We start from the raw sequence: 57,671 nt of genomic DNA, 5'->3' as shown, positions 1-57,671 counted from the left end.
AACTTCAACAAGAGATTGCTAAAAATGATTTAGAAGCACAACGCTCAACAGAAGAAAATAAAAAATCTGAATATGTTGAACAAAAGGCTGCAGCTCAAAAGAAATTAGAAGAAGAACAAGCTAAACAAGCCAAACAGGCAGAAGCTCAAAGAAAAGCTGAGGCTGAGGCTGCAATGAAATTAGCAGAAGCACAAGCGGCTAATCCAGGTCTGGCCAAAACAAACGTTGTAGAAGAAAATGGAACGACAAATACAACGCCAGCTGCACCAGTTCCTGAAAAAACAGTAGAAAAACCTAGTGGTAACACTGGTGGCGGTAGCAGTATCGGTACTGGCGGAGTATCAGAAGCGAAGAAAAGAGCAGCTCAAATCGCTTTAAATGCGGTTGGACAGACGAATCCGACAGGATGGGGTCAAAGTGGCGAGTGTATCGTAGCGGTACAGAACTGGCTGAATGCAGCTGGCATTCGATTCTTACCAGGTGGTCCACACAGTGGCTATACTCAATCAGGAGCGGTTCAAGTATCTTGGTCTGATGTTCAAGTCGGCGATGTTGTTCAATATGAAAACGCGCTTAGCCCTGATGCTTGGTTAGACGGCGTTCATACAGTATTAGTCGTTGGTGTTAACGGCAGTTCAGTTCAGATCGTAGAATCTAATAATCCAGCAGGTTCCGGCTATGTATCAACAACTACAGGTTGGACACCAAGCCCATATGCAGCAAACTTTAGAGCAGTTGTATGGCGTTTTCCAGGATAATTAAAACAAAAAATTAAATGACCAGCAGCAAACTTCATCGAGTTTCGCTGCTGGTTTTTGTCGCGAAGACGGAAAACATAGGGATTTGATTCATATGCAAGAAAGCGTATGCCTGAGCGGGTTACAATCAACTTTCAAAAATGAAATACTCCTGTAACATTATCTTTATATGTATGACATGTGATTATGATACAATGACTTCGTTGTTAATAAAAGAATGAAAATTACTCAAAAGATGAACCATTATATGATAAGTAAAAAAGTCGGAGGAATGAATTTTGAAAAAAAGTATCTTACCATTACTAATGATTTGCACATTAACCCTTACATCTTTAGGATTACCTGGAGTTGCATCAGCAGATGAAGTGGATTCAAAAATTCAACAAAAAGATCAAGCAATTTCTGGATTGAAATCAAAAGAAGCGGATGCTCAAAGCCAAGTAGCTGCAGTACAAAGCCAAGTAGCTACTATTAACGAAAAAGCAGAAACTTTGTTAGCTGAACAAAGCAAATTAAGAACAACATCTACTAACCTAGAAAAAGAAATCACTCAATTAACAAAACGTATCGAAAAACGTGAAGTTGCTATCCAAAACCAAGCACGTGACGTACAAGTTAACGGTAACAGCACAAGCTATATGGATGCATTATTAAATGCAAAATCAGTTTCTGATGCTATTACTCGTGTAACAGCAATGTCTACGATTGTTAATGCAAATAATGACTTAGTGAAACAACAACAACAAGATAAAAAATCAGTAGAATCTAAAAAAGCTGAAAACGAAGAAAAACTTCAAGAACTTCAAGAGAATCAAGTAGAACTTGAAGCTCAAAAAGGCGATCTTGTTAAAGCAGAAGCTGATTTGAATGTATTACAAACAACTTTAGCTGCTGAAAGAGCAACTGCTGAAGATCAAAAAGCTGGTTTAGTGAAAGAAAAAGAAGCAGCAATCGCAGAACAAGCACGTATTGCTGAACAAGAAAAAGCAATTGCAGCAAATGCTAAAAAAGCGGCTGAAGAAGCAGCCGTTGCTAAAGCAACAACACCAAGTACAAGCACTACAACTGCTTCTTCTACTGAAGCATCATCAACTACAAACAGTTCAACAGAAGGTACTGGAACTTCTGAAACTGGAAATGTAACACCACCTGCTAATAGTGGAGATGTAACTCCTCCTTCTGGCAATAATGGTAATAATGATAACCAAGTAACACCTCCTGCAGGCGGTGGCGGCGGAAGTACACTACCACCATCAACTGGCGGTTCTGCAATCTCTGTTGCAGCAGCACAAGTTGGTAAACCATACGTTTGGGGTGCTAAAGGACCAGGAAGCTTTGACTGTTCAGGTTTAGTCTACTATGCATTCATGAACTCAACTGGCCGTAATGTCGGTGGTTATACAGTTGCACAAGAAAGTGCTGGTACACGTATCTCTGTTGGTGAAGCTCAAGCTGGAGATTTATACTTCTGGGGTAGCCCAGGTGCTTCTTACCACGTAGCGATTGCTACAGGTGGCGGCGGTTATATCCACGCTGGTAACGAAAGTACAGGCGTTGAATACAGCAATGTTGGTTCATTTACACCAAGTTTCGCTGTACGTATGTAATCAAATTTAACTTAATAATTTAAGAATCAGACAGTTGTCTGGTTCTTTTTTTGTATGCAAATTTAAAAGAAGCTTCAACGAAAAATCCGTTGAAACTTCACTATACTATTTAATATATTCTACTGTTAATTCCATAAACTCATTCACATCTTTAATCACTTGGTCGATCCCAGCTTGCCAAAAATCTGGTTTTGTTAGATCAACACCAAGATGCTTTTTAGCCAAATCTTCTGAAGTCATTGATGCAGTATCTCGAAGTAAGGCAATGTATTGATCTTCGAAATCACTACCTTGTTTATTTGCATAAGCGTAAATACCCATGCTAAACAAATAACCGAATGTATAAGGGAAATTATAAAACGGCACATCATCAATGAAGAAATGTAATTTACTTGCCCAAAAATGAGGATGGTAGCTACCCAAGCTATCTTGATAGCTTTCTTTTTGTGCTTCAAGCATCAGTTCAGTTATTTCATCTTCACTTAATAACCCTTTTTGACGTGCTTCGTAAAAATTATTTTCAAAAATAAAACGAGAATGAATATTCATAAACATTGCAATAGCATTTTGCATCTTCGTATCCAACAAATTGATTTTTTCTTCTGTTGTCTCTGCCTTTTTCAGTGTAGCATCTGCAACAATCAATTCTGCGAACGTACTAGCAGTTTCTGCAACGTTCATTGCATATTCTCGATCAAGTACTGGAAGATCCCACATCACGCTGCTATGGAAGGCATGGCCTAGTTCATGAGCAAGTGTTGCGACTTCATTGATTGAATTTCCAAACGTCATGAAAATTCTGGATTCTTGCGTTTCAGGAAGTTCCGTACAATATCCACCAGGACGTTTATCAGGACGATCTTCAGCTTCAATCCAGCTTTTTTCAAATGCTTCTTTTGCAAATGTCGCCATTTTAGGACTGAATTTTTCAAAATTCTCTAAAATAAATTCGGCTGCTTCGTCAAAAGGATAAGTTTTTTCTGTCAAATCACCTAAAATGATTGGTGCATCTTGATCTTGCCAGTCCATTTTATCTTTTCCGAATAATTGTGCTTTACGTGTTAAAAAGTCAATAAATGGTTGTTTATTTTTTTGGATTGTTGCCCACATAACATCAAGAGTTTCTTTTTGCATACGGTTATAATTCAATGGTTTTTCTAAGAAGTCAGTGACTCCATGTAGTTTGTATTCACTTAAACGGAAGCCGTCCAAATGATTTAAGGTATCTGCGAGTAAAGGCGCTTTCTCGCTCCAAGCTTTTTCCCATTCGTTGAATAGTTGTGCACGAACCTCTGAGCTGGGATCGCTCATCATTCGATTAAAGGCTTGACCAGCTGAAAGAGATAGTGTCTGACCGTCTTCTGTAAATGGAATCGAAATACTTGCCACGATTGTATCGTAATGGCTACTCCAAGCGTTAAGTCCGTCTAAAGTCAATGTATTGATAATGTTTTCTTCCTGCTCTGATAACAGCTGCATACCATTACGACGAATTTCATTTAAACGAAACGCAATCGATTCGAATACAGGTAAAGCCGTTAAAGTTTGCCAATGTTCATCAGAAATTTCTGTCAATTTCTTAGTGAAAATAGTTTCTGCTAACTGAATTGCAGGTAATAATGAAAAGAGATCGCCAGATAAGATCTTAGCTTTTTTATCTTTTGTATCAGCAGATGATAAGGCTGTGATAAAGCTGCTGCATTGTGAAAAACCATCAGAAATTTTTCCTTGTAACGTTAAAATTTGTTGTAACTCTTGATAATCAGCATCATTTTCTGGTGTCCATTGTTCAATCAACTGGTGATAAGTTTGGCTTTGCTCTTTCAATTCTTTTAAGCGTTCTTCCAGCTGTACCGAATGGCTGCCGCCAGGGAAAATGCTATCTAAATCCCAAACAAGCGAATAAGTCATATCTGATTCCTTCTTTCTTAAATCTTTTTTCTTCTAGTATATCATAAGAAAAATAGAATGAGTGATTGTTTATTTTGTAATAAAAGGCTAATATAGTAAATGAAACGAGGTGACGAATTGAAAAAATATTTAAAAAATAGTAACTTTTACATAGTTGTAGCATTCTTGATCATGGCTGTTCTGTTTTACAGTTCTTCGCAAACCTATGAACAGCAATCACAAGTTGGGCTATTAGACAAACTATTAAGTAATCATCCATTTGAAGAACAATTGAAAGGAATTTCGTTTAGCTATGCAGGGAGTGAAGTGAGTATCCAAGCAAGAGGCTACATAAAATTCGTTGAATTTTTCATTCGTAAAGGTGCTCATTTTGGCACGTACTTTTTATTAGGGGGCAGCTGGTTTATAGGCCTAAACATGAAGGTCAAACAACCACTTTTGGTCGGCGTTGTTGCATGGCTTACAGCAACAGGCTATGCTGGATTGGATGAATATCATCAAATGCTGACAGGTGGCCGAACACCGCTATTTCAAGACGTAATGTTGGATTCTATAGGCGCACTGACTGCGGTTCTTCTATGTTTAGTTGTAACCAGCATTAAAAAATTGCGAAAAAAATAACGATAGTTAAAGAATGATTCCATTTTATTTATCACAAAAATTAAAATTATAAAAAATAAAGAGGGATTATGCGAGACATAGTTGCTCTTTATTTTATTTTTTTCACAATTTAATTCAAAAATCGGTCTTTAGCAGGATGAAAGTTGGCAGAAAAAACTCTATGATAAGTAAGTCGAAGTAACAAAGGCTGAAAGAAATGAGGATATATCTGATGAAACGGTTCTGTAAAACGATATTGACGATAATAATGCTCTTAGCAATCAGCATTATTGGGCTTAAAATATACACATACAATAACACGTCAACTGCGGCAGCTATGATCGATCGTTTGAATCCGCTTGTCAAAACTGAAGTTTTATATGCTAAGACGACTAAGAACTATGAATACAAATACCCTGATTCAATCACTAAAATAGAAAACTTTGCTTACGTTCAAATGTGTTTTAATCAAAACGGAAAGGCAAGGAAAATCGAATATATCTCATTTGGAAAACAATTAGCGCCTGATAAATTCCTCAAAATAACCGCAAAAGGTCAAAGTGTTTTTAGCTGGGAAGAAATCAATGAACAGGATTTGCCGAATAAAGTTATTTCGTTATTGTAGTTAAATGAAAAAACTCTTATAGAGACGATAGTCAAATTTAAAAGAAACTCTTCTATAATAGAATTTGGGGAGTGATTAAATGGAGAAGCTAACGATTCATAAAAATAAAATAAGAGATACTGCAACGATCCCTAGTCTAGGAATGCTTGCATATAGAATTTTTACAGATACTGAGTGCATCAATATTCAACTACTGAGCGGAGAACAAGAAGAATGTACGATTCCGCTCAAAGACGGTGAAATGTTTAAGCTACGAGATGTAGATCTTTATTTGTCTGTTACCAATTAAAAAAATAAAAGTCAGATATGGCGACTGCTGAAAGGCGTTGTTGTATCTGACTTTTGTTTTTATATGCAACATTTAGAAGAAGAGTAAAAGTTGCAACTATTAAGAACAATAGTAAAATAGAAGGTAAACAAGCTTTACAGCTAATTTTCAAGGATGAATGAGCTCGTTTAGCATTAAACATGAGGAGGAAAAAAGAATGGCGGGACATAGTAAGTGGAAAAATATTCAAGGGCGAAAAAATGCGCAGGATGCAAAACGAGGAAAGATTTTCCAAAAATTATCAAGAGAAATTTATATGGCGGCTAAAGCTGGAGGTGCTGATCCTGCAACGAATGCAGCATTAAGACTAGTCATGGATAAAGCCAAGGCTGCTAATATGCCAAATGATAATATCGACCGTGCTATCAAAAAAGCCAGTAGTGCAGGAGAAAATGAACATTATGATGAGATTACTTATGAAGGATATGGACCCAATGGTGTGGCGATTTTAGTCTATGCTTTAACAGATAACCGTAACCGCACAGCAACCAATGTTCGAGTTGCTTTTACTAGAAATGGCGGTTCTTTAGGCGAAACAGGTTCAGTGAGCTATATGTTCGATCGTAAAGGCTATATTGCAATTGAACGTGCAGGTCTTTCTGTTGATGAAGATACGATGTTTGAAAATGTACTGGAAGCAGGGGCAGAGGATTTGGAAACATCGGAAGAAGTGTTTGAAATTTATACAGCGCCAGAAGATTTTACCACAGTCAGAGATACCTTGGAGAAAGACGGCTATACGTTGGCACAAGCCGAATTGACAATGATACCGCAAACTTTAGTAGAATTGGAAGATGAACAACAAGAGCAACTACAAATTTTGATTGATAAACTAGAAGAAGATGATGATGTATCTGAAGTTTTTACCTCAGCTGACATGTAATTCTATAGAAATAGTTGAAATGCTGACATAAAGTTGTCATCATTTCCATGTTAATTTATAGTCATCACATAAAAGGGGATGATACTAACGAAAGAAATCACAGATGTAAGTGTAGCGACTGTCTTTGAACATTATCCTGAAGAGTATCGAAAACCTCTATTGGCAGTTCGTGAACTGATTTTTGATACGGCATCACATTTAACTGTTGTCGGGGAGTTAGAAGAAAGTTTAAAATGGAATCAACCTTCTTATGCAACGAAAGTAAGCAAATCAGGTAGTCCAATCCGTATCGATCGTTTTGGTACTGATAAAATAGCCATTTTCTTTCATTGTCAAACAACATTAGTAGAGGAATTCAGAGCATTGTTTAGCGACGTTTTTGAGATTTCAAAAAATCGAGCAATCGTGCTTGATCCTAAAGAAGAATTACCAACGAACGAATTAACTTTTTGTATTGAACGAGCATTGACTTATCATAAAAGTTAAATGAAGGACTGTAAAATACACCTGCTCATGGGTGCATTTTACAGTCCTTATTTATTATATATTATCCTCGTTCGATAAATGTATAAGGAATTGATACAGTTCTACTTTTTTCTTCCCACAAAAGATGAAAAGCCGCCTCACCACACTGATCGATATGATGATCGATCGTAGAGAAATTGAGGAGTCTGCTAGAGAGTAAATTTTCCTCACCGATCACAGTCACCTCATCTAGAGAAACATGCTGCAAAATACCAGCGGCGACATCATCTCCATTAGTAACGATCACTTCAAGTTCCTTTACCTTTGAAAAATGAAGCCCAGCTTGGATGCCATCTTCGTATGTACGGCAGTTTCTAACAATCATTGACTCATCCGAATAGCCGATGATATCACTATAAGCTTGCAAAACCAATCCAGTACTAGCACTTTCTTTTTCAGTTCGGCCAACGGTTAAACCAATTTTATGATACCCTTGTTTTTTCAAACTAGTAAAAAGATCAACATAGGATGTTTCACGTTTGATCGAAACACAGGAAATAGGAAAATCTCCCGTATCTTCACAACAAACGATTGGTGCATATTTTAGATAACGTGCAATAGTTTCAAAAGAAACTTTCTTTGAAGTAATGATCATACCGTCCCAAGCTTTCGCAGCTAATTCATCTAAATAGTGTTTTTCGACTTTAGGATCATAATTAGTTGGAAGTAAGGTTACTTTATAGCCATCCTCAAAAGCGGCATTCAAGATACCACTGACGATTTTATCAGAATAAGGATGGTTGGCATAAGGGATCATGACTGCAATATGTTTTGATTTTCCACTACTTAAATCACGCGCTTTGGCGTTGGGAATATAATCAAGTTCATGCATGATTTTCAGGATTTTTTGACGTTTTTCTTCTGACACATACGGATGATTATTCAACACACGAGAAACGGTAGTGACAGAATAACCAGATAACTTGGCAATATCACGAATATTTGCCATAAGTGGCTCCTTTCAAACCTAGTAACTAACGCTTACAGGACGCAAAATACTGCTTAAAAAAAGGCATCAGATGATTGCCATAATCAATAAAATGATAATGTTCTTCCTGATAGTCAAAGCAAATGAAATCAATCTCACCTTCTTCTCCAAACGTTAGTCCTTCTATTTCAGCCAATTCTACTGCTTTATCGATCGGTTTGCAATAGTTATTCAAGCTACGAATAACAAGAACATCCTTTTCATTAGATAAAGAAACGAAGTAATAATCAAGGCCTAAATGATCGGTCAATTCAAGCATTCCATTTATCATAAATCGATTCCTCCTGTCTTTTGTTCAACTATAAAGTATGAAACGCGTATCAGGTCAAGAGGAAGAACTCAATTTATTTTGTTATAAGTGTTGGATGATGATTTCTTGATTGATTTGATCAATGTCAGCTTGCTTCATCTCAGGAAACCAATTAAGCACATTAGCTGTTGAATAGCTGATTGCTTTTTTTAAGACATCAAGATCTTCTAATTGTTCTAATGTCAGGTATTTAACCAAACCGCCTAAAAAGAAGTCACCGCAGGCAATTGGATTTTTGGCATGCACAGGAGGAACGGAAAGATGATAGATTTGTTTATTTAATTTGGCAATCACGCCTTTGGAGCCTAATGTGACGATGAAATATGGAATAGCAGCTACCGCTTCTGATTTGAGGAAAGAGGCATAATCTGCTAGAGCGTTGAAGCTGAAATCAGGAGCTAAATCGCATAATTCTTCATCATTGATTTTGATGACTTCAGGTTTTTCTTTATAAGCTTCAACTAAAGCAGGTCCGCTCGTATCAACAAAAAAGCGAATCTCTTGTCCTTTTAATTGTGCTTGGATTTGAGCGATATAATCATCAGGCATTCCTTTCATCAATGAGCCAGAGAATACAACCATATCTTTGGGTTGGATCGCATGAAGCAATTGATCGGTAAATGTTTTTAACAAAGCGGCATCTAGTACAAAACTATTTTCGTAAATCGGATAAATTTTTTCATTTTTCGTATCAACAATAATATTACAGAATCGTGTATTGATATCCACAGTAGTGGTTTGTAGCTGAATGTCTTTTTTTAATGCCAATTCTTGCAAATATGCGCCATTTCTTCCGCCTAGAATGGTGTGGATGCAATAAGGAACAGATGGCTTTTCAAAATCCATTGCATAAGCGACGTTAAAGCTTTTTCCACCTGCGAATTCACGAACATCATAAGGTCGGTTTGGTAGTGCTTCAGAAAAATCTTCTACTAAAAGTGTACGGTCGATTGCTGGATTTGGACAAATTAAATGGATCATTTGGAACAACTCCTTACATTTTATCGAAAAAATATTAAGCGGTTTCATTTTTACTTTAGAAATACCACATAAAAAAATAGAAAACGTGTTCTACTCTTTTATCCGTGTGCATTCCCTCATTACATCTTAAACGTTGAAAACTCTATTTTGTAATAGTCCCATTTTTTATAACTTTCAACATATTCTGCAATGGTTCCATCTTGCAACGTAGTCTTTTTTTTCTGGAAAACGATTGGTTCAGTCTCTGAAATAGCTAAAAGGTCCATAACATTTTTGGGTGTAGGAAATAAAATTTCATTTGTTTCAGTTGCGTGTTCGTCATACATATGAATCCCAAATTCTGTTTTAAAGCGTTCATAGATAGAATCGTAGTAGCTCAAGTCTTGAATATCAGGATTAATAAATCGATTCGGCAAATAGGTAAAATGCAAAATAAAAGAAACATCATCCACTTTACGAATCCGAGTGATTCGTCTGTAGGTTTGATCAGGAGCTAAGTTTAATTCGGCAAGTATTCTTGGTTCAGATTCCTCTGTGATGCTAAGGACCTGAACGGTTTCTGTTTTACCAGCAAAAATTTCAATATCTGTAAATTCGACTAATTTTCTTTTTCTAGAGCGAGAAACATAAGTTCCTTTTCCTTGATAACGTACTAGATAACCTTCTGATGCTAATTCCTGAATCGCTCTAATAACTGTGATCGAGCTAGCATTATATAATTTAATTAACTCATTTTCACTATAAAAACGATCGCCATGCTCAAATTCGCCAGATTTTATTTTATTTAGTAAGTCGTTTTTGATTTGTTGATACTTTGGGATTTTCATCGTGCACCTCCATATTCATCTTACTTAATATAATAAGTTAAAAGAGAAGAAATAGCCATGATTTTTAACGTTACTAGAGGAAAAAACTGATTAATCACTTACGCCGCTTCATTCTGGAGACTCGTTTTAAAATTAAATAAATAAAATAAAAAGATATTTATTGACAAATACTAAGTAAAGAAGTTAATATGTTAATATATTAACTGGAAGCGCTTTAAAGGAGAGGTGAAAATGCATACATTTGAAGTGAAAGAGGATTTTTTACTGGATGGGCAACCATTTAAGATCATGTCTGGTGCCATTCATTATTTTAGAATTAGACCAGAAGCTTGGTATCATTCGTTGTATAACCTAAAAGCTTTAGGTTTTAACACAGTGGAAACATACATTCCTTGGAATTTACATGAGCAAGAGGAAGGAAAATTTGATTTTAAAGAACAATTAGATATTCAAAAATTTGTACGATTAGCAGAAGATTTAGGATTATTCGTTATTTTGCGTCCATCACCTTATATCTGTGCAGAGTGGGAATTTGGGGGATTGCCAGCGTGGTTATTGAATTATCGTGAAATGCGAATTCGATCTTCTGACCCGATGTTTATAAAAAAAGTAGCTAATTATTATAAAGAACTATTTAAGCAAATCAGTCCACTGCAAGTGACTCAAGGTGGACCTGTCATCATGATGCAGTTGGAAAATGAATATGGATCGTATGGTGAGGATAAAGAGTATTTATTGGCGCTTTACGAGTTAATGCTAGAAAATCGAGTGACAGTTCCGTTATTTACCTCAGATGGTGCTTGGGATGAAGCACAGACTGCTGGAATGCTTTTGGACAAAAATATTTTAAGTACTGGGAATTTTGGATCAAAAGCTAATGAGAACTTTGCACAATTAAGTAATTTACACAAACGTCATAGGAAAAAGTGGCCGTTAATGTGTATGGAATTTTGGGATGGTTGGTTCAACCGGTGGGGAGAGGAAATCATCAGACGTGATCCAGAGGAATTAGCAGAAGCTGTAGGTGAGGTGTTAAAACTAGGTAGTATCAACTTATACATGTTTCATGGTGGAACGAATTTTGGGTTTATGAATGGTTGTTCTGCAAGAGGTCGTAAAGACCTACCTCAGGTAACATCGTATGATTATGATGCATTGCTGGATGAACAAGGAAATCCAACTGAAAAGTTTTTCTCGGTCCAAAGAGAAGTTCATGAATTGTTTCCTGAAATAGAACAATCAGAACCCCTTAAGAAAACAGCATTAGAACCTGCTGTAGCTGAACTAAAAGCAAAGGTTAGTTTATTCTCTATAGTAGAAATGATCTCACAGCATCATTCAAGCAAGTACCCTGAAAATATGGAAAAACTAAATCAAAATTACGGGTACACACTTTATCAAACAAAGGTACCTAAGCGCTCCGATGAAGAGTTTTATCGAGTGATTGATGCAAGTGATCGAGTTCATTTCTTTTTAAATCAAGAAAAAATTACTACACAATATCGCGATGAAATCGGAGAGAAGATTTTTTGCACACCTAATAAAGAACAAAATCAACTGGATATTTTAGTTGAAAATATGGGACGTGTGAATTATGGACATAAATTATTAGCAGATACGCAACGTAAAGGGATCCGTAGTGGAGTTATGTCAGATTTGCATTTCATTTGTGAGTGGGATCAGTACAGTCTAGATTTTTCGAAGCTTGACGGTATTGATTATAAACAACCTTGGATCGAAGGTACACCAGCATTTTATCAGTATGAACTTGCTGTGGAAAAGCCCGGAGATACGTATATTGATTTACAAAAATTTGGTAAAGGAGTGGTACTTGTTAATGGTTTTAACTTAGGTAGATTCTGGAATTGCGGGCCGACACTCTCGTTGTATGTACCAGCAGCTGTTTTGAAAAAAGGAATAAATGAAATCGTTATCTTTGAAACCGAAGGAGAGTGGTCAGAAAACATTGCGATGGAACCAAAGCCAAAATACAAAAAGTCACAGGAAGGGTAGTGGAGAAGATGAGTATTATTGCAGTAAGAATTGATGGAAGATTGATTCATGGTCAGGTAGCTAATCTTTGGACAACTAAATTAGATATTAGCCGTATTATGGTTGTCGACGATGAAGTGTCAGAAAATGCGATCGAAAAAAGTGGATTAAAATTAGCAACGCCAGCTGGTGTGAAGTTAAGTGTTTTACCGATTGAAAAATCGGCTGCTAATATTTTAGCTGGAAAGTATGATTCACAAAGGCTATTAATCATCGCTAGAAAACCAGATCGGTTACTAAAACTAATTGAATTAGGCGTGCCGATCAAAGAAATAAATGTTGGCAATATGTCTCAGAGTGAGCATTCAAAATCAATCACTAAGTCAATCAATGTGTTAGATAGCGATATTGAAGATTTCAAAAAAATTGCTGCTGCAGGTGTGAAACTTGTGTCTCAAATGGTTCCAAGTGATAAATCAGAAGATTTTATGAGTTTGTTGAAATAAACCTTTAGCATTACGGGCCAGCCTCTCGGGAAAAAGATAAAACCTGAATGAGACAAAAAGCGTCTTAGTCATTTTTTCCTATTTTTCAGTCAAGGCTGGACGAGCTTGTGCAGCTTTTAATGTTATCTAGTTCCACGGGCTAGTCTCTCGGGAAAAAGATAAAAAATAAATGAGGCAAAAAGCACCTCAGTTCTTTTTTCCTATTTTCCAGTCGAGCCTGAACGAGCCCGTTATACTTTTAAATTATCTAGCTTCACGGGCTAGCTCTTCGGAAAAAAGATAAAAATGGAGTGAGACAAAAAAGCGTCTCAATCAATTTTTCCTATTTTCCAGTCGAGCCTGAACGAGCCCGTTACACTTTTAAATTATCTAGCTTCACGGGCTAGCTCTTCGGAAAAAAGATAAAAATGGAGTGAGACAAAAAGCGTCTCAATCAATTTTTCCTATTTTTCTGTCAGAGCTAAATGAGCCCGTTACACTTTTAAATTAGGAGGAATATCAATGGCAATTCAATGGTGGCAAATTTTATTATTAACGCTTTATGCAGGGTATCAAATTTTGGATGAATTACAGATTTATTCAGCGTTTAGTCAACCGGTTTTTGCTGGGTTAGTGACAGGTTTGATTATGGGAGATGTAACAGCAGGGTTGATTATTGGTGGAAGTATGCAATTGACTATTTTAGGAGTGGGTACTTTTGGCGGCGCTTCCAGAATTGATGCGAATTCAGGAACCGTTTTAGCGACTGCTTTTTCAGTAGGTTTGGGGATGAATCCAGAACAGGCGATTGCTGCGATTGCGGTGCCAGTAGCTAGTTTAATGATTCAAATGGATATTCTTGGTCGTTTTACTAATACATTTTTTGCTCACAGAATAGATAGCAATATTGAAGCAATGAACTATAAAGGAATTGAACGGAATTTCTTATTAGGAGCGGTGCCATGGGCGCTTTCAAGAGCGTTGCCAGTCTTCTTTGCTCTTAGTTTTGGTGGCGGTTTCGTGGACAACGTTGTAGGTTATTTGAATACAGATCTTAAATGGTTAGGTGACGGATTATCAGTTGCAGGGGCTGTTTTACCTGCTGTCGGTTTTGCAATTTTATTAAGATACTTACCAGTCAAAAAACATTTATCTTATTTGATTTTAGGTTTTGTACTCACAGCACTTTTAACCACTGTATTTGGCAATATTCAACTATTAGGTGGAGCAGTTGCAGGTGTCGCAAAAGATTTTGCGCCAATGTTTACTAATTTACCAATGCTTGCGATTGCGTTGATCGGGTTTGCTTTGGCTTTAAACGAGTATAAAAAATCAGTTGCGCATCCTGTTGTTGTAAAAGATCATTCACAAGAAACAAATGAAGGAGAGATCGAAGATGACGAAATCTAACTATAAATTAACTAAAAAAGATTTTAACCAAATCAATAAGAGAAGTTTATTCACCTTTCAATTAGGTTGGAACTATGAACGGATGCAAGGCTCAGGGTACTTGTATACGATTTTACCCCAGTTAAGAAAAATGTATGGCGATGATACGCCTGAACTAAAAGAAATGATGAAAACTCATGCACAATTTTTCAACACAAGTAATTTCTTAAATACGATCATTACAGGAATTGACTTAGCGATTGAAGAAAAAGAAGGGATTTCTGCAAAGGATTCAGTTGCTGGGATCAAAGTTGGGTTGATGGGACCGTTTGCTGCAATTGGTGATTCGATTTTTGGGGCTTTAGTGCCAACAATTTTTGGAGCGCTGGCAGCGAACATGGCCGTAAATGGTAATCCGATTGGTGCGTTTATTTGGATGGCGGCACAAATTGCTATTATGATCTTTCGTTGGAAACAATTGGAATTTGCTTATAAAGAAGGGATTTCTTTAGTAACAACCATGCAAAGTAGACTTACCGCAATGACGAATGCGGCAACCTTGATGGGTGTTTTCATGGTTGGAGCTTTAGTTGCAACCATGATCAATGTACATTTTGCTTGGGCACCTTCAATTGGAGATTTAACCATCAATGTTCAAAATAATGTGGATATGATCATGCCTCGTTTATTACCAGCTGCAATTGTTGGTGGGGTGTATTGGTTACTTGGAAAGAAAAATATCACATCAACTAGAGCCATTTTTATCGTATTGATCGTTTCAGTAGCGTTATCAGCTTTAGGTGTGATTTCAAAATAGTTGGGAGGAACTTGGTTTGACTAATTTAGTGTTGGTGAGTCATGGCAATTTTTGTACAGAATTAAAAAACAGTTCTGAGATGATCATGGGGGCACAAGACAATATTTATACCGTACCCTTATTACCTGAAGAAGGTGAAAAAGAGTTTGTAGCAAAATTTGAAGCAATTACACAGTCATTAGATGATTTTATAGTTTTCTCAGATTTGTTAGGTGGGACGCCTTGCAATATCTTATCGAAAAAAATAATGGCTGGAGAAACATTTGAATTATACGCAGGAATGAATCTGCCGATGGTCATCAGTTTTGTCAATGCAAACTTATTAGGAGTTCAAGGTGATTTTGTGACGGAGGCGAAAGAAAGTACAGTCAATGTCAATGACTTACTGGTAGCTGCATTTGATGAAGAAGATGAATAGATAGGAGTATGAAGTCAAATGGAATTATTTAAAGAAACACAAGAGAATCTTGAAAAAATTGGAGCAGGGATTACAACGCAAGAAATAAAACAACAACCGATTTTATGGCAAGAAGCCTTTGATAATTATAAAGATCAGCAGGAAAAAATCGACCAATTTATCACTGTAATAGTAGCAGAAAATGGCAAAAAAATTCGTGTGATTTTTACTGGTGCAGGAACCTCAGCCTATGTTGGTGATTCAATTACACCATACTTGAGCAACAAAGGAAACCGAGAAAATTTTATTTTTGAAAGTATTCCAACAACAAATATTGTCTCTAATCCTCGTGATTATTTACAAGAAGATCAGCCGACGATTTTGGTCTCATTTGCTCGTAGCGGCAATTCTCCAGAATCGGTAGCTACTGTGAAATTAGCTAAGCAGCTAGTCAAAAATCTCTATCAAATGACTATTACATGTGCTAAAGATGGTCAGCTTGCCCAAGAAGCAGCAGGTGACGAGAATCATTTATTATTGCTTATGCCTGAAAAATCCAATGATTTAGGCTTCGCTATGACAGGAAGTTTCACCTGTATGCTGTTAAGTGCCTTACTGATTTTTGATACAAGTAGTATGAAGGAAAAAGAGTTATTTGTGCAACAGACCATCAAAATGGGCGAAGAAGTCATCACAAGAGAGTCTGAAATTGAACATGTGCTATCAGGCTCATTTGATCGAATTGCTTATTTAGGTTCAGGCAGTTTGGCTGGTTTAACGAGAGAGGCACAATTGAAAGTTCTAGAACTAACAGCTGGAAAAATTACGACTATTTTTGATTCGTCTGTTGGCTTCAGGCATGGACCAAAATCCTTCATCAATGAAAAGACACTGGTTTTCGTCTTTGTCAGCAATGATTCCTACACTAGAAAATACGATCTAGATATTGCAGAAGAAATCAAAGCAGACAATATTGCAGCGGAGATTGTGACGTTGGATGTAGAAGGGAAAGAAAATTTCTCTGGTCAACGGTTCACCTATAAGGTCGGTGGAGAATTACCAGAAGCTTATCTGGTCTTGCCTTACGTGTTATTTGCTCAAACTATAGCACTTCATAGCTCTTTAAATGTTGAAAATACACCAGATACGCCATCTGCTTCCGGCACAGTCAATCGTGTGGTTAAGGGAGTCAACATTTACGAGTATCACAATTAAAATTCAAAAAATCGAGGAGAAAGCAATGTTAAAAATTACAGCTGCCAAAAAAGCAGCGATGGATCGTTTATCAACAAAAAATGGCATTATTGAAGCTTTGGCAATTGATCAGCGTGGCGCTTTGAAGAAAATGATCAAAGCATTGGATGAAGAACCGACTGATCAGCATATCATTGATTTTAAAACAATGGTTTCCAAGGAGTTAACGCCGTTTGCTTCTGCGATTCTATTAGATCCAGAATACGGAATACCAGCTGCCGAATCCAGAGATCAAGAAGCAGGCCTGTTATTGGCTTATGAAAAAACAGGTTACGATGCTTCCACACCAGGACGTTTACCAGATTTATTAGAAGATTGGTCTGTTATACGTTTACGTGAAAAAGGTGCAGATGCTGTTAAATTTTTACTTTATTATGATGTAGATGAGCCTCAAGAAATCAATCATCTAAAGCATGTGTTTATCGAGCGTTTAGGCAGTGAATGCTTGGGTGAGGATATTCCGTTTTATTTAGAATTAGTTTCTTATGATGCCAAAATTACGGATGTATCTTCTAGTGAGTATGCTAAAATCAAGCCGCGTAAAGTGATCGAGATGATGAAAGAATTTTCAAAACCACAATATAAAGTCGATGTATTAAAAGTAGAAGTTCCAGTAAATATGAATTATGTTGAAGGAATCGGTGCGGAGAAAGCAGTTTATTCTCGGGCAGAAGCTTTGGCGTATTTCAAGCAACAAAGTGAAGCCACACACTTGCCATTTATTTTTCTAAGTGCGGGCGTTTCTGCTCAAATGTTCCAAGATACCTTGGCGTTTGCTAAAGAAGCAGGATCTACCTTTAATGGTGTGCTTTGTGGTCGTGCAACATGGAAAGATGGCGTTGCTCCGTTTGTTGAAAATGGAGAAGAAGCTGGGCACAACTGGTTACGTACAGAAGGAAAAGAACATATTCAACAACTGAACGAAGTAGTCGAGCGTACAGCAAGTTCTTGGCATGATAAGGTAGAGGTAATAGAGTAGATGAGTTGCTGTAAGTGAAATCAAGTGTGTCAAAAAATCCAGAATGAGGCTAAACTAATTTTCCTAACCTCCTTCTGGATTTTTATGAATAAAGGCTGTTGCAAAGGAATTTGATTAATTGAAATGATAATGTATTCAAAGAGGGAGAGTGACAACGGAATGAAAAAAAAGTGTATGACATCTATTAGTATCTTAGCATTAATGACCTGTGGAGCTTTGCTTGGAGCAAACAATGTTTTGGCAGATGAGAACAGTAGTCAAAATCAAACTCAGATCGCAACTGAACCGACAGCTGTGGCAAATTATTGGCAAACGAATTTTCAAAGTGGACAGTTAGGCAATTGGCAAGACTTAGTTGGCGGTACTAATAGAACATTAAAAAATAATGCACTTGATATTTCTCGAAAAACTACTGCAGGAAATAACGCAGTATCAGTCAATTTAGACTCGCCTGTAAAAGCTGATGGAGAAATAGAAACCTCGTTCAAATTTAGTGGTGGAGAAGGTCGGACGGGGATAATCGTCAGAGGCGCTTCAAAAGATAGTTGGGTTTTTGTCGGATTTAATGTAAATGGCAAATGGATCGTTGAAAGTCCAACTTCTTGGAACGATGGGATTTCTGGTCCTACCTTAGTGCCAGACACTATGTATGTTTTAAAAGTTCGTTATGTTGGAACGAAGATCACTATTTGGTTAAATGGCACTCAATTTTATGATGGGGAACCAGTATTAGCTAACGGCACTAAAATTCCAACAGCTGCAGGACGCGTTGGTTTTAGAACATGGTATGATCAAAAAACAGTAAGTTATAACTATTTTAAAAACGGAGACAGTGGAACGATTCCTGAGCTAGTGCCGGAAATCATCGAATTGACACCTGTTAAACTCTTTACGAAAGTAGGCACAGCACCTGTGTTACCTGCAACAGTGAAAGCAACATACAATACTGGGAATCAAAAAGAAGAGTCTGTTACTTGGGACGCTATTGCCCCAGAAGCTTATCAAAAAGTTGGTAGTTTTGATGTAGCGGGAACTGTTGCAGGAACAGCGCTAAAAGCGAAAGCTACAGTAACGGTCATTGCTGATGGTAGTGTTGAAGCAGGAGATAAAATTTCATCAACAGATATTACCGCTGTTTTAGATCCGACGTTTCCAAGGGTGATTCGTTATGAAAATCCCGCTGATAACAAAATCATTTTTAAAGGACAGCAAGAAAAAATCAGCCAAGTGCTGGTTGATGGAAAACCGTATGAAGCAACTGCCGTGAAAGAGTCGATGACTAAAAACAATGCGATTTATCAAGTAACAGTTCCGGCGATTGGGTTGAGTTTTAAAGTTAGTTTTACTGTTGCTGATGGTCAAGAAGTTGCAATGAAAATAACGGATATCAAAGAAGGAACAACAAAAATCCATACACTTGCTATTGCAAACCAAGGCTTGCTTTCTGTAAACAGTACCGATGCAGGTGCCGCATTCTCCGGTGTAGTCATGAACACGGGGACGAATGCGAATAATAGTAATAAAAATGGAGATACTTTCCAGAATTTAGTCACTTCAAATGAAGTTGGAACAAAGCAATATATGTACGGATTTTTAAATACGAATGATTATGCAGCTAGTTTCTGGACTAACGCATATGGTGACGGTGCCGTTGATAATAGCGATAATAATCGTATTTACAAACAAACAAAAGAAACGAGCGGCGGCTATGTTACATCATTATGGAGTGGCTCTTGGACCTATCGCCCATTTGATGCGCCAAACACATACCTAACGGGGGAAATTCCTGAAGTGAAAATCAAGTTTGCTAAAGACTTAAATGGTGATGGCAAAGTGGATTGGCAAGATGCAGCAATCAATTATCGCGCAATCATGAATAATCCAGTGGGGGCTGAAAAAGTACCTGAGTTGGTCAACCAACGCATTCCATTTAACTTTGCAAGTCAGGCGACAAACCCATTTTCAGTGACACTTGACGAAACAAAACGAATTTATAATCTGACCGATGGCTTAGGACAAATGAACTTATTAAAAGGTTATCAAAACGAAGGGCATGACTCAGCTCATCCAGATTATGGTGATGTTGGTAAACGTCAAGGCGGAGCTAAAGATATGAACCAATTGATCGACGATGGTCATAAGCTGAATGCTATCTTTGGTGTTCATGTCAATGATACTGAATCTTATCCAGAAGCGAAATCATTTAATGAAGAATTGATCGATCCGACCAAACGAGGGTGGGATTGGCTTGACCCATCATATTTCATCAAGCAACGACCAGATACGATTAGCGGTAACCGATTAAATCGTTTTAAAGAGTTGAAGACCAACGTGCCAAACTTAGATTATATTTATGTTGATGTCTGGGGCAATCAAGGCGAAGCAGGCTGGTTAAGTCGTCAGCTAAGCAAAGAAATCAATGGACTTGGTTGGATCACGGCCAATGAATTTCCAAATGCCTTAGAATATAACTCAATTTGGAATCATTGGTCAGCTGAAAAAGCTTACGGTGGAACTTCAATGAAAGGATTTAACAGTAATATTGTACGTTTTATCCGCAATCATCAAAAAGATACCTGGATCATTTCTGATAATCCATTGTTAGGCGGAGCAGAATTTGAAGCCCATGAAGGTTGGGTTGGCAAAACGAATTTTAATACGTATAAAGAAAAAACATTTGCAATCAATGTTCCCACAAAATTCTTGCAACATTACCAAATCACAAATTGGGATACGACAACCGCTACAAGTGGTCAAATTTACGGTACGATCAAATTAGCAAATGCGGCTGACAAGGTAGTTGTGACACAAAAAGATGCCAATGATCAAAGACGTGTGATGCTAAATAACATCGAAGTATTAAAAGGGAATACTTATCTAATCCCGTGGACAGTCAATGGTGAAGATAAGCTCTATCATTGGAATGAAACTGGCGGCTCAACCACTTGGACAATTCCAGAAAAACTTCAAGGGAAAACGAACTTACATTTATATGAATTGAGCGATCAAGGTAGAAAAGATAAAGGGCTAGCTGTTAGATCAGGAAATCAGGTAACAATTCAAGCAGAAGCTAAAACGCCTTATATTATTGCTGAACCTACGACAAAAGAACCGCTAAAATTTGGAACAGGGACACTAGTAAAAGATCCAGGCTTTAATGAACAGGATACCTTAGCTAAAAACTGGCGAGTCATCCAAGGCGATGCAACAGTTATTAAAGATCCAAATGGCGATTATGTTCTGAATGCTGGAAAAGCTGCAATGAATATCCAGCAAGCATTAACAGTACCAAAAGCAGGGAAATACAGTATTTATGTAAATACTGAAACTCACAATCGAAAAGCAAGTATAACTGTGGATATCGATGGGAAGAAATATACTAAAGAATATAAAAATTCTGTCGTTCAAAATTATATTCAAGCCGATATTAATCACACCAGCAGTAAATATCCTCAATACATGCAAAATGCTAGAGTAGATTTCGTGGTTCCAGAGAATGCGAAAAAAGCGACACTTACTTTAGCAGCAGAAGTTGGCAGTAATGTCACTAAATTTGATGATATTCGAATCGTTGAACGCCAAACAGACGTGAGCAATATAACAAATGAAACGATTGTTAAACAAGATTTTGAAGATACTCAGGCAATAGGTTTGTTCCCATTTGTGAAAGGGCAAGCTGGTGGAGTGGAAGATCCACGAATTCACCTATCAGAAAAAAATGAACCCTATACCCAATATGGTTGGAATGGCAATAAAGTATCAGATGCCTTAACAGGCAATTGGTCGCTAAAAGCGCATAAACAAGGCGCAGGATTAATGCTACAAACGACGCCGCAAAATATATTATTTGAAGCAGGGAAAAAATATACAGTCAGCTTTGATTATCAAACGGATGGACAAAATGTTTTTTCTGCTGGCTCTGTGACGGGTGAATTTAAAACACTCACAGACTTGAAGAAAGTAGGCGAAATCTTATCAACTTCAGTAGATGGAAAAACCAAAAAATATCAAGCAGAAATTGTTGGTGATGCTTCAGGAAATACAACATTCGGTATTTATACAACAGGTGGAGCTTATGACTTAGTTATTGATAATTTCACAGTAACTGTCAAATCTACAAAATAATATCCTTTGATTTTTTAAAGGAGGTTGGGACGGAGTTGTTTCTGCTCCCACCATTTATTCGGATTCCAAGTGAGTGGGACGTGACTCAAAGAGTTATGTTCCACTCACTTTTTTCTCTGAGCAGATAGTATGAGGGCTCTTCTTTGTCTTTATAAATACCAGCGAGTATACTCAAAAGTAAGAGAGAGTTTCCACAAATTAAGTAAAGGAGTCGTTAAAAAATGATAAAAATCAGTCAAGCAAAAATGGATGCACTAAACCGTTTGTCCAATGAAAAAGGCTTGATCGAAGCCTTGGCGATCGATCAACGAGGGTCATTGAAAAAAATGATTGCTGATGCTAGTACAGTGACAAATGGAGAAGAAATCATCGACTTTAAAAAAGTTGCTTCACAAGAACTAACACCCTATGCTTCCGCGATTTTACTTGATCCAGAATACGGGTTACCTGCGACAAAAGTTCGGGATAAAAACTGCGGATTATTGTTAGCTTATGAAAAAACGGGTTACGATGCATCAACACCCGGTAGAATGCCAGATTTATTAGAAGACTGGTCAGTATCACGTTTGAAAGAAGCCGGAGCAGATGCAATCAAGTTTTTACTATATTATGATCCGGATGAACCTACTGCAATCAATCATTTAAAACATGTCTTTGTTGAACGATTGGGCAGCGAGTGCTTAGGTGAAGATATTCCACTTTTTGTTGAGATCGTCACCTATGATACTGAAATCACAGATGCTGGTTCAGCCGCATTTGCTAGAGTCAAACCACATAAGGTCTTAGAATCAATGATCGAATTTTCTAAACCCCACTATCATATTGATGTGTTAAAAATGGAAGTGCCAGTTAATATGAATTATGTGGAAGGTTTTGCTGAGAATGAAGTGGTTTATAGTAGAAAAGAAGCCTTAGACTATTTCAAAAAACAAAGCGAGTTGACCGAATTGCCGTTTATTTTTCTTAGTGCCGGAGTTTCAACGAAATTATTCCAAGAAACATTAGAGTTTGCTAAAGAAGCTGGTTCTAAGTTTAGCGGTGTCTTGTGCGGACGTGCGACTTGGCGTGAAGGAGTTAAACCATTTGCCGCAAAAGGAGAATCTGCTGGTCGTGATTGGTTTGCGACACAAGGCAAAGAAAATATAGAAACTTTGAATGAAATCGTTGAACGTTGCGGCACTTCTTGGCGATCAAAGGTTGAGGTTGGATAAAAAAACGTCTGGAGTAAATCGAGTCACGATTTATTTCAGGCTTTTTTTATAAATTATGAATTAAAAAATAAAGAGAAAATAAATATTTTTTCTATGTATTGCGGATAAACTTTCATTAAACTATAATCTAGTAAGTGGCTTATTATTCAAAAAGATAAGCAATGAGTAAGAGAGGATCCTGAACAATGAAAATTGGTATTCCAAAAGAAATAAGAATTGGCGAAAATCGTGTAGCATTACCAGCTGCTGGGGTTTTAGACCTTGTGAAACACGGTCATGAAGTATTTGTCGAAACAAATGCTGGACTCGGTGCTTCGATTCATGATGAAGAATATGTTGCCGTTGGTGCAACAATTGTAAAGACTGCCCAAGAAGCTTGGGCACAAGAATTAGTTTTAAAAGTAAAAGAACCATTAAAAGAAGAGTATCAATACTTAAGAGAAGATTTGACGCTATTCACATATCTTCATTTAGCAGCCAATAAGCCATTAGCTGAAGAATTAATGAAGAAAAAAACGAAAACGATTGCTTATGAAAGTGTTCAATTAGCCAATGGCGAATTACCTCTGTTAGCACCAATGAGTGAAATTGCCGGACGTTTAGCGGCTCAGATCGGTGCGCAATTTTTAGAAAAAGTTCCAGAAGGAAAAGGGATTTTACTTGGCGGTGTTCCAGGTGTGAAAAAAGGCAAAGTAGCGATCATCGGCGGTGGAATCTCAGGCTGTAATGCGGCTAAAATCACTCTAGGTCTAGGTGCAGATGTCACGATTTTAGATGTAAATATCAAGAAACTGCAAGAAATCGATAATCAGTTTAATGGCGCTGTAAAAACACTTGTTTCAAACCATTTCAATATTCAAGAAGCAGTGAAAGATGCGGATCTTGTGATTGGAGCAGTCTTGATCCCTGGGCGTAAAGCCCCTGTTTTAGTCTCAGAAGAAATGGTGGCTTCAATGCCGGAACATTCAGTAATCGTGGATATTGCCATTGATCAAGGCGGGATTTTTGAAACCATCGATGAAGTGACTACTCATCAACATCCAACCTATATTAAACACGGTGTGATTCATTATGCTGTGGCGAATATGCCAGGAGCTGTTCCGCAAACAGCAACGTTTGCTTTAGCTAATGCGACATTACAGTATGTAGTAGAATTAGCAAATAAAGACTTTGAACAAGCAGTTGAACAAAATCCAGCATTATTAGCGGGTGTGAATACTTTAAATGGCGGGATGACCAATCATGCGGTTGCAACTGATTTAGATTTACCTTATTCTTCCGTTCAATCTATGTTATAAATAGCTAAAATTATCAGGAGGACGATTATACCAATGACAAAAAAAGAATCTTTACATTTAATCGAGCGCTTATCCAATGCATCAGGTGTTTCAGGTTTTGAAGACGATGTTGTGGCGATCGCTAAGGAATTTTCAACATCTTTTGCTGAAGTATCCGAAGATCATATTCGCAATGTCTACATGAATGTCGGAGAGCATAAAGCAGATAAACCAACAATCGTATTTGATGCGCATAGTGACGAAGTTGGTTTTATCGTTCAAGCTATCAAACCAAACGGAACCTTGCGTTTTCTACCTTTAGGCGGTTGGGTACCAAATACAGTACCAGCTCATCGTGTACGCATTAAAACAGCAAATGGCGATGAAGTTCCAGGGATTATTGCCAGCAAACCACCACACTTTATGACAGAAGCAGAACGCAAAGAAGTTCAAACCATTGATGATATGGTGATTGATGTGGGCTGCACTAGTGCTGAAGAAGTTACAGCTAAACTAAATATTGCCATTGGTGATCCAGTGATTCCGGATGTTGCATTTGAATATCTTGAAGCAACTGACGTAATGCTGGGCAAAGCGTTTGATTGCCGTATTGGTTGTGCTTGTTTACTTGAAACGCTGAAAGAATTATCTGAAAAGGAATCGGAATTCAATTTGATTGGCACGATGACTGCTCAAGAAGAGGTCGGCGAACGTGGAGCGACTGTTGCCATGAATAATGTCAAACCAGATCTAGCGATTGTGTTTGAAGGTTGTCCAGCAGATGATACGTTCTCAGAAGACTATATGATCCAGTCTGGCTTAAAACGTGGGCCGATGTTGCGGAATTTCGATGTTTCTATGATCACCAATCCACGCTTCCAACGTTTTGCCAAAGAAACAGCAGAAAAATATGGTCTGCCAATGCAAAGCTCGGTCAGAAAAGGTGGCGGAACTAATGGGGCGATCATCAATTTAACAAACAAGGGCGTACCAGCGATCGTGATCGGAGTACCAGTTCGCTATGCACATACGCATTACGGCTATGTAGCTTACGAAGATTATCAAACAGCACGTCAACTAGCAGTTGCTATTGTGAATGACTTAACGGCAGACATGATCAACAGCTTTTAATGATAGAAAAGAAATTAGGGGGAATCACAAAAATGAACATGAAAAAATGGGCATTAACAACAGTAGCTGCAAGTGCATTGATTTTATCACTGGCTGCTTGTAATTCAGGAAGCAAGAAAGAAGAATCAACTGGAGATAAAAAACAAGTCCTAAAAGTATTGGAAAGCGCTGAGCTGCCAACGATGGATATTTCTCAAGCAACAGATGTTGTCAGTTTTTCAGCTATTAGCCAAGTAATGGAAGGATTGTATGAATTTGCGGACGACAGTACTTCAGCACCAGCAATTGCCGAAGAAGTTGTTACACCAACAAATGATGGGAAAACATATACGATCAAATTACGTAAGGATGCTAAATGGAGCAACGGCGATCCAGTTACAGCAAATGATTTTGTTTATTCATGGAAACGTACGGTCGATCCAAAGACGGGCTCAGAATATGCTTATCTATTTGATGGTTTTGAAAACTATAAAGCAATCTCTAAAGCTGAAAAACCAGCTTCTGATTTAGGAGTTAAAGCGCTAGATGATCATACCTTAGAAATCAACTTAGAATACCCGATTCCTTATCTATCCTCTCTTTTAGCAAAACCAACGTTCTATCCATTGAATGAAAAATTTGTTGAAGAAAAAGGAAAAGAATATGGAACAAACAGTGATAATCTACTTTACAATGGCGCATTCACGCTTGCTGACTGGGATGGAACTAGCATCACTTGGAATTATATCAAAAATGATCAGTACAGAAATGCAGACAAAGTTAAGCTAGACGAAGTTAATGTTCAAGTAAGTAAAGAAATCGGTACGAATGTGAATTTATTTAAAGCGGGTGAAACAGATATTGCTCCAATCAAAGGAGAATATGTGGATCAAGAAATGGACAATCCAGAATTAGTTACTCGTATTTATCCATCGACATCTTATTTGCAATATAACACTGAAAATAAAGTATTTGCCAACAAAAATGCTAGAAATGCAATCACAAAACTGATCAACTCAGATCAAATTGCTAAAAATATTCTAAAAGACGGCTCAATGGCAATCGAAGCGTTTGTACCAAAAGGAATCGCTAATCAAGAGACAGGAAAAGATTTTGCCGAAGAAGCTGGGGCTTTGATGAAAACAGATATTGAAGGCGGCAAAAAATTGTGGGAAGATGCTAAGAAAGAATTGGGCATCGACTCTGCTTCAATCACATTATTGACATCAGACACAGATTCAGCGAAAAAATTATCTGAATACGTTCAAGGATTACTAACAGAGAATTTAAAAGGCTTAAAAGTAACGATTTCAAGCGTACCATTCAAAAATCGTTTAGATCAAATGAGCAACGGCGACTTTGATGTTGTTTTAGCTGGCTGGGCAGCAACATATGCTGATCCATATGACTTCTTGCAATTGTTTAGAACAGGTGGAGAACAAAATTATGGTAAATTCAGTAACGAAGAATTCGATAAATTATTAACAGAATCAGCAACAACTTACGCTACTGAAAATGAAAAACGCTGGGATACATTATTAGATGCTCAAAAAGTGTTGATGGATAATTCACCAGTAACTCCATTATACCAAGCATCAGAAGCATTCTTAGTGAATGATCGGGTAGAAGGTCTTGTGTATCGTGCAATTGGCGCTCCTTACTATAAAAATGTATCTTTAAAATAATCAGCTGCACAAAATAAAAAATGTTGAGAAGTAGATAGAATACTGCTTTTCAACATTTTTTTTATGTCCATACTATAGTAATAAATAAAAAAGAAGTTATCGAAGCTATTTGTAATAGAAAGAGCGAATAGAACATCAACGATCAAATAAGATACATCAATATAAAACAAATTGATGCAATATCTCCAAGAAAGCTTTATACTAAAGAAATAATGAGACATTTTCTGGAGGAGAAAGATGAATAATAATGATATACTGATTCGTTTACGCTATGCGTTAGACATCAAAGATACAGATATGATCAAGATTTTTAAATTGGGTGATTTAGATGTCACAAGAGAAGAGTTACGAGTTTTACTAACAAAGCAAAATGAAGAAGATGAGCTTCCAAGAGATGCTGTTTGTGATAATCACACCTTAGAGGCGTTCTTAAATGGATTGATCACGTATAAAAGAGGCAAAGCACCAGCTAAAAATGGTGTTGCACCTAAGCCGACATTTTTGATTACGAGTCAAAGTAATGTTAATAATGTACTATTAAAGAAGGCAAAAATTGCATTGGCTCTAACAAGTGATGACATGCTTGATGTTTTGAGACTTGCTGGTGTTTATGCATCTGATAGTGAATTAAGTGCGATTCTTAGAAAAGAAGGACACCGGAACTATAAAGAGTGCGGAGATCGTTATGCAAGAAACTTCCTAAGAGGGTTAGCGATCAAGTATCGAGAATAATGGATTGAATAAAAATAATACTGGGATGGAACTAGAGTAACCAACACTAGTTTCGTCTCTCTTCTAATTTAAGGAGGAAATCGCATGAAAAAAATCGAAAGAATACTTGCAATGATCGTCTTGCTGTTAGACAACGAGGTAGTTTCGACTGCTCAGTTAGCCCAAAGGTTTGACGTAAGTAAAAGAACGATTTTTAGAGACATTGAAGCAATCGAACTAGCAGGATTTCCGATTATTTCTCATGCCGGTCGCAATGGCGGTTTTTCTTTAGTGAACTCATTTAAATTGCGAACATACACTTACAGTGGGGAAGAGAAACAAGATATTATCAATGCCCTAAATGTAAAAGAGAGTTTATTTGGATCTGTTGGCCAAAACAATATGATCAAAGAAAAAATCGCATTGATGCAAGATACAACAAATAAAGAAAAAGAATTGAAAAAAAGTTTCTCATTTGAGTCGCCAACGATGCATCGCCTTGAAATCGAAAGTGAAACGAAGGAAAAAATCAATCATATTAATCTTGCGTTGAAACAGAATAACAAGTTAGTAATTAATTATGTAGATAATAAGGGAGAATATACCGAAAGAACAATCCATCCATATGAATTAATGTTGATGAATGGTAGTTGGTATATTTTCTCATACTGCGAAACAAGAGCAGCGTTTAGATATTTTAAGGTCACACGTATTCGGCAACTTACAATACAGCAAACGACATTCGAATCTGTTGGTTATTCGAATAAAAAACAAATTGAATCTGAGGAGAAGTTGATTCATTTACGATTTAGGAAAGAAGATTTAGGTAAGCTCTATGACTACTACACAGAAGATGAAATGCAGGTAACAGAAACACATATCGATGTCAGGATCTATACGGTCCAACGAGAAACGATCGTGCCATTTTTGTTGATGTTTGGTAATGGTGTAAACGTCATTGCGCCTAATGAATTAAAAGAGAGGCATAAAGAAGCAATAATCAGGTTGCAGGAGACCTACTAAAAGGTGGTGACTTTGAAGGTACTTCAGAGGTGATTGTTGAATAAGATTGGTTGGTTGAGTTGTGAGAAGTGCTGGTAGTTTTACTAGTCAGACGAACTTAAGAAAAAAGAAATCGGTCTAAAATTGTTAGAAAGAAAATTCTATCAATGGTGGGCCTTTTTGTGATTCGTTTTGTTAGGAGTGAAGGTGTATTTAATTGTTGTAAATCAAAATATGGATCATGATAAGATGAATTTTTTAAATAAAAATGATATGTAAAAAGTGTGAGGTGAGTATATATAAAGCTAATGTCAGTATAGATTGATATTTTTTTGTATGTATAAAATATATGTTTGATATGTTTTTCGTTTGTATAATGAGAGGCGGAAAATAAAGTCGAATGAACACTTATTACAGGTGTGTAGAGGAAGGTGCGGGACGTTTATATAAAAAACATTTCCTATTTTTCAGTAAAACAAGAAACGTTTGATAAATAATTAATATTATTTTTATATCTAATTCTATTCTATGGGTTTGGTAATGATAAATCAATAGTGAAACGAAGAAAAAAACGATATAAATTTCCAATTTTTAATAAAAAAACAGAAAAAAATGAGAATTTCGAATAAATACATTACTTATTCGAAGTGACTTTAATGATTGAGCGAATAATTGGTTGTTTTTATCAGCCGTCAATTTCGCCGTCAATAATATAGGAAGGATTTGATTTTTTTGGCTAAAGGTGAGAACATTTACAAACGAAAAGATGGACGTTGGGAAGGTAGATATCCAAAAGCAAGAAAAATTGATGGAACTATTCATTATGGTTACATTTACGCACGGTCTTATCGAACTGTAAAAGAGCAATTGCTAGATAAAAAGGTAGAACAAACAATGGCTTACACAGGTAAAGCAAAAGAGTTTTATGGCACATTTGGAGCTTGGAGCAATCTTTGGTTAACAGAGATCATGGCTCCAAAATTGAAAGAAAGTACGTATGCCAGCTATAGTAACAAACTCCAACTATATGTTTTACCAAGTTTAGAAAAACAGCCATTAAAAAAAATCACAGCCTCTGATATAGATAAGCTAGTTAAACGATTGTCAGAATCTTTAGCAGCAAGCTCAGTTCATATTGTTTTCCGTATCATCAGAAGCTGTTTTGAAGCTGCCAAAGAACGCAGTTATATATATTTAAACCCGTGCGAACGGACAGTTTTGCCTAAAATCAATAAGCAAAAAGTTCAAGCTTTGACACGTGTGCAACAAAAGGCAGTAGAAGTTGAAAGTATGAAAAACAATAAAGGATTGCCCATTTTACTAGCATTAGAAACGGGCATGCGTATTGGTGAAATTTGTGCATTAAAATGGGAAGACATCGATTTTGATTCGTCAGTACTAAAGGTACGACGAACAAAACAACGAATATCTTTGCCTAGTTCTTCCGGTCAACGAACAAAAATTGTTGAAACAACGCCTAAGACGATCAATGCAAATCGAATTATTCCGATGTCTTCAAAAATAAAAAAAGCCTTGCTACATTTGAAAAAAAAAGCAGTCTCTGCCTATGTTGTGACGAACAAAGAACATTCAATCGAGCCTAGAACAGTCAGCTATCGATTTGAACGTATCAAACGAAAACTTGGATTAAATAATGTACCTTTTCATGCGCTTCGCCATACTTTTGCAACGCGTTGTGTGGAATTGGGTGTTAATATCGCTGCGTTAAGTTCTTTGTTGGGACACTCATCGATAAAATTAACATTAGATACATACACAAATTCTTTTCTAGAAGAACAACGTGCAGCAATTGATAAATTAGCGTATCTGTAATTTTTATATTACATTTTTTTGTTTAGTGAACTAGAACTGCTTTTTTTTCTTTTTTTATAACAAGTGTTACGTAAAGAGGTTTTTGAATATTTTTTAAAGCCAACTTTTTCAATTTTGAAAGAGATGGCTTTTTTAGTTTTGTTCGCCGTCAGACGAGCCGTCAACAGAGAAACATAAGCTATAAAGACTAATATTTTACGTTCAATTTCCTGTTTTACTGAAAAACAAGAAGTACTTAAGACGAGCTAAAGACAGTCTAATACCTAATTTCAATTAGTATAAAAACTATTTTATATTACCGCAAATATAATGATTGAAGATAGGAAAAAACTTAATAAAACATAGAATATGGAGGGGAAAATGGACATGTATAATATTGGGATAATTTCTTCAAATACCAAGCTAGATGATAGTACATACATAGAAGCATTGAAAGAAACAAAATGTAATGTTCATTATCTCAAAGATAAACAAAAATGGAACATCACTATGGATGAACTAGATGCACTTATTATTGAAGAAGCAGAAACTGAAAATCAAATGAGTATAGTGTGCGAATCTATTATAAAAATTCGAGAACAAACCTCAGCTCTGCTGTGGGTATTATCTAAAAATAAAGATAAATCTGCAAGAATTGTGTATATGAAGCTAGGAGCAGACGGAATCATCAATACATCAATTGATTCAGATGAACTTTCTTTATTTGTATGTGGAAGTTTGAGACGTTTTGCTGAAAAAAAACAGAAAGTTTATGAGGAGCAGGTAAATCCGCTATTTCAAGAGTTGACTATGCCAAAAAAGAAAGTTGAACTTATTCATTCTAATTTCAGTGTTTTATTGAATGGAAATCAAGAAGTAAGTTTGACTAAACTTGAATTTAGAACAATCGAATTGCTAAGTAATCATGCAGGGCAGGCATTGACCTATGAAGAAATTTACAAGAATGTCTGGAGTGGTGAAGACGAAGATAAACAATATCGAGTAGCTAATATCATTTACCATTTACGCAGGAAACTTGAAGGAGATGATAGTACAAATGAGTACATCAGAACAATTCGTTCGAAAGGGTATATGTTGATTACTTAATAGGAGCGCAAAGCTCTAAAATACCAACATTTAAAACTGTTTTCATTTTTTCTGTAACCATTTGCTTGTCAAGTTGACGAATAGAAATGGAAAGAAAAAATTGAAATAAATGTGTCTAAATATACGACACACTCATTTTTGAGGAAAGGAGGAAAAATGTTGAAAGTTTTGAAAAAAAGTTCTTTCGTTGCTATTTTAATAACTCTATTCAGTGTAATGAGCTTTTTAGTTTTAAATAATCAAACGAAAATAAAAGCTTCTGACAAAGGTGGCAGTTCATATGTTTTAGAAAAGAAATCCGAAACTAAAAATCAAGTTGAATTTGATTTGAAAGTGAAAGATCCTCAAAAGAGCACGATTACGTTATCTTTAGATAACTCTGACCAACGTATATTATATGCTGAAAACATTATGGATTATCTTCCAGAAAAGGTCGCAAACAAACTGGAGATCACAGATGATGATACGGAAAATCAGGTCACAATTAATTTTAAAGAAACACTTGGTAGTAATACATTACCAATAATATTTAAAGCATCGGAATATAATAAAACAATATCCAATACGCTTAAAGTAATAAGTGACGAAAAAGTAGTTTCTAAAGCTAGTTTTGATTTGGACTATCAAAAAGAAGTGATTGAAACACCAGTTGTGGTCAAAGATGACGTGAAAGAGCAGGCGAGAGGGTTTCGAAGTGCAGTATCTGTTAATAATTGGGATACATTTAAAGCGGCTTTAGCGAATACTGCAGTTGATGTGATCAATGTTGATGCTGATATTACAAGAACAGCTACAAATGCAGCTTCTGCTCCTGGAACATTGTCTAGAAATTTAACGATCAATGGGAACAATCATAAAATCGATTTTGGTGCTAATAATGGTAACGTAACTTTAGGTGCCACTTCCGTAAATAAATTAGTGGTAAATGATGCAATGATTACCAAACAAGGAGCAACTTCGATTTTTAATTCATCCTCAGCTTCCGCTATTTGGGATGTGACATTCAATAATGTTAGTACACCGGAAAATAATGTTTCAGGTGTAATCGAAGCCACAAATAGCACGTTAAGATTAGCTGGTGAAAATAACTTTTACGCTACAAATAATACGGTCACGATTTTACATGTTTATTCAAGTGATGGTGCTAAAAGTAAGATCACGACGAACCAATCAAGCAACACTCTAACGGTTTGGGCAGTGGGTATAAATGATGGAAATCGTGGTGGCGGAACGATTAATTTAGATAATGCCACCTTAGTAGCACATTCCACTGGTTCTTCTGCTATTCGCTTACGTTATGGGGGCAATAAATTTAATGTGACCAATCGCTCAAAATTAACAGCGATTACTGATACAACAGGTGGCGATGCAGCGACTGTACGTTTTTCAACGAATAATCCAAATAATGAGTTTAATATTTCAGATAACTCAGAGATCGACATTCAACATTTAGCCGGTGAAGCTCCAGCTTTACGTTTAAATGGAGATGGTTTTATTACAAATGTATCTGGAAAATCAAAATTGAATCTCTACAATAAAGGATCAGGCAGTGCAAGTAATAATTCGAATGAAGCCTTGAACTTACCTGGGAGTAATAATACTTTCACGATTCGTGATAAGGATAGTCAAGTGAACATGATTGCTAATTACGGACCGGCTGTATATGGAAATTCAAATACATCCACAATCGATGCAGGACCAGATACAGAGTTTATCGCTAGAGGAAATACTAGCGGTGAAGCCTATGGTGTATTCAATATGGGAGCTAATGCCAGTGTTCTGATAGATAATCCGATTTATTATGATTTTGCCAACACACGTTCAGGCGGAGCCAACATCTTTAGTTTGAGTGGTGCTGGCGGAAAATTTGTAGCAAATAATACCGATGTCAGTGTTTGGAAAAAAGGGAAAAATGTTTACGTAGATGATCCGTTATACGATTGGACCTTGATTGATTTTACATTAACTGGTTCTAACTTAGCAACAATTGCAAGTACTAGTGATACTGGTTTTAAATCACTATTTGGGCAACCAAATAATTATGCCCGAATGAGTGGGAATAATGCTAGACCGATCGTGGATGACTTAAGAATACCGACGAATGCAGATAAAGCAATTTATGGGCACGTTTCAGTTCCTGAAGGGGTCGAGGGTATTCGTGATGCTTGGACAGATGAAGTCGAGGTTGATGTAACTGTAAAAAATGCAGATGGTTCTATTGCGTACACCTTGACGGACGATACAATCGGTTCTCCAGGTCTTTCACTGTGGGGAGAAACTGCTAAGAATGGGCTATTTAAAATCAACCTTCCAAACGGTAAATTTCTTGAAACAGGTCAAACGATAGAAGTGACCGGTGCCAGACGTAGAGGTGCGAATAGTCAATCTGGAAAAATGCACGAAAGTTTGCCAGAAGATATTCAAACAACGATTCAAACCGTTATTGATGTCACGCCACCAACTCAAACAGCTGTGTCAAATACCTTAAATAATGCTACAAAACAATTATCTGGCACAAGTGACGAAGATGGTGCAAAAGTATTTGTCAAAGTAAATGGAGAATGGTTAAAAGGGGTAGATGGTAAAGCAGTATCTACAACCGTTGACGTTGGAAAATGGACGTTGAATTTATCTAGGTATTTAGATAAGTCTGATAAAGTAGATGTTTATTTAAAAGATAAAACAATCATTAGCCCAATACCAACTTATACATTGCCAAAAACGTATACGCAAGAACCAGATGGTGTATTTGGAAATCTCAATGTAGAGGTGGATGGCTATGACGGAGCTGGAGGTTATTCAGGTTACCATGATGCTGTAAAAAGTGGGACGGATGATAATCGTTTTGAATCAGCTAACAGGCTAATTGTTGAAGATGGAATTCCAGATATGCCATTAATGGAAAAAACGGTTATTTCTTCGAGTGGTAAATCAACACAAGTCGGCGATATCCTAACGTATACACTGAAAGCGACGAATGGGAAAAAGGCTACCCTTGATGCAGTTTGGAATAAAGTCACTGTAAAAGATACAATTCCAGAAGGATTAACCTTTGATCCAGCGACAGCCGCAGTAACGATCAATGGAATGGTTGCAACAGCCAGTGATTTTACCTACGATGCTGCTACTCGTTTATTAACAGTCAATGTCGGAAACTTGAAAGCTGGAGTGTCTGCTACGGTAACGTTTAAAACAGAGGTTCAGCAATCAGCCGTCGGTAAAGTAATCAATAACGTGGGAACAGCAACTGGTTTTTCACCGAGAGAATCAGGGGAATTCATAGAAGGACCGGACGATCCTAACCGAGCCCATGAGGTATTTTCTAAAAACGCAAACGTTGATAATCCAGGAGGAAGTATTTTCGGTATTCTGGAACTTGTTTCAGCGCCTAAAACTATTAATTTTGGAACAACTAAGTTTAGTCCTAAAGGAACAAAAATCAATAATCCTTCTTATGAAGGTGGCGATTTAGTTGTGAAAGATAGCCGTGCAGTTCAAGAAACATGGACATTAAATGCACGCTTAGAAAAAGAATTAGCTAAAGTTGATGATCCGAGTACCTATATCCCTAGAGCAATTCGTTATGTACACCAAAATGATGAAATCACTTTAATGGGTGCCTCGCAACCGATTATCTCACGTAAAAATGCTAACAGTGATTCGTATAATATCAGTGGTACTTGGTCACCAGAAGGAGATGGCTTCAAATTAAAAGTAGAATCCGGTCAATCGGTAGATGCTGGTAAATATGAAGCAACCATCGTTTGGGAATTAGTCGCAGGACCACCATCAGCAAATCCATAAAAAGTAGAGGAGAAAAGTATGAATAAAAAAATATTACCTATCTTGCTATCTTCTATCATGGGTCTGATGATAGTCACGCAGTTTTCAACATCTGTGAATGCAGCTGAAAACCAAAATGGGGGACAAGTAACGACTGAGGGAATCATTACGTTCTATGAAGACTCGACTGAGCCAACAACGGAACCACCGTATGAATCAACAACAGAATCTTCAAAACCAACGCTGTCTAGTTCATCTGAACCTAAGGTAGTAAAACCTGTTGGAAGATATCCTTCCACGGGAGAAATTATCAAAGGCTCAATAGGGATTGGCGGAATTGCTCTAGTTGCTATTGCACTGTTCCTTTTCTTTAAGAAACGTAAAAAAGAACAGGAGGCAGATAAATGAAAAAGAAAACATTGATTTTGACTGCCGGCATGTTACTTGTAGCAATCGTAGGAATGAAGAACGTTGCTTTGGCAGAAGAAGGCAAGGTGACCGGACATGGAACGGTTGAATACACTGGAGAACATCCCAAAGAGCCAATCGATCCAGAAAATCCAGTCAAACCTGTTGATCCAGGTCCAGGACCTTCAACAGACGGAGAACTTAGATTTGATTTTGCATCAACGTTTAATTTTGGTAGAAGTAAAATAACTGAAACAGACCGCAATTTTTACGTGAATGCGCAACTATTTCATGATGGAACAGCTGCCAGAGGCAACTTCTTGCAAGTGACAGATTCTAGAGCAGAAGCTTCGGGCTGGACGCTTCAAGTTCGGCAAGAATACCAATTTAAAAATGATGTTATTCAAGAGAATACAGAAAAAGAATTGAGAGGGGCAGTCTTATCTTTTGATAAAGCGTGGGCAAATACCGCGTATACTCAAGAAAAATCGCCCCAACTCAGTAAAGATATTATTCAATTGAATGCACCTGGAACAACCTTTCCAGTAGCCTCTGCTGCACAAGGTCAGGGAAAAGGAACGTGGATTATTTCTTTCGGTGCGTCTGAAGAAAATAGCCACGAGCAACCAAACACACTTTTTCCTAAGGTTGATGAAAACAATCAGCCAATCTTAGATGAGAACTTTGAAAATCAGCAAGTTCAAGGAAATAAAGCCATCTTTTTATCTGTACCGGATGCCGTAAAAATCCATCCAGTACAATATCAAACCGAGTTAACTTGGATATTAGCCGAGTTACCATAAAAAAAACACACATAAAAACTAGGAGGAAACACACATGAAATTCAAAACATTATGTTCAGTAGCAGTAGTAGCAGCAATCACAACAGGAGCGTTAGCTCCAATGGCGGCAAATGCCGAAACAGAAGCAAAATCACTATTAGGTCACGGTGAAGTAACATACGAAGAAGATGATAGCAAAAATTTACCAGGAGACCCTGAAGATCCAGATGGAACAAAAGTTGATCCAGATAAAGACAAAAACCCAGATATCGAACTTAACGAAGATGGCGGACCAATCACAATTGATGCTGTTACTAATTTAACATTCCCTAACCAAAAAATTGGTGTATCACCAAAACCAACAACAGATTATGCGAAACCAGTTACGTTAACGTTAACTGATGGAACAACTGTAACACGTGGGAACTATGTACAATGGACAGACAAACGTGCAGGAAATGACCACACTTACCAAATCAAAGCAGCAATGACAAAACAATTCACAAATGGTTCAAATAAATTAGAAAATGCAACAATTTCTTATGCGAATGGTTTCTTAAACTCTAATATGCCAGCAGCAAACTGGTCAGCATCACGTCCAGAAGCATTTGTTTTAACACAAGATGGTGCAGGTAAACTTGTTTATGATAATTCAACATCAACTGGTGCACAAGGTTTAGGTACATTCTACGCTGAATTTGGAACGTCAACTGCAGATGCCAAAAATACTCTTGAAGAAGCCTCTACTGGTTTAGCAGGAGAGTCTGTTCAATTGTCAGTTCCAGCTGGACAAAGTATTGTTAAAGGGAAATATGTTGCGGATATTACTTGGTCAATCGAGTACACTCCAGCACCAGCTGCTCCTGAAACACCAGAAGCTTAGTCATTAAAAGTAAAAATAATCAATCCTCAAGGCGCTGATTCCTAAAAAAGGGATCAGTGACCTTGTTTATAGTCTTAAATGGAAGAAGGAAATTTTATGAAAAATAAACTAACATACATAGTAACAACTGTTCTCATTTCAATTATTACACTTAGCGCATGGTCAACGACTAGCCTTGCTCAAGAAGCAGGCGGTGCAACAGGATTTGTTTATGAAATAAAATTTCCTGAAAATCAACAAAAAGAGGCTGGCTATTTTGATTTAAAAATGGCATCAGGTCAAAAACAAAAGGTACAAGTATTACTAAAAAATCCAAGAGACAAAGAAATTACCGTTGAAACAAGCCTAAATGGCGCCAAAACCAACATGAACGGTGTCTTAGAATATGGCCCGATCAATCTAAAAAAAGATGCCTCACTAAAATATGATTTCGTGGATGTGGTGAAAGCTCCAGAAAAAGTAGTATTACCGCCAAACTCTGAAAAAACATTAGACATAGAAATTACAATGCCTCAAGCTTCTTATGATGGGGTGATCGTCGGTGGTATTCAATTAAAAAAAGCCGATGATGAGGAACAAAAAACACAAAATGGCGCGAATGTCATCAACAAGTATGCCTATGTTATTGCAATGGTTTTACAAGAGACCGATGCTAAAGTAGAACCAGAATTGAATTTGAACAAAGTCAGTGCAGGACAATCAAATGCACGTAATGTTGTCTATGTAGATGTTTCTAATATTAAAGCAAACTTTTTAGATAATTTATCTATGGAAGCGCAAATCACATCTGATAAAAGCGAGGAAGTCCTTTACGAAACGAAGAAATCTTCCATGCGGATGGCGCCAAATTCTAATATGACATTCCCTGTAAGTATGCAGGGGGAGAAAATGGTTCCAGGAAAATACCGTGCCCATGTATTGGCAACGTCTGGCAGTAAGAAATGGGAGTGGATGGAAGATTTTGAAATCACGACAGAAGAAGCAGATAAGTTTAACCGTGAAGACGTTGGATTGGTACAAGAAAAAGGGACGAACTGGTTATTGATCATTGGTGCCGCTGTTGGGTTATTCGTGGTTATTTTGGTTATTTTCTTCATTATTCGTGCGATTCGTAAAAAGAGAGAAGCTTCTAAAAAAGCAGAACGTCGTAAAATAAAAAAAGAGCAAGGGCTAAGTAAATAATGTTGGAAAATAATTGGAGGGAAGGATCATGACAACATTAGATTGGTTTTTTATTATAGGATTAGTGTTGGCAGTCCTTGCCATCCTATTCTTCATTCTTTTTCTATTTTTAACCATTAGAACTGGAGCGAAGGTAAAAAGTTTAAGCAAAAGAAAAGCGAAAACAAAGAAAAAGAAGAAGAAACTCCGTATAGCCAAAAAGAAGTTGATCAAGCAAAAGAAAAGTCAACGGACAGGGACTATTATTTCTTTGTTTACAGGTCTATTCTTAGGTGCTGGGGCGTTTTATTCTGCTTATTACCAAGCGATAAACTTAAGCACGGATGATTCTGATTCTATTGCGAAAGGCTATTATCTAATCAGTGATTTTGATAACGAATTGAGTAAAGCGAGTAGTGCAGCAGAATCTCAAGAAAAGACTGAAACAAATTTGCGGTACCTTGCAAATAGTATCGCAAGTTATGGAACGAAAAAAGCAAGTACCGTAAATACACAAGAAGGTCAATTAACGTTAAACCGCTATTACAATGCCATGAAAGAGCTAGGCGCAAATGTTATGAGAAATTATAACTACATTTATAACAATCCTGATTTGGCAAAAGAGTATCAAGAAGATGTTAAAAAGGTAAAAGAGTATGAGCAAAAAGTATTCAAGCTGTACAATGTCAATGAAGCTGCTTTAGATAATAAAAAGTAAACAATTGAGGTGATTTATCATGGAATCACAAAAACGTACAGTCAAAAAGAAAAGCAGCCCTTCTAAGCAACTAAAGAAGCCGAAAAATCAAAAAGACAAAAAGAACCTGCCGATAAAGCCGAATCGACCTAAGAAAAAAGCAAAGAGGCTTATTCAGTCAAAAAAAGCGAAAATCGAAGCTAGGAAGAGAAGAAAAAGACAAAAACGTAAAGCAATGTTATTGGAATTTATAGGGGCAATAATGATTGCAGTTTTTCTTGTTTTTATCCTCTCGCTATTTCTCTTCGCGCTACCGAAATTCAAAGGGTATTCAATGGTTCCCACCTTAAGAGATGGGGATCGAGTCTATGTGAACAAGCTTGGAAAACGCAAGACCTTCGAGTTGGTGTATATTCAGCTGCCAGGAACCAAGAAAAAAGAAATACGGCGGATCATTGGGTTGCCTGGTCAAAAAATAGCCTATAAAAATGATCAACTGCAAATTGATGGGGAAAACAGAGACGAAAAATTTATCTTTGATGAACAGCAAACCTCACAAGAAAATGGGCGACTGTATACCGATGATTTTTCGATTTTTACGTTGACTGGAAAGTCAGAAATCCCAGCAGGGAAATACTTGGTTTTAGGGGATAATCGCCCTTATTCAGTGGATAGTCGCCAGTATGGATTGATCGATGAACAAGCTATTATTGGTGTGGTGGAAATGAGAATCTTGCCGTTACATCTGCTAAAGACTTTTTAATTAAACACAGCGGGGAAATATCTTGATTCTATGTAAGTGTATAAATTTTTTTATTCTGTAAACTAAACAGTCGATTTTATTTAAGGGAATAATTCCTAAGACGTTTTAGGAGGAAAAAACTAGAATCATACTAAGTAGTAAAAAGATGAAATTATTTTTTATAGATAAATTCGGAGAGACTGAATGGACACTTAAAAAATTGACCATGAGGATTTCGAAGTAGTAAAAGACGGGAAAGAATACGTTGTAAATTATTACTACGATGTTGATATGAATTTTGATGAGTAATCAACGTTAAATAAGTTTCAGTGATGATAATCATCAAAAAAAGAAAAAGGCGGTATCCTTGCAAAAGGGTATCGTCTTTTTTCGCACTTTACACTACATAAAAAGCGAAACAGATTCCATTTTTTTGTCGAAAAAATAGACGGAAATAAATAAAATAAATATAAAAAATAATTTAATATAAATAGTTGTTATTTCATAAATGTCTAAGGGGAGGGAAGTGAAAGAAAAACTAAAATTTATTAAACAGTTATGATATTAAAAGTATTTAATTTGTTTATAAATTAAATTTAAAAGTTAAAAAGTAGGTGGAAATATGCGTATTTTTTTGGATGAAGTCTATGATAGAAGAATCAACGTTTTAAGTTTTGTCGCTAGTAAAAGGCAAGAAGTTAGCTTGACAGAAATAGCAGAAGCGACAAATCTTTCGAAAAAAACAGTGTCAATCATCATCCGACAATTTGAACAAGAGTTAAACGTTACTGATGAATACTTTAAAGTGACGTACGTTCATCGTACATTGCAAAGTGTTTATGCCAATAATCTTGATTTAGTTAGTATCAGTAACAATTATTTGAAAATGTCTATTCTTTATAAAATGATCAGACATATCTTTTTAATGGAGCGAATTGATGCGATTACTTTTTGTGATTTAGAATTTATCAGCCCAGCAACGTTCTCGCGTCATCGAAGAAGACTTCAAAAAATACTAAATCAATGTGGATTAAATTTGACTCGATCAAATGAAATCACTGGAGATGAATTAAGAATTAGAAACTTCTTTTTTCTCTTTTTCGCTAATGCATCAGGCAACTGGGATTTTGAAACTAGGATTTATAACGAGATAAATGAATACTTCGGTCAGCGGATTCAAGGTTGGTACGAGTTAAATAGTATAAAAAAAAGCAAGTTATGTTTAATCATTTATATTTGCAATGTTCGATTTAGTCAGAAAAAAGTGATAGAAAAATCTATACTTACGGATTTAGCAAGAAAATTTCAAACAGGTACTCATACAAGGGTAATTTTTGACTATTTTCATTTAAAGAAAAATCGATCAGAAAATCAAGCTTGGGATGAAACAAGTGCTGCATTATTTTTACTTTACAAAGAAAGACTTGCTGAGGAAGAAAATTTTGAGATTGAAGTGTATCAAAATTTTTTTAATGAGTACAATTTTCCACTGGTAAACTATAGCCATTTGTTGGCTGAAAAATTGATCGATGTTTTTTTTCAAACAAATGATCGGTCGACTATTTATTGGCATATCAGAAAAGAAATAGACATGATGCATTTATTAATGGAAACCTGTTTTATAGATCCAAGAATGTTTTACTACATTTATGATGAAAGAAGCTTTTTTTATGCAGATAAAACGGAGCAAAAAATAAAAATAAAGATTCGAAAGGTCATCGAACAATTAATCACAGAAACAGAATATGGCAATTTTTTTGAAACAATCAAAGAATTCACTGCCGAAGAGGTACTGATCGATTACACCTACTTAATAACGTACACTATGTTAGTGAAATTTTTACAAGTAGATTTTCCTAAAGTTAGAATATTGATTCAGAATTCTAAAGTGTTTGTAGAACCCATCCTATCAAAAAAAATTACTTTGTTATTTGGCAACAAGGTTGAATTTGTGAAGAATCAGTTTTCATCCCCAGATATTATTGTGACGGATACGAAATTGATGGAATCAGATTCTAATGTGAAGGAAATATTTATTGCATCGTTTTCAAACAGTTCCGATTTTTCACTAATGCTAGAAGAAATAAGAAAGAAAATTATTGAACATTATACTAATCGGAAGCCATGCAATCTAGAATGATCATAGATTCTATTGAAAAAGAGCGTCGTTAGATTAGGCATTGTGCAAGGCATAGATTTTTCCGCTGATAAAAAGAATTAGTTCCCTCCAAGTTGCCTGATCATGTGAATGCTCCAAATGAAAGGTTTGATCATTTGTCTCTTCCCCCTCATAAGCATCCGAAATAATAACGTCGGCTTCAGTGATATCAAAGGTAAACACCAACGTTGCATCGCCAAAAATAATTAGGAGATTATTTTTGATAAAGTCATAGATAAAGTGATTTGGAGAATGTTGAATAAAAATCAGTAGCTTTGTATTCATTTCTCCACTTTTCAAAATAGAATGGAAAAATTTTGCCATAAGCGAGACAAAACCAGCGTTCATATGATTGCGTATTAAAGGTTCTTTAAGAAGGGTTTCTTTCACAAATAAACGATAAGATGGTTCGTCTGAAGAAAACCATTTTGCCTTGGATTCCACCGTATCATCAACGAGAAATTTTCTGAAATTTATACCAACAAAACGGATATAAATCAAACAAATAATCAGTAAATAATAATTTTCCAAATAATTATCAGTCGATAGCTTGACTTTGTATGTAGCCAAAAGCTTATCCAAAATACGTGTAGTCAATTCAGCCAATGGCAATTCAGAATGAATCAGCGTTTCGGCAATTTTTATTCTTTCTTCAGAGGAATCGATATTTGCAATCAGAAATCTTGATAAAAAACCAAAGAAATAGGCTTCATCCTTCTGATTGACTTGCTCAAAATCTACTTTTTCTAAATTTGAAAACAATCGAGTTGGTGAGACTGTCTCAAAATAGACAAGATAATCCATAAATTCTTTTGATAAACTCAAACTTTCTTTTCTATAGAGGACACGCCAGTAGGTGACATTTTGAAAATATCTCAGCCTTGTTTGTTGTGATGGTGAAAGGCGTTCATCATTTACAGCTAACGGAAGTGTTTGATAGGTACGTGGTGTTTTAGAAAAAGGCCATTCCAATCCTTTAAAAACTATCCAGAATAAAACAAAACCCAATACGCGAATATTTTGCTCGGCACCTTGAATATTGGTTTTATAAATGGTAGTAGAAAAAGAAATTTCCAGTTTAAAAGGACGTAAAAGCTTATTCAGAAACGTCAAATTTGAGTAAACATGAGATGGACTTAAGTTTAAATCCTGAGCTAATGCTTCAACAGAAATATAATGTCTTTTTAAGATTGCTTCAAGAATTGAAAATTTTTGTGAGATTTTTATGTAATACAGTCTCATAGAATCAAGAACGTAACTAAAAGGCAATGAAGGAGCCAATTCAATGATATAGACAAGTTTCTTTTTTTTGATTGTTACTTCGTTTTGTGTAAATACATTATTTAAATCATCGTTAAGTTGTTTTTTATAACGGTAAAAAGTCTTACTGGAAATATTGAATAAATCCATCATTTGCTGAGTAGTTGTCCCAGATTTAGCATATAGAAGTTGTTTCAATAGTTCAAAACGAAGGGTTTCATTTTTTTTCATAAAAATAGTTTCCATACCGTACGTAATGACTCCTTTCAAAATCTTGAAGCTATCATAACATGGATATTTACTGGGTGTATATTATTAGCTTTTATTCAGTAAATAAAAGTTGGATTTCAATAACTTCTCAGGACGGTAACGATATTGGAAACAAAATAAAACGAAATAATATACTATTATTTTTGAGGGTTTTATAAAAAAAATATATATTTCGGGATAAAAAACATAATACATAGAAAAAGGAGCAGAAGATATAGATGTGTAATATAGGAATGCTTTCTTTAGGAAAGACCGCTGAAACAAGACTCGACATAGAGGAAATCAAGCAAAAACATACCATTATTGAGCTGACAGAAGAGTTAGAGTGGTTGGAGACATTAGACGCGGTCATTCTGTTAGAAGAAAATATCAGCAATTTAAGTGGGATCTGTGAATTGATTTCTAAGATAAAAAAAAGATCAACTTGTTATATATGGGTCATGACAGCAACTGAAAATTCAGTAGGAAAATTAGTTTACTTACAATTAGGTGCAGATGAAGTTTTTGATTTAAACAGACAAGTAAAAGAAATTGAATTTATCATGGAAAACTCTTTACGAAGAGTTAATGATCTGCTTGCACAGGAATCTGTTACCTCAAAAAGTCATTCTAACGATGAGCTACTTAAACTAATTTCAAATAATAGCAGTGTGTTGATAGAAGGCAATCAAGAAATCGTCCTAACCAAATTAGAATTTCAAATGCTGGAGTTATTGTTACAAAATTTGGGAACGGCGGTTAGTTATGAAACTATTTATCAGACTCTGTGGAGAGCAGATACAGTAGAAAATAAGCAGTATAGAATCGCAAATGTTGTTTATCATTTGAGAAAAAAGATCGAAAAAAATGTTAAAAAACCTATATTTATAAAAACAGTTCGATCTAAAGGATATATGTTGAATATCTAATGCTGAATTCTCCACAAAAAATGTTTCAATAACTTCTTTGAGGGTTGACTAAGTTGGAAACGGCAGAAAATAAAACAATATATACTTATATTTCCTGAATATAATAAAAAAATAAATGATAAAGGACTGGAAACAGTAATGGGCAAAGAAGCCATAATAAAAAAGCTGTCCTGGAAATTCTATTTCTTAGAAGGGCTACTTGCTTGCATTTGGGCAATCTATTTAGTTGATTTTTATTCTTTTTACAAAGAAGCATACTTTTATATAGATAAGCGTTTATCGATGTTTCTGCGATTGCTATCTTTTTTGAATGAGAATTGGCAGGAATTATTTCTCTATTTTGTTTTAAGCTTTTTATTCATGTCACTGACACTATTTTTTACTTATTTTATTTACCTAACTCAGAAGAAAAAGCAGTCGGGCTATCAGTTTTTCTTGTATCTAAATGTAGGTTACTGCTTGGCTTTATTTATTAATTTATGTGGCATTATTTTTTTCATCCTCTTTATTTTAGCTGCAAGTTTAGTTTATATCATCTTCATTTTAGCGAATTGGGGAGCTTATAAAAATAGATTGCAGTATGAAGAAGATGAAATCATTGAGACAAAAGGACCTTTTGATACAGAGGAACAAGCGCAAAAAGAGGGACGATTGTTCCAGAGTCAAGGGATGGAAAAAGAAGGCTTTGTTTTAGTGGAAGAAGTTTATTTAGAAGTTGATGGAAAATACTATGTGGATATTTATAATGAACCGATAGAAAAGTGAGTTGTTAACTATTTAAAGTAAGGAGCATTCAAAAAATACATGAAAAAAAATAAATTAATCTATCCAGTTTTACTTATAATCGGGTGCCTATTTTTATTCCCTAACAAATCTTTTGCTGACGAGTCCTCAAATTTAGGATATACCGTTGTTGCTGTTCTCAACGGTAAACAAATCGATCCGGGCAAGAGTTACTTTTATATTCAAACGACTCCTGGAGAAGAGCAAGTTTTAAAAGTAAAAGTGAAAAGTACCCAAAAAGAACCAATCAAGGTGAAAATGTATACCACCAATGCTTTTACCGGAAACAACGGAACGATTGAATATACAGAGGATAAACGCTTATTAGATACAACCTTATCGCAGCCAATTTCTTCTATAGTCAAAGTAGAAACGCCAAGTTTAACCGTTGAGAAGTATGAAGAAAAAGAGGTTTTATTTAAACTAACGCCACCGGAAGACAGTTATAAAGGCGTCAAGATGGGCGCATTGGTTTTTGAAAAAGACGACTCAGACGATGAAAAACAAGTATCTAGTAAATTCGCTTATAGAATCGGACTGATTACATCTGAAACGGGCGATGATTACAAAGATTCAAAAACATTAAATATCTTAGATGCGAAATCAACACTTAAACGTGGGAAAAAAATGATCTTAGCAACATTGCAAAATCCAGAGCCGAAAATTCTTTCAGAGTTGGAAATAGTAGCCGAAGTCAGAGAAAAAGGCCAAGAAACTGTTTTAAAGAAAAGGCAAGTAGACAATTATATGTTGGCTCCTAACAGTAAATTTGATTTTGAAATGGATTGGGGAACGCGTTCAGTTAAAGCAGGCACGTATATTTTAACAATGAATGCAAACAATGGTTATTCTGAGTGGTCATTTGAAAAAGAGTTCGAGATTACAGCTGAACAAGCAAAAAAGATGAATGAGGAAAGTAGCTTTAAAATTATTACACCGATCTGGATTAAAGGAGCTACGATCTTATGTTTTATTCTAATGGGAATAATTACGCTATCACTTCTAGTAAGAAGAAAAAAAATGGAAATAGCATGGAAGAAAAGACGGAAAAAAAGAAAAAAGAAAGAAGGAAAGTAAGATGAAAAAATATATTTTACTAGTATTTTTTCTGACTACAATCTTGGGAGGTGAAATGTGGGGGAACGCAGAAGCAACTAGTAAATCTGATACAACAGATTTAAAGATCACTTTTTTTAAAAGTGAAGCCCCGACGCTTAAAGAACCGATTATTGAAAGTTTGCATTTGCCAGAAGGAAATCTGTCGATTACTCACAAAGGCAAGCTGCCTTCTACAGGGGATTTAATCACTTCCTTGATTTGGACACTTATAGGCTGTTCAGTGCTTATTATTTTAGTCGGAGTTTATAGTTTGAAAAATATTATGTTAACTAAATTATAGGATGGGGAAATAAAATGATTGATTATTTATGGATTTTTATATTGGGAGGCATTGCAATTGTGTCGCTATTAGTATTTTTGACCACTTTGGCAAGAGATGTATTTCTAATAAAAAAGTTAAGAAAAAAGAAACAAGGATTACTTCTAAATTTCAGCTTACTGTTTATTACATTAACTAGTTTAGGCTTGATTACTTATTTATTCACACTCTTACGAGAGCAAATAGAACTTTTAAAATAATTTTATGAACAACTTATAACAGTAACTGTCACCAAACTATATTTATGCTATTAAAGGATGGTATAAAAATGAAAAAAACAGTAATGATTACTTTATTATCAGCAGCAACTTTGTTGTTATTTGCAAATACAGCGGATGCGAAATCTTTTGATGATAAAACAGATGTTGGGGTCAATTTTAAATCGGATGAACCAACAGTTCAAGGGGAAAACAAACCATATAAAGATAACTTAGCACTTGTTTGGAAACCATCAAGTTTTCAATTTGGGGAACAAAAAGCTGTTGGAAATTCAGCAACATTTAGTAATGTGATCCAAAGTAACCAATATTTGATTGTCAATGATGACAGAAAAACGGCATCCACTCCTTGGGCGTTAAAAGCTAGCTTATCTGAACTGAAATCAACAGACGGTTCGAAATCATTGGCTTCAAAATTAACGTTCGCTTTAAGTGATGCACAATCATACACGATCGGCGACACGATTGGTGAAGACAATGACTACATCCCAAATAAACCAGAAGCTTCTGGAAGTTTAGGAACACTAGATCCAAATGCAGGAATTACACTTGGTGATGGTAAAGTGAAAGCAATGACTTTAGTAGCTGGTGAAACAACTGGTCAAGCTGTTTTAGAGAAAAAAGCAGCGAATGATGTTAAAGGCGGCGTGGCAACATTGATTAAAGATGCTAAATTAGTTGTAACAGATGCCAAAGCAGATCAAGCAGCAGGAGAGTCATTTACAGGGTATGTAACATGGACGTTAGATGATTTACAACCTTAACAACTAGAAAAAAATAAAACTGCATGAATATAGGTTGGGTAGAGAGTTATTGTTATAAGTTGTTCATTAAAAAATGAATTAAGAGGTTAGGAATCAATGGAAAAAAAGAGAATCTATTTGGGACTATTAGCGATTTTGTTTCTATTTCTATATCCTAGTATTAGTTTTGCGGAAGAAGATACGACCAATGAGATCAGTGGATTTTCCTATGAAATTCTATTTCCTGAAAATCAAGTTGATAAAGAAGTTGGTTACTATGACCTTTTAATGAAAGCAAGCCAAACTCAAACGATCCATTTAAAAATAAATAATACATCGGATCAAGCAATGAACATCGAGATTCGAATCAATAGTGCTAAAACAAATGGGAATGGTGTTATTGAATATGGACCGAATGAGTTAAAAAAAGATACGTCACTAAAATATGATTTAGCCGAAATTATCAAAGGACCGGATGAAGTCGTGATTCCAGCAAATAGTAGTGAGGTAATTGCATTTGACCTAACTATGCCAGTAACTAATTTTGAAGGGTATGTTGCAGGTGGCATCCAGTTGAAACCCGTACTTCAAGAAAAGCAAGAGCAAACGGAACAAAATGCAATTGTTAACAAATTCGCCTTTTTGATTGGTGTGCTGCTCCATGAATCAGATGTAAAAAAAGTAACACCTGAGCTGAAATTAAATGATATCGCCCTAAAATTAAAAGAAGGAAGCTATACATTATTTGTGAATCTATCTAATACAAAAGGGATTTTTTTGGAAAATATGACAGCAAAAATCCGTATCAACGAAAAAGGAAAAACAAAAAATTTATTTGAATTACAGAAAAATAATATGAGAATGGCACCGAATTCAATGATTAATTTGCCTGTTTTTTTATCTTATAAAGAAATAACCGCAGGTGAATATACAGCGAATATTCAAATCACTACTGAAAATGGCTGGACTTGGACTTGGGTAAAAAACTTTACGTTATCGAAAGTAGCAGCACAAAAAATTAAACAACCTACTCAGAAAAAGACCACTCGTAACTTTAATGCTAGGTGGCTCATAGTAATAATAACACTACTGACGATCTGTTTTAGCATAGGGTTATTCATATTTAAAAGGAAGAGATAAATTATAAATCCTTATAGAAAGGGTGCAGTGCATGAAAAAAATAAAAATAACGCTGATGTGCGGATTTGGTATGCTATTTAGTTTGTGTTTATTTATCGTTACAAGTCCTTCAACGAAAATACAAGCGATATCAGGAGAAAAACAGAATCACTCTGACCTTATCCATAATAGAAGTAATTTCTCTGATAGTACAGTTCCAGGAATTCCGTTAGAGGGACTTTTTAAGATACCATCATTAGCAAAAAGTAAGATAGTAGATAATAAAGTAATTATCACTGAAAATGAGAATAATCAAACAGGGGCTATTTTTTCAACAGATGACATGAAATTGAATTTAACGAAAAAATTTATTGCAGAGATGTTTATAAAAATTGACGGTGATGCTGATGGTGTGACGTTTGTTATGCATAATGACATAGGTGCAACAATAACTTTCGATAAAAATTTAGGTGGTGCTTTGGGCGTATATCCTAACATAATCCGTTCTTATTATGATCCTCCCCAGTTACTTAAATCAATGAAAAAAAGTTTGGCTGTTGAATTTGATACGTATAATCAAATTGGTGATGGTTATTATGATAATGGTATTGACCTGAATAATGGTTTTGGGCATGTTGCATATACATTTCCAGATCGAATAGAAGAATATAAACTTGGCAGTTGGGATAAGATTTTGGCGTTGAAGCATCATTCAGTACAGTATCCGAGCTTCAAGTTGGGTGATAATACATGGAGAAAGTTCAGTATTATTTGGTCACCATGGGATGCATCAAATAATGGACAGCTGGAATATCAACTTGACGGATTAGAACCTGTAAAGGCAATAATACCCCGCTCAACATTTGATACGGATTCTGTTTATTGGGGCTTTACAGGATCTACAGGAGGGAAAACTGAAAGTGCGATGGTTTCATTTGCCAGTGTTCCTGGCTTAATCTATTACGAAGATACATTGAGTGTCCTTGATTTGGCAGGAAATGTAATGAATAGTGACAATGTAGTAAGGAATGGTTCAGAGCTTATGGTACACTATTCAGGAGAATACAATGGTGGAATAAGAGATTTGTTAAAACCTGTTATAACATTCGGTCTAACTAGTGGTCAAGTATATCAAGAAGGTTCACTTGTTGTGAATGGACAAAGTGTGACGCCTACCATTTTTGAAAGCTCTCTAAAGGTGAACTTAGCGGATCTTTCGGTTGAAAATAAAGAGGTAGAAGTGAGCTTTAAAATAAAAAATGAGGGGTTCCAATCGTTGGCTAAACCAACAGTTACCAGTAATCTTTCAGGAAGTAACTATATGCAAATAGAAGGCTCTTCTGTTTCTTATACAATAGACGATGCTCCACCAGCTGGAGTTGGAAAATTAACCGTACTTGGTCAAGGCGACGCCTCAAAAATTTTAGAGGCGACCGACTATAAACAATTCGTAAGCGCATTAAGTGATGATTATTCATCTGAAGAAGAAATAACCGTTTCGCTAAAACCAGATCAAGAAATCGAAAGTAAAGTGAAACAATTAGGTCCAGCTAATTTCGAATTGATCGCCAAAGATGGAGCTGGCAATGAAGCGATAATTAAAGTACCGATTTTTGTTAAAAAGGAAAACGATCAAGTCGTGACGGATGGGACGTTTTTGTTAAAAGGAAATCATTTTAGCATGAAAAAAAAGGATTATCCTAAAACAGAGAGTGAATTGAAAACAACAATCATAAACAAATCAGCGTTAGAATTATGGATGTTCGATCAGGCTGGCAATTATGAAAAATTGGATGCAAACATGATTTTAGTCAACCTTACTCAACTACCAACACCTGGCATTATTCCAGAATCTAAAATCTATTCAATGGTAGTTACTACTTCCAATAGTAAATTAGTACTCAATCTTGAAATGGAGATCAATGATGCTTCAATTCGAATTCTATTTTTGAACGAAGCAGGAAAACAATTGCGTGAGCCGATTGAGTTGATGGGCAATGTAGGGGAGATAAAAGATTTAACGAAAGAAGTTGTCGTTCAAAAAGCCGTTCAAGGAATTAAGGAAAAACAGTATGAATTGACAGAATCTCCTAGTGCAGAATCGTCCATTCCAATTGAAATCGATGGTGTTTCTGTATATTACAAGTTTAAAGGAAAGTTGTTTATTGAATCATTCCCATCAAGTTTAAACTTTGGTGATACCTATTTAACTCGTCCCTTTATTAAAGAAGAACAACCTGTATACGATATTCCTTTGGTTATTGGCGATACACGAAATAGCAAAACACCATGGACTTTGACTGCAACATTAGAGCAACCATTAACAAGCGAAGAAAATCCAAGTGAAGTCTTATCAAGAGCAATTTGGTATAAAGTAAATGATACAACGAAAGTGCCACTATACAAAGGTGAAGCACAACCTGTTGAAGTTGGAACAGTTTCAGAATCTGGAGAATACAATATCAGCAAAAGCTGGGAGTCGAAGAATACAGGCGTGCAGTTAAATGTATTTTCCAATGAAATCATTCAAAAAGGGAAATATAAAGCCGCGATTTTATGGCAAGTAGCTGCAACGCCTTAAGTCTTTTCTTTTTTTAGCTAGATTCATGTATAATACTCTTAATCAACTAAGAGGAGTCGTCTAAATGGAAATCGATAATCTGTTACCTATAACCACTAGACAAGAACTAAGAACCTGGCTAAAAACCAACAGCACAACTGAAAAATATTGCTGGATTATCGTCAGCATCAAACCTGAACCTAATAAAATCCAATATTTAGATGCTGTAGAAGAAGCGTTGTGTTTCGGCTGGATCGATGGCATCAAAAAGAAAATTTCTGATACCCAAACCGCACAACGTCTGTCACCCAGAGCGAAAAAAAGTCCTTGGACGGAATTAAACAAAGAACGCGTCCGTCGTCTAGAACGACTAGGATTGATGACAGAACAAGGTAGAAAAGTTCTACCAGATATGACGGAAGCTTCTTTTCAAATAGATGAGGTGATCGCAGAACGACTAAAAGAGGACGTGGAAATCTATGCGATTTTTCTATCATTCCCAGAGCTATATCGCCGTATCCGCATCGATACGATTCAAAATTATAAACATCAGCCGGAATTATTTGAGAAACGCTTGGATAAATTTCTGGAAAATACAAAGGCAGAAAAAATGTATGGCGCTTGGCATGATGAAGGCCGATTGCTCGAATAAGTAAAAAAGCTGAACAAGAAAAGTTCAGCTTTTTTACTTGCCTTGGAGTTCACTTCATGGTTTATGATAAACATAACGAATAGAAATGAGGGCAAGGTTATGACTAAAACATTATATTTGATGAGACATGGCGAAACATTATTCAATCAACAGAAAAAAATTCAAGGCTGGTGTGATTCTCCACTTACAGAAAAAGGCATTAAACAAGCACAAATTGCAGGAACCTATTTCAAGGATCGTAACATTACTTTTGATAGCGCATACGCTTCTACTTCTGAACGAGCAAGTGATACGTTGGAACAAGTCACTGACCAATCGTATAAAAGGGTAAAAGGCTTGAAAGAATGGAACTTTGGGCGTTTTGAATCAGAGAGTGAGTCGTTGAATCCACCATTACCATATGGTGATTTCTTCGCTGGATTTGGCGGAGAAGAAGAAGTTCAATTTAGACAACGAGTGTCCGAAGCCTTGATGGACATCATGAACGAAGCTGGAGAAACAGTTTTAGCGGTTTCTCATGGCGCAGCTTGCCGTCAATTTATGCGAAACTGGGCGCATACTAGTGAAGTGGATCAAAAAGACCGATTAGGAAATTGTTGTATTTTGAAATTTGAATTTGAGCATGATACATTTAAATTATTAGAAATCATCAATCATGATTATTCAAGTTTAGGATAAGTAAGCAAGGAGGAGACCAAGTTGAACAGTAAAGAAGCAGCTGAAATGTTTGGCTTAACGACTGACACAGTTCGTTACTATGAACGAGTGGGTGTTATTCCGCCAATCAAACGGGATAAAAACGGCTACCGTGTCTATACAACAAGAGACCTGAATTGGATTTATTTAGCAAAAAGTTTACGTCATGCAGGAGTCTCGATCGAGTCTTTGATCGAATTTGCTACACTTTCTCAACTTGGGGGAAATGTTGAGCAGGCACAAAAACAGATCTTGCAAGACCAACTCCAAGAGATCACTGGAAAATTAGAAGAAATGACCAAAACGCGTGATTTATTGCAATACAAAATCGATACTTATGATGAGCATATCGCCAAGTTCAAATCAGGAGAAGTCACATCAGACAATGTTGAAGAGCTTTGGAAGGTAAATCATAAAAAGTAAGAATAAACAGCTTGCTATGAAGCTGACTCCATAGTTTATAGTGAAGTTGTTAGACACTCATAGAACCAAAAAGAGATGGAGGAAAGACAAATGCAAGCAGTCAAATTGAACAACGGAATAGAGATCCCTATTTTAGGCTTCGGTACGTATCAAATCACAGATTCTAAAGAAGCTGAGCAAGCAGTGATTGATGCCATCAAGGTAGGTTACCGTCATATTGACACGGCCCAATCCTATAGGAATGAAGAGGCAGTCGGTAGAGGAATTGCAGCTTCGGGTATACCTCGCGAAGAACTGTTTATTACGACTAAAATTTGGGTAGAAAATGTTTCTTATGAAGGAGTCAAGGAATCTTTTGAGCGGTCTCTGGACAGATTAGGTCTGAATTATGTTGATTTATTATTATTACATCAACCGTATAATGATATTTATGGTGCATGGCGGGCAATGGAGGAACTGCAAGAAGCTGGGAAAATTCGTGCAATCGGTGTTTCAAACTTTGCAGTAGATCGCGCAGTTGATTTAGCTGAGTTCAATAAAGTAGTGCCGCAAATCAATCAAATCGAGATCAATCCCTTCAATCAGCAAACCAAAAATATCGAAGCTTTAAAAGCAGAAGGCATCATCCCAGAAGCGTGGGCGCCATTTGCAGAAGGCAAAAATGGGATTTTTACAAATGAAATCCTTACGACCATTGGCGATAAATATCATAAATCTGTAGCGCAAGTTATTGTTCGGTGGTTGATCGAGCAAGAGGTCGTTGTTCTAGCAAAGTCGGTAAAACCAGAGCGAATGGCTGAAAATTTGGCTGTGTTTGATTTTGAACTGTCAGAAGAAGACAAAGCAGCAATTGCTACATTAAATGAAGGGGAAAGCCAATTTTTCTCCCATGCAGATCCTGAGATGATCAGATGGATGGCTGGCAGAAAGATGAATGTGTAAGGGACTAATAGTGAATAGTAAGAAACAGAGAAACTACGATCAAAAACTGGTGAAATTTACACGTTTTTGATCGTAGTTTTTTTATTTAAACAGGAAATAGCCTGCGTATTTATTTGCTATAATATGGAGGTGCTGATTCCTTGAAACCTTGATAAATCAACATGATACGAATTGTATCAGTGCAACATTTCAGTATGATACGAAAAGTGGCTATCTTTTATTATAAGTTATCAAGATAATAAAAAAAGAAGGAGGCGATACTATGAACATAGGTGATAAAATCAAAGAGCAACGACTAAAAAAAGAATTAACACAAGAACAATTAAGTGACTTATTAAATGTTTCGCGTTCGACTGTCTCAAGTTGGGAAGTCGGAAGAAATTATCCAGATTTAGAAACGATTGTAGCAATCAGTGATTTGTTCAGTATCTCTCTTGATAATTTATTACGGGAGGATACAGAAATGGCAAAAGATTTATCTAAAAAAGTGAAATGGAACAAATACTATAAGCGAATTTTGATCGTAATTGGAATACTTGCTGTGATTTATGTAGGGTTTAACGGTAAGTTGAGAATGGATGAACAACGCTATTTAAAGAATCTTGCAGCACACTCTTGGAAGCAGGATGATTATAAATACGCAGGGAGCTATGCTTTAAAAGAAGCAGATGTCTTGTATTCAACGTATATTCTTGAGACAGGGTTCAATCCTATTCCATTATCTGAGCGTCATCCATGGGTCATTGCTAGAAAAGGTAAACTTGTTGTTGAAGTCAAAGAAGGCAATAAACGATATGTCATTATTGCAAAGGATAATGATCCAAACGTGACATATGATGCAACTGTTGAAGTAGATGAGGCTGGAAACGTAATAAAAAGTAATCCGAGTTGGTCAAAAGAAAAAGAAGAGTCGTTGAAAGAGTATTTGAAAAAATACCAAAAAGAATATGCACAACTATTCAAGCAAACTATTGTCAAAAGACAAGAAATCGTAGGATAGAGAAAAAAAGGATGACGAGAAAAAAGCGTTTAGCTCCGAGATTTAAGTAGGGACTATGCAACATCGATTCGTACCTTAGTGTGTTATATCGCAATAAGATCGAAGTGTAAAGAAGTAGTTTCTATTTTCTCGTCGTTTATTCAGATTTAAAGCCCGAAACAAAAAACTGATTTTGCGTTTTGCTTCGGGCTTTTTTTGAATAGTTGATAAATTATTTTTTGCTATTTCGATATAAAATATCTTCTGAATCACCATTAGACCATATTTTTCCAGAAGTAGCATCAAAGTCTTCGTTTTCTAATTGGATACAGCGAATCCGTTGATTATTGTATGTTTTATAATAATAATTCAATGAACTATTGACCATAACAGAAGTATATTGTGTATAGTCATAAGCTTGCGTAGTTTTTACAACACCTTTAGGGATATCAACATTAGCAAGTACATGAAACATGGAGGTAACGCCATCTAATTCCGTTTGGACCTCTTGCAAACAAGTTTTTAAGAAGACCGCTCTGACAAATCTTGATGGCGGAGTAAAATCACCAGGCAGACCAAAGGCACCCGTTCCCTCACCAAATGGTTTCATGACCATATCTTTTAAATGAACTTCTGTTTTTTGTTCAGGTTGAAGCTCGATATAATTTCTTAAATTCGTTGTATGCCATTTGTAATCAGGACTATTGGTCATAACACCGATCGTATTTTCATGAATGTGTAATGTTTGTTCTGTGTATTCAATGACAATACTTTTCCCTGTTTTATCCGTGATGACCCAATGAAGAGGTAAGACGATTCCTAAGAATTTTAAGGCTGTGTCTTCAACTTGGGTATTTTCCATGATACGTGTTACTTCTTCGATAGTTGAACAAGTAGAAAGTAAAAAAGGTACAACATCGTGTGGTGCTAAAGTATATTTTTTTGAAGTATCTTGACTATTATAGTCAGCATAACCTGAAAAATAGAGGGCTGCGCAGGAGAGACCTTTTTCGTTTAAGCCATCAGCAAAGACAAAATGTTCTTTATCTACTTGTCGCGCCATTCCTACAAAAGCATAGTCGTTTTTGCGGTCATAGCTTTCATCATTGACGAATACAAATTTATTCCGCGGAATAAAAGTTGGTTCGGCCTCAAGAACAACCGCAAAATCCATTGTTCTTGCTAATAAGACATGTTGATCTTTCGTCATCATCGTAATACTTGTACACATAGATTATCGCTCCCTCTTTTTAATGAAATAAATAGTTTATCTAAAAAAATAAGATTATAGAATAATTTAAGCTAAAGTGAACTTTCTAAAAGTTTAACGTAGTTTAAAGTTATAATCAAATATATACTATAGAAATTCTAGCGGCTTAATGTTGGTAAAAGTGTATCAGTATTTACTTTTTTATTATAATGCTATGATAGATTCATATTTTATTTTGTTATTTATTCGAGGGGGATTTATGATGGAGGGAGAACGTTTTACTAAAAAGGGACATTTAAGAACCGCTGTCCATTTAAGTAGTCTGATTTATCTAGTTATACTATTATTTTTAGTAATCAATCAGCGAGGATTTTTTGAAACTATTATTCGGAAATCTTTTCGAATCACGGTCAATAATGTGCTAACTTTTTTTTCATCTAAAGATTGGCAAGCAGGATTAACCGACAAAGTTAGTCAGGTAGTAACGAATTTGAGCATACTGGTTATTATCCAGACTATTGTTGTGCTAGCGGGATTAGTGCTTGTGGGGTACCTTTTATGGCGATTAAGAAAAAAGGATCAGTGGCATTTGAGTGAGAAATTATTAGTGATAGGTTATTTATTTTTAGTGATTGCTCTTTTAACCGTATTAACAAAAATGACAATAGAAATGTATCAAACTTATACAGTGATCGATCAGCGAATCAATAGTCTGAGTGTACAAGAACTCAATCGTTTTCAGGAAAAACTCTCAGATATCTTCCGTCAGTCTACCTTTACTTTAGATCAGTTGATTCCAAGTGTTATGTCCTTGTTGGAGCAATTGAAGGAATTGATTCACACAACCAGAAACATTGCGGGTATTCCAAATCTTGTTCAGGAAACATGGGAACAGTTACTTGTTTTGAAGAATTGGTTAGTTGGATTGAGCCTGAGTGCTGTTGCTATTATTCTAGTGGGTCATATGACAGAAGGGATTCGTATCTTGAAAAATAGTCAGTGGATAGAAGTGAAGTTACAGCGGACGAAAAGAAGTCGTCAAATAGAGTTGAACGAACGATTGGTAGAAGTGATTGAGCAGCAACAAGAGTTAATTCAGCTTTTATCAAAGGAAAAACGTAAATAATATCCTATATAAAAAAAGTGGCTGAGCTATAACT

At 36.0% G+C, this 57,671-nt stretch carries 52 protein-coding genes (1 of these 52 running past the window's edge); 45 read left to right on the top strand and 7 right to left on the bottom strand.

Going from position 1 to position 57,671, the window contains the following annotated elements:
• A protein-coding gene (locus JZO69_RS12250) for a coiled-coil domain-containing protein (RefSeq protein WP_347401593.1) crosses the window boundary here: on the top strand, positions 1-758 show its 3' portion. 577 nt of this gene lie to the left of the window's left edge; the window shows 758 of its 1,335 coding nt (coding positions 578-1,335); its start codon lies off the left edge, out of view; it ends in the stop codon at positions 756-758.
• A gap of 278 nt (positions 759-1,036) precedes the next feature.
• Positions 1,037-2,365 (top strand): coiled-coil domain-containing protein, encoded by a 1,329-nt coding sequence (locus tag JZO69_RS12245; RefSeq protein ID WP_207113154.1) that lies wholly within the window; start codon positions 1,037-1,039, stop codon positions 2,363-2,365.
• Positions 2,366-2,470: 105 nt separating this feature from the next.
• On the opposite strand, the gene JZO69_RS12240 is transcribed toward JZO69_RS12245, so the two are convergent.
• On the bottom strand, positions 2,471-4,276 hold the full coding sequence (locus JZO69_RS12240) for a M3 family oligoendopeptidase (RefSeq protein WP_207113153.1): 1,806 nt from the start codon (positions 4,274-4,276) through the stop codon (positions 2,471-2,473).
• Between the two features lie 117 nt (positions 4,277-4,393).
• Between JZO69_RS12240 and JZO69_RS12235 the strand changes: the two genes are divergently transcribed.
• The 5 genes from JZO69_RS12235 to JZO69_RS12215 all read left to right on the top strand — a co-directional run bounded on the left by JZO69_RS12235 (position 4,394) and on the right by JZO69_RS12215 (position 7,198).
• Positions 4,394-4,897, top strand: coding sequence for a VanZ family protein (locus JZO69_RS12235; protein ID WP_207113152.1), 504 nt, complete (start codon positions 4,394-4,396; stop codon positions 4,895-4,897).
• Between the two features lie 211 nt (positions 4,898-5,108).
• The gene (locus JZO69_RS12230; RefSeq protein ID WP_207113151.1) at positions 5,109-5,501 is read left to right on the top strand and encodes a YxeA family protein; all 393 of its coding nucleotides are present in this window, start codon (positions 5,109-5,111) and stop codon (positions 5,499-5,501) included.
• 79 nt (positions 5,502-5,580) lie between these two features.
• Positions 5,581-5,790: a hypothetical protein gene (locus JZO69_RS12225; protein ID WP_207113150.1), complete on the top strand. Its 210-nt coding sequence runs from the start codon at positions 5,581-5,583 to the stop codon at positions 5,788-5,790.
• A gap of 196 nt (positions 5,791-5,986) precedes the next feature.
• Complete coding sequence (locus JZO69_RS12220) at positions 5,987-6,712, top strand: YebC/PmpR family DNA-binding transcriptional regulator (protein ID WP_207113149.1); 726 nt, start codon at positions 5,987-5,989, stop codon at positions 6,710-6,712.
• A 78-nt stretch (positions 6,713-6,790) separates the two neighbouring features.
• A complete protein-coding gene (locus tag JZO69_RS12215; RefSeq protein WP_207113148.1) occupies positions 6,791-7,198 on the top strand; it encodes a DUF1801 domain-containing protein in 408 nt (135 codons plus the stop codon).
• Positions 7,199-7,259: 61 nt separating this feature from the next.
• Here JZO69_RS12215 and JZO69_RS12210 read toward each other — a convergent pair whose 3' ends face one another.
• From JZO69_RS12210 to JZO69_RS12195, 4 genes are all read right to left on the bottom strand, one after another.
• The gene (locus JZO69_RS12210; protein ID WP_207113147.1) at positions 7,260-8,186 is read right to left on the bottom strand and encodes a LacI family DNA-binding transcriptional regulator; all 927 of its coding nucleotides are present in this window, start codon (positions 8,184-8,186) and stop codon (positions 7,260-7,262) included.
• A 25-nt stretch (positions 8,187-8,211) separates the two neighbouring features.
• A complete protein-coding gene (locus JZO69_RS12205) occupies positions 8,212-8,496 on the bottom strand; it encodes a hypothetical protein (protein ID WP_242586802.1) in 285 nt (94 codons plus the stop codon).
• 81 nt (positions 8,497-8,577) lie between these two features.
• Entirely contained in the window at positions 8,578-9,516 is a 939-nt protein-coding gene (locus tag JZO69_RS12200; protein WP_207113146.1) for a 1-phosphofructokinase family hexose kinase, read from the bottom strand.
• A 119-nt stretch (positions 9,517-9,635) separates the two neighbouring features.
• Positions 9,636-10,343: a GntR family transcriptional regulator gene (locus JZO69_RS12195; protein ID WP_207113145.1), complete on the bottom strand. Its 708-nt coding sequence runs from the start codon at positions 10,341-10,343 to the stop codon at positions 9,636-9,638.
• Positions 10,344-10,574: 231 nt separating this feature from the next.
• Here JZO69_RS12195 and JZO69_RS12190 point away from each other — a divergent pair, with 231 nt between their 5' ends.
• From JZO69_RS12190 to JZO69_RS12075, 24 genes are all read left to right on the top strand, one after another.
• A complete protein-coding gene (locus tag JZO69_RS12190) occupies positions 10,575-12,356 on the top strand; it encodes a glycoside hydrolase family 35 protein (RefSeq protein WP_207113144.1) in 1,782 nt (593 codons plus the stop codon).
• Between the two features lie 8 nt (positions 12,357-12,364).
• A complete protein-coding gene (locus JZO69_RS12185) occupies positions 12,365-12,841 on the top strand; it encodes a PTS sugar transporter subunit IIB (protein WP_207113143.1) in 477 nt (158 codons plus the stop codon).
• Positions 12,842-13,342: 501 nt separating this feature from the next.
• Entirely contained in the window at positions 13,343-14,230 is an 888-nt protein-coding gene (locus JZO69_RS12180; RefSeq protein WP_207113142.1) for a PTS mannose/fructose/sorbose/N-acetylgalactosamine transporter subunit IIC, read from the top strand.
• The gene (locus tag JZO69_RS12175) at positions 14,217-15,026 is read left to right on the top strand and encodes a PTS system mannose/fructose/sorbose family transporter subunit IID (protein ID WP_207113141.1); all 810 of its coding nucleotides are present in this window, start codon (positions 14,217-14,219) and stop codon (positions 15,024-15,026) included. Before JZO69_RS12180 ends, JZO69_RS12175 begins: the two co-directional genes overlap by 14 nt.
• A 16-nt stretch (positions 15,027-15,042) precedes the next feature.
• Positions 15,043-15,444 carry a PTS sugar transporter subunit IIA gene (locus JZO69_RS12170; RefSeq protein ID WP_207113140.1) on the top strand — a complete coding sequence of 134 codons (402 nt, stop codon included), beginning with the start codon at positions 15,043-15,045 and terminating at the stop codon, positions 15,442-15,444.
• Between the two features lie 18 nt (positions 15,445-15,462).
• Positions 15,463-16,638, top strand: a complete 1,176-nt coding sequence (locus tag JZO69_RS12165; protein WP_207113139.1) for an SIS domain-containing protein — start codon at positions 15,463-15,465, stop codon at positions 16,636-16,638.
• A 25-nt stretch (positions 16,639-16,663) separates the two neighbouring features.
• On the top strand, positions 16,664-17,656 hold the full coding sequence (gene lacD / locus JZO69_RS12160) for a tagatose-bisphosphate aldolase (RefSeq protein ID WP_207113138.1): 993 nt from the start codon (positions 16,664-16,666) through the stop codon (positions 17,654-17,656).
• A gap of 159 nt (positions 17,657-17,815) precedes the next feature.
• Positions 17,816-21,781, top strand: a complete 3,966-nt coding sequence (locus tag JZO69_RS12155; RefSeq protein WP_207113137.1) for an endo-alpha-N-acetylgalactosaminidase family protein — start codon at positions 17,816-17,818, stop codon at positions 21,779-21,781.
• A 221-nt stretch (positions 21,782-22,002) separates the two neighbouring features.
• Positions 22,003-22,992, top strand: a complete 990-nt coding sequence (gene lacD / locus JZO69_RS12150) for a tagatose-bisphosphate aldolase (RefSeq protein WP_207113136.1) — start codon at positions 22,003-22,005, stop codon at positions 22,990-22,992.
• Positions 22,993-23,177: 185 nt separating this feature from the next.
• On the top strand, positions 23,178-24,290 hold the full coding sequence (ald, locus tag JZO69_RS12145) for an alanine dehydrogenase (protein ID WP_207113135.1): 1,113 nt from the start codon (positions 23,178-23,180) through the stop codon (positions 24,288-24,290).
• Between the two features lie 33 nt (positions 24,291-24,323).
• Complete coding sequence (locus tag JZO69_RS12140; RefSeq protein ID WP_207113134.1) at positions 24,324-25,400, top strand: M42 family metallopeptidase; 1,077 nt, start codon at positions 24,324-24,326, stop codon at positions 25,398-25,400.
• 32 nt (positions 25,401-25,432) lie between these two features.
• Positions 25,433-27,064, top strand: a complete 1,632-nt coding sequence (locus tag JZO69_RS12135) for a peptide ABC transporter substrate-binding protein (RefSeq protein WP_242586800.1) — start codon at positions 25,433-25,435, stop codon at positions 27,062-27,064.
• A 237-nt stretch (positions 27,065-27,301) separates the two neighbouring features.
• Entirely contained in the window at positions 27,302-27,796 is a 495-nt protein-coding gene (locus tag JZO69_RS12130; RefSeq protein WP_207113133.1) for a YehS family protein, read from the top strand.
• A gap of 84 nt (positions 27,797-27,880) precedes the next feature.
• Complete coding sequence (locus tag JZO69_RS12125; protein WP_207113132.1) at positions 27,881-28,798, top strand: helix-turn-helix transcriptional regulator; 918 nt, start codon at positions 27,881-27,883, stop codon at positions 28,796-28,798.
• A gap of 711 nt (positions 28,799-29,509) precedes the next feature.
• Positions 29,510-30,610 (top strand): tyrosine-type recombinase/integrase, encoded by a 1,101-nt coding sequence (locus JZO69_RS12120; RefSeq protein ID WP_207113131.1) that lies wholly within the window; start codon positions 29,510-29,512, stop codon positions 30,608-30,610.
• 360 nt (positions 30,611-30,970) lie between these two features.
• Positions 30,971-31,696 (top strand): response regulator transcription factor, encoded by a 726-nt coding sequence (locus JZO69_RS12115; RefSeq protein ID WP_207113130.1) that lies wholly within the window; start codon positions 30,971-30,973, stop codon positions 31,694-31,696.
• A 159-nt stretch (positions 31,697-31,855) separates the two neighbouring features.
• Entirely contained in the window at positions 31,856-35,500 is a 3,645-nt protein-coding gene (locus tag JZO69_RS12110) for an isopeptide-forming domain-containing fimbrial protein (RefSeq protein WP_207113129.1), read from the top strand.
• Between the two features lie 18 nt (positions 35,501-35,518).
• Positions 35,519-35,887 carry an EF2685/EF0750 family sortase-dependent surface protein gene (locus JZO69_RS12105; protein ID WP_242586799.1) on the top strand — a complete coding sequence of 123 codons (369 nt, stop codon included), beginning with the start codon at positions 35,519-35,521 and terminating at the stop codon, positions 35,885-35,887.
• Entirely contained in the window at positions 35,884-36,690 is an 807-nt protein-coding gene (locus tag JZO69_RS12100; protein WP_207113128.1) for a WxL domain-containing protein, read from the top strand. The genes JZO69_RS12105 and JZO69_RS12100 overlap by 4 nt, the downstream gene beginning before the upstream one ends.
• 34 nt (positions 36,691-36,724) lie before the next feature.
• Positions 36,725-37,552 (top strand): WxL domain-containing protein, encoded by an 828-nt coding sequence (locus JZO69_RS12095; protein WP_207113127.1) that lies wholly within the window; start codon positions 36,725-36,727, stop codon positions 37,550-37,552.
• A 96-nt stretch (positions 37,553-37,648) separates the two neighbouring features.
• Complete coding sequence (locus JZO69_RS12090) at positions 37,649-38,734, top strand: WxLIP family cell surface protein (RefSeq protein ID WP_207113126.1); 1,086 nt, start codon at positions 37,649-37,651, stop codon at positions 38,732-38,734.
• A 28-nt stretch (positions 38,735-38,762) separates the two neighbouring features.
• Positions 38,763-39,431, top strand: coding sequence for a hypothetical protein (locus JZO69_RS12085; RefSeq protein WP_207113125.1), 669 nt, complete (start codon positions 38,763-38,765; stop codon positions 39,429-39,431).
• A gap of 19 nt (positions 39,432-39,450) precedes the next feature.
• Entirely contained in the window at positions 39,451-40,173 is a 723-nt protein-coding gene (gene lepB / locus JZO69_RS12080) for a signal peptidase I (RefSeq protein WP_242586797.1), read from the top strand.
• A gap of 601 nt (positions 40,174-40,774) precedes the next feature.
• On the top strand, positions 40,775-42,292 hold the full coding sequence (locus JZO69_RS12075; protein ID WP_207113124.1) for a helix-turn-helix domain-containing protein: 1,518 nt from the start codon (positions 40,775-40,777) through the stop codon (positions 42,290-42,292).
• A 33-nt stretch (positions 42,293-42,325) separates the two neighbouring features.
• Here the strand turns inward: JZO69_RS12075 and JZO69_RS12070 are convergent, their stop codons facing one another.
• A complete protein-coding gene (locus JZO69_RS12070; RefSeq protein WP_207113123.1) occupies positions 42,326-43,801 on the bottom strand; it encodes a helix-turn-helix domain-containing protein in 1,476 nt (491 codons plus the stop codon).
• Between the two features lie 257 nt (positions 43,802-44,058).
• On the opposite strand from JZO69_RS12070, the gene JZO69_RS12065 reads away from it, so the two are divergent.
• From JZO69_RS12065 to JZO69_RS12005, 13 genes are all read left to right on the top strand, one after another.
• Positions 44,059-44,748, top strand: a complete 690-nt coding sequence (locus JZO69_RS12065; protein ID WP_207113122.1) for a DNA-binding response regulator — start codon at positions 44,059-44,061, stop codon at positions 44,746-44,748.
• Positions 44,749-44,886: 138 nt separating this feature from the next.
• Positions 44,887-45,513 (top strand): hypothetical protein, encoded by a 627-nt coding sequence (locus JZO69_RS12060; protein WP_207113121.1) that lies wholly within the window; start codon positions 44,887-44,889, stop codon positions 45,511-45,513.
• Between the two features lie 39 nt (positions 45,514-45,552).
• Complete coding sequence (locus tag JZO69_RS12055) at positions 45,553-46,608, top strand: WxLIP family cell surface protein (protein ID WP_207113120.1); 1,056 nt, start codon at positions 45,553-45,555, stop codon at positions 46,606-46,608.
• A 1-nt stretch (position 46,609) separates the two neighbouring features.
• Complete coding sequence (locus tag JZO69_RS12050; RefSeq protein ID WP_207113119.1) at positions 46,610-46,930, top strand: hypothetical protein; 321 nt, start codon at positions 46,610-46,612, stop codon at positions 46,928-46,930.
• Positions 46,931-46,944: 14 nt separating this feature from the next.
• Positions 46,945-47,169 carry a hypothetical protein gene (locus JZO69_RS12045; protein ID WP_010770510.1) on the top strand — a complete coding sequence of 75 codons (225 nt, stop codon included), beginning with the start codon at positions 46,945-46,947 and terminating at the stop codon, positions 47,167-47,169.
• 68 nt (positions 47,170-47,237) lie between these two features.
• Positions 47,238-47,951, top strand: a complete 714-nt coding sequence (locus tag JZO69_RS12040; RefSeq protein ID WP_207113118.1) for a WxL domain-containing protein — start codon at positions 47,238-47,240, stop codon at positions 47,949-47,951.
• A gap of 96 nt (positions 47,952-48,047) precedes the next feature.
• Entirely contained in the window at positions 48,048-49,070 is a 1,023-nt protein-coding gene (locus JZO69_RS12035) for a WxLIP family cell surface protein (RefSeq protein ID WP_207113117.1), read from the top strand.
• A 31-nt stretch (positions 49,071-49,101) separates the two neighbouring features.
• A complete protein-coding gene (locus JZO69_RS12030) occupies positions 49,102-51,630 on the top strand; it encodes an L-type lectin-domain containing protein (RefSeq protein WP_207113116.1) in 2,529 nt (842 codons plus the stop codon).
• 64 nt (positions 51,631-51,694) lie between these two features.
• A complete protein-coding gene (locus JZO69_RS12025; protein WP_207113115.1) occupies positions 51,695-52,261 on the top strand; it encodes a YdeI/OmpD-associated family protein in 567 nt (188 codons plus the stop codon).
• A 99-nt stretch (positions 52,262-52,360) separates the two neighbouring features.
• On the top strand, positions 52,361-52,939 hold the full coding sequence (locus JZO69_RS12020; protein ID WP_207113114.1) for a histidine phosphatase family protein: 579 nt from the start codon (positions 52,361-52,363) through the stop codon (positions 52,937-52,939).
• Between the two features lie 21 nt (positions 52,940-52,960).
• Positions 52,961-53,380 carry a MerR family transcriptional regulator gene (locus tag JZO69_RS12015; protein WP_207113113.1) on the top strand — a complete coding sequence of 140 codons (420 nt, stop codon included), beginning with the start codon at positions 52,961-52,963 and terminating at the stop codon, positions 53,378-53,380.
• Between the two features lie 90 nt (positions 53,381-53,470).
• Positions 53,471-54,322 carry an aldo/keto reductase gene (locus tag JZO69_RS12010; RefSeq protein WP_207113112.1) on the top strand — a complete coding sequence of 284 codons (852 nt, stop codon included), beginning with the start codon at positions 53,471-53,473 and terminating at the stop codon, positions 54,320-54,322.
• A gap of 262 nt (positions 54,323-54,584) precedes the next feature.
• On the top strand, positions 54,585-55,322 hold the full coding sequence (locus JZO69_RS12005; RefSeq protein WP_207113111.1) for a helix-turn-helix domain-containing protein: 738 nt from the start codon (positions 54,585-54,587) through the stop codon (positions 55,320-55,322).
• Between the two features lie 211 nt (positions 55,323-55,533).
• Here the strand turns inward: JZO69_RS12005 and JZO69_RS12000 are convergent, their stop codons facing one another.
• Positions 55,534-56,532: a linear amide C-N hydrolase gene (locus JZO69_RS12000; protein WP_207113110.1), complete on the bottom strand. Its 999-nt coding sequence runs from the start codon at positions 56,530-56,532 to the stop codon at positions 55,534-55,536.
• A 241-nt stretch (positions 56,533-56,773) separates the two neighbouring features.
• Between JZO69_RS12000 and JZO69_RS11995 the strand changes: the two genes are divergently transcribed.
• Positions 56,774-57,637 carry a hypothetical protein gene (locus tag JZO69_RS11995; protein ID WP_242586796.1) on the top strand — a complete coding sequence of 288 codons (864 nt, stop codon included), beginning with the start codon at positions 56,774-56,776 and terminating at the stop codon, positions 57,635-57,637.
• Positions 57,638-57,671: the final 34 nt, after the last annotated feature.

It is taken from the genome of Candidatus Enterococcus ikei, from assembly GCF_017316105.1.
GTDB classification, from domain to species: Bacteria; Bacillota; Bacilli; order Lactobacillales; family Enterococcaceae; genus Enterococcus_L; species Enterococcus_L ikei.
The sequence above is the reverse complement of the archived record's forward strand: the minus strand, read 5'-3'. Positions and strand labels throughout refer to the sequence as shown.

Bases quoted from the DNA above. Each gene is read 5' to 3' on its own strand.
- JZO69_RS12200 (WP_207113146.1), bottom strand. From the start codon at position 9,516: ATGATCCATTTAATTTGTCCAAATCCAGCAATCGACCGTACACTTTTA.
- lepB (WP_242586797.1), top strand. From the start codon at position 39,451: ATGGAATCACAAAAACGTACAGTCAAAAAGAAAAGCAGCCCTTCTAAG.
- lacD (WP_207113138.1), top strand. From the start codon at position 16,664: ATGTTAAAAATTACAGCTGCCAAAAAAGCAGCGATGGATCGTTTATCA.
- JZO69_RS11995 (WP_242586796.1), top strand. From the start codon at position 56,774: ATGGAGGGAGAACGTTTTACTAAAAAGGGACATTTAAGAACCGCTGTC.
- JZO69_RS12125 (WP_207113132.1), top strand. From the start codon at position 27,881: ATGAAAAAAATCGAAAGAATACTTGCAATGATCGTCTTGCTGTTAGAC.
- JZO69_RS12130 (WP_207113133.1), top strand. From the start codon at position 27,302: ATGAATAATAATGATATACTGATTCGTTTACGCTATGCGTTAGACATC.
- JZO69_RS12220 (WP_207113149.1), top strand. From the start codon at position 5,987: ATGGCGGGACATAGTAAGTGGAAAAATATTCAAGGGCGAAAAAATGCG.
- JZO69_RS12060 (WP_207113121.1), top strand. From the start codon at position 44,887: ATGGGCAAAGAAGCCATAATAAAAAAGCTGTCCTGGAAATTCTATTTC.
- JZO69_RS12000 (WP_207113110.1), bottom strand. From the start codon at position 56,532: ATGTGTACAAGTATTACGATGATGACGAAAGATCAACATGTCTTATTA.
- JZO69_RS12085 (WP_207113125.1), top strand. From the start codon at position 38,763: ATGACAACATTAGATTGGTTTTTTATTATAGGATTAGTGTTGGCAGTC.
- JZO69_RS12075 (WP_207113124.1), top strand. From the start codon at position 40,775: ATGCGTATTTTTTTGGATGAAGTCTATGATAGAAGAATCAACGTTTTA.
- JZO69_RS12005 (WP_207113111.1), top strand. From the start codon at position 54,585: ATGAACATAGGTGATAAAATCAAAGAGCAACGACTAAAAAAAGAATTA.
- JZO69_RS12105 (WP_242586799.1), top strand. From the start codon at position 35,519: ATGAATAAAAAAATATTACCTATCTTGCTATCTTCTATCATGGGTCTG.
- JZO69_RS12090 (WP_207113126.1), top strand. From the start codon at position 37,649: ATGAAAAATAAACTAACATACATAGTAACAACTGTTCTCATTTCAATT.
- JZO69_RS12020 (WP_207113114.1), top strand. From the start codon at position 52,361: ATGACTAAAACATTATATTTGATGAGACATGGCGAAACATTATTCAAT.
- JZO69_RS12190 (WP_207113144.1), top strand. From the start codon at position 10,575: ATGCATACATTTGAAGTGAAAGAGGATTTTTTACTGGATGGGCAACCA.
- JZO69_RS12095 (WP_207113127.1), top strand. From the start codon at position 36,725: ATGAAATTCAAAACATTATGTTCAGTAGCAGTAGTAGCAGCAATCACA.
- JZO69_RS12010 (WP_207113112.1), top strand. From the start codon at position 53,471: ATGCAAGCAGTCAAATTGAACAACGGAATAGAGATCCCTATTTTAGGC.
- lacD (WP_207113136.1), top strand. From the start codon at position 22,003: ATGATAAAAATCAGTCAAGCAAAAATGGATGCACTAAACCGTTTGTCC.
- JZO69_RS12055 (WP_207113120.1), top strand. From the start codon at position 45,553: ATGAAAAAAAATAAATTAATCTATCCAGTTTTACTTATAATCGGGTGC.
- JZO69_RS12180 (WP_207113142.1), top strand. From the start codon at position 13,343: ATGGCAATTCAATGGTGGCAAATTTTATTATTAACGCTTTATGCAGGG.
- JZO69_RS12240 (WP_207113153.1), bottom strand. From the start codon at position 4,276: ATGACTTATTCGCTTGTTTGGGATTTAGATAGCATTTTCCCTGGCGGC.
- JZO69_RS12135 (WP_242586800.1), top strand. From the start codon at position 25,433: ATGAACATGAAAAAATGGGCATTAACAACAGTAGCTGCAAGTGCATTG.
- JZO69_RS12050 (WP_207113119.1), top strand. From the start codon at position 46,610: ATGAAAAAATATATTTTACTAGTATTTTTTCTGACTACAATCTTGGGA.
- JZO69_RS12195 (WP_207113145.1), bottom strand. From the start codon at position 10,343: ATGAAAATCCCAAAGTATCAACAAATCAAAAACGACTTACTAAATAAA.
- JZO69_RS12065 (WP_207113122.1), top strand. From the start codon at position 44,059: ATGTGTAATATAGGAATGCTTTCTTTAGGAAAGACCGCTGAAACAAGA.
- JZO69_RS12035 (WP_207113117.1), top strand. From the start codon at position 48,048: ATGGAAAAAAAGAGAATCTATTTGGGACTATTAGCGATTTTGTTTCTA.
- JZO69_RS12045 (WP_010770510.1), top strand. From the start codon at position 46,945: ATGATTGATTATTTATGGATTTTTATATTGGGAGGCATTGCAATTGTG.
- JZO69_RS12140 (WP_207113134.1), top strand. From the start codon at position 24,324: ATGACAAAAAAAGAATCTTTACATTTAATCGAGCGCTTATCCAATGCA.
- JZO69_RS12115 (WP_207113130.1), top strand. From the start codon at position 30,971: ATGGACATGTATAATATTGGGATAATTTCTTCAAATACCAAGCTAGAT.
- JZO69_RS12185 (WP_207113143.1), top strand. From the start codon at position 12,365: ATGAGTATTATTGCAGTAAGAATTGATGGAAGATTGATTCATGGTCAG.
- JZO69_RS12030 (WP_207113116.1), top strand. From the start codon at position 49,102: ATGAAAAAAATAAAAATAACGCTGATGTGCGGATTTGGTATGCTATTT.
- JZO69_RS12155 (WP_207113137.1), top strand. From the start codon at position 17,816: ATGAAAAAAAAGTGTATGACATCTATTAGTATCTTAGCATTAATGACC.
- JZO69_RS12025 (WP_207113115.1), top strand. From the start codon at position 51,695: ATGGAAATCGATAATCTGTTACCTATAACCACTAGACAAGAACTAAGA.
- JZO69_RS12175 (WP_207113141.1), top strand. From the start codon at position 14,217: ATGACGAAATCTAACTATAAATTAACTAAAAAAGATTTTAACCAAATC.
- JZO69_RS12225 (WP_207113150.1), top strand. From the start codon at position 5,581: ATGGAGAAGCTAACGATTCATAAAAATAAAATAAGAGATACTGCAACG.
- JZO69_RS12205 (WP_242586802.1), bottom strand. From the start codon at position 8,496: ATGATAAATGGAATGCTTGAATTGACCGATCATTTAGGCCTTGATTAT.
- JZO69_RS12210 (WP_207113147.1), bottom strand. From the start codon at position 8,186: ATGGCAAATATTCGTGATATTGCCAAGTTATCTGGTTATTCTGTCACT.
- JZO69_RS12165 (WP_207113139.1), top strand. From the start codon at position 15,463: ATGGAATTATTTAAAGAAACACAAGAGAATCTTGAAAAAATTGGAGCA.
- ald (WP_207113135.1), top strand. From the start codon at position 23,178: ATGAAAATTGGTATTCCAAAAGAAATAAGAATTGGCGAAAATCGTGTA.
- JZO69_RS12040 (WP_207113118.1), top strand. From the start codon at position 47,238: ATGAAAAAAACAGTAATGATTACTTTATTATCAGCAGCAACTTTGTTG.
- JZO69_RS12215 (WP_207113148.1), top strand. From the start codon at position 6,791: ATGATACTAACGAAAGAAATCACAGATGTAAGTGTAGCGACTGTCTTT.
- JZO69_RS12070 (WP_207113123.1), bottom strand. From the start codon at position 43,801: ATGAAAAAAAATGAAACCCTTCGTTTTGAACTATTGAAACAACTTCTA.
- JZO69_RS12230 (WP_207113151.1), top strand. From the start codon at position 5,109: ATGAAACGGTTCTGTAAAACGATATTGACGATAATAATGCTCTTAGCA.
- JZO69_RS12100 (WP_207113128.1), top strand. From the start codon at position 35,884: ATGAAAAAGAAAACATTGATTTTGACTGCCGGCATGTTACTTGTAGCA.